The organism is uncultured Cyclobacterium sp., from assembly GCF_963977555.1.
Classification (GTDB): domain Bacteria; phylum Bacteroidota; class Bacteroidia; order Cytophagales; family Cyclobacteriaceae; genus Cyclobacterium.
Window position 1 is genome coordinate 1 of the sequence record NZ_CAXBPD010000007.1, and the last position, 57,671, is coordinate 57,671.

Genomic DNA, 57,671 nt, shown 5'->3' on the forward strand with positions numbered 1-57,671 from the left:
TATAAACAGTTGCGTAACGATTTTTCAGCCGATCGTTACTCTCGGCACACGTATGGAAAGTGGCATCCTTCTTTACCTTGCTTTGCAGAAGGATCTTTTTGAACAAGTCCTGGACACTCCTTTTGCTGTATGCCTTACCTGCCGTACGACCTTCGAAAAGATAGGTTTTGGGACGGTAGTACTTGTAATACTCTCGTAGCTTTTCCAACAGTTCCCTGGAAAGGAGAGTATACCTATCCTTGTTTCCCTTGCCTCCGCGGACTCTCAACTGCATCCTGTCGCTGTCGATATCGCCAAACTTAAGGCCAGCCACCTCGCCAAGCCTCAGACCGGAGCCATAGGTGAGCGCAACCAGGCAATAGTGTTTTCTGTTTATAATACCGTCGAGGATATGGGATATCTCCTCTTTTGAAAAGACGACCGGAAGGGGTTTAGGACGTCTGGGCCGTTTGATCTTTACAGGGTTCCAGTCTCTGCCGAGAACGTCCCTAAAAAGAATTTTGAACGCACTGATAGTCTGATTTACGCTCGAGGCCGAAAGATTTTTTGTCTCGATCTTGTGGAAAAGGTACTCTTTTAGCTCGGATATGCTGATCTGGTCGGGACTTTTTTCAAAATGGCCGGAAACTAGTGATACTTGGGAAATGTAATTTTGGATACTTCTAGGAGAGTAGTTTCTGATCTGCATCTCCTGATACATCTGCTGACGTAGGCTTTTTTTTCCATGATAAGTAAAGTTTAAAAGTTAAACATGGAATAAAAATAATCTATATACCTGAAAATAAGATCATTAATATATAAAAAGTGAAAAACTACCGACGTAGGAGGTTTTGTTCAACTCGTTTATAGGCGCAGTTTTATTGCACAATATATCCTTATTTGGTTGACTTGGTGTAGTTTTATTTCACTTTATATTTTTATGTCCATATCCTCTATTGGACTTCGAATCTCTTTAATTTCTCGGTTACTTACATGGGTATAAATCTCTGTGGTTTTACTGCTTTGATACCCAAGTAGCTCTTGTATATACCGAATATCCGTCCCTCCTTCATGCAGATGTGTGGCATTGGAATGCCGTAACCAATGTGGATAGGTCTTAATCGTAGATTCAGAATAACGCCTGTTTCTTATCCATTCTTTAAAACCCTGGATCTCTGCCTGTAAGACAGCATTTAATACAGGTAAATCAGGATATTTTCCGGCAAATCTACTTTCTGAATCCGGCTGTAATCCAACCAAATATTTTTTTCTTTGAAATACTGTAGTAACTCAGACACCTGAGTCGGTGTATAGGGAACCGCCCAAACCCGCTCTTTGAGGTACCACTTACATTCCGGAAATCCTTTAACAATCTCTTTTAATTCGAAATCATAGGGAAATTCAAGCCGTATAACATGCAGCTTTTGAAAGCTATCGTTTTTCAAAATTATGGTCTTCTGCATTGGGTTGAAAAAAATTATTTACCACAAGATACAAAATTTCAGGATTTCCCTACTACCTAAATCGTTTGAAGGCAATATTTTGAGACCTATTTACTCTCTAGGCACAGCTTGTCGAACCTTTCGATTAATGACAAGTGTATTCTCCATTGCTTAATGGTATTTGATGAAAAAAAATACTCCCATACCTATTGTCTCAATAGGTATTACTATCAGACAAAACGTACAAATGAAAAGAAAGCCCAAAAGTAAATAGTATTATCAGAAAACACCTGAGGGTTTTCTGATAATACAGTATCCCATCGGTAAAACAACCAAGGGCAGTATAAATTCATTAGGTTTTCTCAAAAGCAAACATCCCTATATAAAGCCAAGCAGGCCTTCCAATTTCATACCCCTACTCCCTTTAATCAAAATCTGATAGTCTTCTAGATTGGAGTCCTGGAGCCAGTTTCTTAGGGAAAAAGGATCGGGAAAATAAAGGGCTTTGGGAGCTTTAGATAAAGCATATTGGGTGTCTTTTCCTGCAAAACAGATCTTGTCAAAAGACATCTTATTCACAAGCTCACCTAACTTTTCATGTTCTTCCTTGCTGTATTCGCCCAGCTCATACATGTCTCCAAGAATGACCATTTTATGCTTTCGCTTATTTAACTTATTGAAAGCCTCAAGGGCAACTTCCATACTGGAAGGATTGGCATTGTAGGCATCCAATAAAATCAGGTTGCTCCGTTTTTCGATCATTTGAGAACGCATGTTTTCTGGAACATATCCAGCAATAGCTGCAGCCGCTTCCTTCATTGGCACCTTAAAAAATTTAGCGATGCATAGTGCTGCCGCTATATTGTCAAAATTGTAATTGCCGATAAGCTGGGAGGTATATTGGGACTCATCCGGAGGCAAGCTAAAAGATACATTAGGCGATGCACCCAAGAACTCTACGGAACAAAAATCAGCCTCACCCGGGAACAGCACTGGGCTTTCAAACCTTCTGATCATATTGGTAAAGACCTCTTTCCCTGAATTGATAAATACCTGGCCATTCGTTTCCAGTAGAAACTGGAAAAGTTCTGTTTTTGTTTTCAAGACCCCTTCTATACCTCCCATTCCCTCTAAATGGGCCCTGCCTATATTGGTAATCAGACCATGGCTAGGAAGGGCTATCCGACACAATTCATCGATGTCCCCCTGCTTGTTGGCCCCCATTTCTATAATCGCAATTTCAGTCTCCGCATTAATTCCTAATAGTGTAAGTGGCACGCCGATATGGTTATTGAGGTTCCCCAGGGTCGCAAGGACCTTGTATTTAACCGACAATCCCCTGACCAACACTTCCTTTGTAGTGGTCTTGCCATTGGAGCCCGTCAGGCCAATAACAGGGATGCTCATTTGTTTTCGGTGATGAGTCGCAAGTTGCTGCAAAGCCACTAAAACATCTTCAACCAAAAAAAACTTGTCATTTACCACCACCTCTGGATCATCCACCACCACAACCAGTGCTCCTGTCTCCAGGGCTTTTGCAGCATATTGATTCCCATCAAAAGAGGGACCTTTCAAGGCGAAAAACAAATCTCCTTTTTCGATTGTTCTGGTATCTGTAGAAACACGTTTTGAAGAAAGGAAAATGGCATACAATTGCGCTATTTTGTCCATAGTGGATTTATGATTTACTTTGATCAAACTTAAGACAGGTAATCTAAATACTGAAATTAGAGACAAAAGTAATGCATCTGTTTTCAATTATGGCCGTTTAAGATGAAAAATACCTTTCAAAAGGAATTCCAAAAATATAATATTAACCCAACAGAGGAATTGAAGCCAATTCATTATTTTCACATATGTTGACAAAAAAAATCCACCTTCTTATCCTATTTGCCTTCTTTGCCAATATTGCAAAAGCCCAATACAACTTTGCTTTCGAAACAAATTTGGAGGTATATGATGAAAATGGAGAAGCGCTACCTATGCCTTTTGTAGGTGGGATAAATGCGGCCCAATTCCAGCAATTTGACAGCAACAACAATGGTAAAGAAGAACTGGTCATATGGGACATCAACTCAGGAAACATAAAGGTTTTTGAGAAAAATGGCACTGCTTACAGCTTTCTTCCCGGGGGAAGCTACCTGTTCCCGGAAGATGTCAATGCATTTTTGCTCTTGGTGGATTTTGATGGGGACAGCAAAAAAGACCTTTTTACCGGCTCCCCATTTGGCATTAAGGCCTATAAAAACATTACTCCTGTGGGCAGTGCTATACCGGTTTGGGAAGTCGCTCAAAGCTTTCTGCGCTTGGAAAATGGCTCCAATCTTACGGCCAATATATTAGACATCCCCTTAATTGAAGACATAGACCAGGATGGGGATTTAGACGTACTGGTTTTTAATTTTGCCTCAGGCGATTTTTTGGAATATTACCAAAATACCAGCATGGAACGTAATGGAACGCCAGGCATTGATCAGTTCAAAGCTTCCCAAAACCATTGGGGAAATTTTGAATTTTGTGGTTGTGGAGACATTAGTTTTGGCTTTACTTGTGGTGGCAATGCCTTAAGCAATGCCAGAATGAATACTGACCGGCTAAAAATACTTCATTCGGGTGGTCATTCCCTACTATACAAAGACCTCAATCAGGATGGAATCAAAGACCTGCTTATGGGAAGGGATGAATGCAACAGCCTGTATTTCTTAGCCAATGAAGGGTCAGATATAGCACCCGTTTTCTCCTCTATTAGTACAAACATCCCACAATTTGGTCAATTGCCTCAATTTCCAGTTTTCCATGCGGCTTATCTATTGGAAGAGGAATTAATCGTTTCTTCCCATTCCTCTGCCACTTCTTTCACTTACAAAATAGACTTTGCAAAAGCACTGTATAGACTACCATCGAATTCTGAATCCAGCCCAGACCTCTTTTTAAAAGATGACATGCTGGATTTCGGGGAAAATTCCAGGCCTTTTTTTACCGGAAATAAATCCAATGGTGAACTCTTCATCGCTGCCAATACCAAAGTGGGGGATAAAATAATAGGTAAAATATTCGCTTATGAACTGACAGAAAGCCAAGCCCGCCTCACTTCAAACGATTATCTCAACATAAGCCAACTAGCACTAACCGAACCAAGTTTTCAAAGGTTTCAAACGAAGGACAATCAATCCTACCATATCGTAACGGGTGATGCTTATGAAAGCAATGTTCCTCAGAAAAAAATTTATATTTCTGAAGTGGCCAACCCAGAAGATATCAGTGAATTAATGCTGCCTTCCATTACTTTACGGGGATTGGATCAGGTTCATTTTTTTCACGATCAAATCAATAACTACCTACTCCTTGCCAGACAAACAGGGGAATTGATGCTCTACTCACTTAACAATCGCTTTGAAGCTGCATTGTTGTCCAATGATTTTCTAGACTTTATTGACAACCCAGTAGCCAGGAATTTAGCCGTGACAGTAAAATCAGGGGCAAAACCTTTATTAATGGCCATCAACCAACAGGGAGTTTTGTATGTAGCTGAAGACTTTCTTCAGGAGGAAGAAAAATTTCCAGTCTCTATAAAGTTGGCAGAGACCATATTTCCAGAAACGAGGCTTGGTCGTAACGCCTTCCCCACTTTTGTCCCACATTTATTGGGTGATGGCTTTGATTTGATTCTAGGAAGCAAGGCTGGAGGCCTGGAATATTTGAGCCAGTTGGGTGATGGAGGTACTGAACCAGGAGCCAGTACTGAAATACTGTTGTTCCCCAACCCTACGAATGGAAGGGAATTTAAAATTGCAATAAATAAAAATGCCCTAATGAATATCTACAGTCCTTCTGGGGCACTTATAACACAGGGGATTGAGCTAGTGGAAAATCAGGAAAACCTAATTAACAGCTATGGCTTCCCTTCAGGTTTGTACTTGTTGGAAATCATAAATGATGAAAATGAAAGGCATTATAGAAAGTTGATTGTTAGTCCCTAAATTGTGCCCGTAGAAATCCCCCCCTCCCCCTTGAAGGGGGAGTTGCGGCTAAAGGTGTTTTATTGTTGTTTGGTATCATTGTAACGGGCTGAGTAAATGGGAAATCAGGTTCGTGCACGTTAGTCCTGAAAGTGCAAACTCCCCCTTTTTTTTAAAGGGGGATCAAGGGAGATTTTTTACGAAATCTATTTTTTTTTAGACAAGTCAATCAATAGAAAAACCATCGACATCCTTCCAAGCTGGGAATTTGGCCCGGTAATCCACAAGTTCTTTACCATTCAACTCCACTATAGAAATCTTTGCAGATTCGCCGGCCTGAATAATGTCCTCGCCTTTGAATCCATAAGCTGCAGAATGCCCACAATAGCTCACGCCATTGCCATCTTCACCAACACGATTCACGCCAATACAATAGCTAAGATTTTCTACGGCCCTAGCTCTAAGCAATGCATCCCAAGCAGTGACCCTTGATGCAGGCCATGAGGCAATATAAAAAAGCAAGTCATAATCCATTTTCCCTTCAGGTGTTGCGGTATTTCTAGACCAAAGGGGGAATCTTAAGTCGTAACAAACCTGTGGGCGAATATTCCAACCTTTGCAGGTGAAAATTTTATTCTCTTCACCCATCGAATAATAATTGTCCTCTCCTGCCATTCTGAAAAGGTGTCGTTTGTCGTAGTGCAAAAGCTCCCCTTCTGGAGTAGCCCAAAGCAAACGGTTGTAATAGCTACCGTTCTCTTTTATGATGACACTGCCTGTAATGATAGATTTCAACTGACCGGCCATTTGAAGTAGCCATTTGGTACTGTGGAGATTCATGGGTTCTGCCTGGCTGGCTGAATTCATAGTAAATCCCGTGCTAAACATTTCAGGCAATACAATAATATCTACCTTTTGAGGCATTGCCCATAGCTTTTCTTCAAACATAGCAAGATTAGCAGCGCTATTTTCCCAGTATATATCTGTTTGTACTAAAGCTAAGGTTAGATTTTGCATGGTGACGATCTAAAAAAAATTAAAACTCTTTAATCAGGGATAAAGCATACGGTAATCAGTAGATACCTTTCCTTTGCTAATATCTACCAATTTGCCTTTTACCATTCTCCTTTTTAGGCCTTTAAGGTAATCCACGAATAAGATCCCTTCCAAATGATCATACTCATGTTGGATGACTCTGGCAGTCATGCCTGAAAACTCCTCTTCCTTGAGGTTCCAGTTTTCATCAAAGTATTCAATGGTTAATTTTTCAGGCCGAGTTATTTCTGCCCTGACTTCAGGAATACTCAAACATCCTTCTTCAAAGGTGTATTTGTCTCCATACTCGTCAAGAATGATGGGGTTGATAAAAGCTTTTCTAATGCCTTTCTCCTCGTCCTCTTCGTCCAACATCAGGTTACTGTCAAGGACAAATAGACGTATCCCTTTGTTAATTTGAGGCGCGGCAAGGCCTACACCATTTGCTTTACCCATGGTGTCAAACATATCCGAAATTAACCCACAAACATCATCACCTTCATGAATTTCTTCTGCCTCTTTCTTTAATACTTGGTGACCGTAAGCTACTATAGGGTATATCATTTTCTATCTAAATAGGTTTGTAAAATTATTGCGGCACTAATTTTATCCAGGTTGCCCGCTTTTTCCCTTCTATCTTTTTTCTTGCTACCCATGCTGATCATGGATTGCATGGCCATTTTGGAGGTGAAGCGCTCATCTACGAATTCAACCTTTATTTCAGGGAATATTTTCTTTAATTTTTTCTCCATGGCCATAACAGGCTGTGTCATGTTTGTATCCGTACCATCCAGAGATTTTGGCCATCCTAAAACTATTGTGGAGACCTCTTCCTTATTTGTGTAATCCTTTAAATATTCCAACAATTTGTGTGTTGGTATAGTTTCCAAAGGACTTGCTACAATCACCAAAGGATCAGTAACAGCTAAGCCTGTGCGCTTAGTTCCCAGATCAATGGCCAGCACCCTGCCCATCAATTGTTCTTAATTTGCAAACGAAGCTTTCTTAAAACCTCACGTTCTAGCTCTACTGCTTTTGGGAAAAGCAGGTCATTTTCGATTTTAGCGTGTATCATTAATTCACTTTCGAGCTTTTGAAGTTCAAGGTACAATACCCGCACAGATACACTCGCCTTAGTGGAAATTTGATAATCATTTGTAAGCTTCCTGATACCCTTCATTTCGTCGTCATGTGCATCATGTTCTTCAGCCATTTTCTGAATGGACGGTAAAGTGAAAACTTTAATTCCCTCCGACAATGGAACCGATCCACTTTCTATTTCATGCAAATAAGCAATCCTTTCAAAAAGGGTGTCCTCCTCTTCATGAATGTGGTGAATAAAGTCGTCTACAAACAAGGGAAACATCAACCTCAAATCAGTGATTAGGTTTTTTTGTGATTTATCCATCTCAATTCCCTCCACCATACTGGTAAGAAAGGGCAATGCCTGCCTGATAAAATGTCGGTGTTTTTTCTTTAGATACCCTACCAAAACGCCTATAGGGTGAAGAAAGAGTTCATCTTTAGTAGGCTCCACCCTGCCTGCCCACTCTTCCAATTCAGCAATCACCTGAGAGGGGTTCACTCTGTATTTGGCACAGACTTCTTGCAATGAGTGTTCCTCATGCTGAAAGAAACTAATACCAAAATAGTGCAGTACTTCAGCTAAAACATGGTTTTCAGTAACCAATTCTCCAATGGATTTTATATGTTTGTTTTCGGAAGAGTGCATTAACACAAAATTAAAAGAAATAAATGTAAAAAAAGTAAGTTAGCGCACCGATTTTAAAAATATTACGTTTATCTAAACGAAACGCCAGTAATACATGTTTAATTGTAAAATTGGTGAAAAACCATTAAATTAAACGATGCTTTTCTTTGCATAAAAATATAAACAGGAACAACGTGAGCATAAAGAAGAATACAAAATCACAAATAAGACTACCAATTTTCCTGGCTTTGGGCATTTCGGCGGGTATTTGGATAGGAGCGACTTTTGCAGAACCCTCGTCTGACAGAAATGATCTCAAATCAGCAATATATAAGTTGCAAGAGATCATTACTTACATTAACAGGGATTATGTAGACAGTGTAGATACCAATGAGTTGGTGGAATTTGGCATTGAAAAAATGCTTGGTAAACTTGATCCACATTCCAGTTATATTCCGGCGAAAGATGCTGCCTTGGCAAAGTCTCAACTAGAAGGAGAATTTGACGGAATAGGTATCGAATTCGGGATTTTAAGAGATACCATATACGTGGTTTCCCCATTAACTGGAGGACCTTCTGAGAAGATAGGTTTATTGCCAGGAGATCAGATCGTAAAAGTAGATGGGGAAACTGTTGCAGGAACTGGTGTTACCAATAGAGATGTATTTGATTTACTACGTGGACCGAAAGGTAGCCAAGTAGAAATTGCGATTAAAAGAAAGCGTGAATCAGACTTACTGGACTTTAAAATTACCCGGGATAAAATACCCCAATACAGTGTAAACGCCTCTTACATGATAGACGGCGAAACAGGTTATATAAAAATAACCCGATTTGCGGCCAACACACACGAGGAATTTAGAAGTGCTTTGGAGGAATTGAAAGCCGAGGGAATGAAGCGTTTAATAATGGATCTTCAGGGCAATCCTGGAGGTTATATGGGAGCGGCCATAAATATTGCAGATGAAATGTTAAAAGATAAAGCTGTAATTGTTTCCCAAAAAGGTAAACTGGACAGATACAATCAAGAGGCTTTTGCCGTTCGCCCTGGTGCTTTTGAAGAAGGTGCCGTGATTGTCTTGGTAAATGAAGGCAGTGCTTCGGCTTCTGAAATTGTAGCCGGTGCCATTCAGGACAACGACAGGGGATTGATTGTTGGCCGTAGGTCTTTCGGCAAAGGACTTGTGCAAATGCCCATAGATCTATCTGATGGTGCGGAGCTTAGACTTACCATTGCAAGGTATTATACGCCTTCAGGAAGGTCTATCCAGAAACCCTACGGAGAGAGCGAAGAAGACTATGCCATGGATTATTACAATCGATTAGAACATGGAGAATTCTTTAGTGCTGACAGCATAGACTTTAACGACACTTTGAAATATGAGACCTTGAAAGGAAGAACCGTTTATGGCGGAGGTGGTATAATGCCTGATTACTTTGTTCCTTTGGATACAAGTATGTCAAGCTCTTATGTTAACAGGCTTTTTAGCTCTGAGTCATGGAGAGAATACATCTTGGATTACCTAGATTTAAATAAAAAGAAATTTGATAAAATGCCTTTTGAAGCATTTAACAAAGACTTCGATATTACGGATGCTATGTTAGGTGACTTGGTAAAAACGGGGGAAAAATACAAAGTGAAGTTCAATGAAAAGGACTTTGAGAAATCGAAAACCTATTTGAAGATTCTCCTCAAGGCCCACATGGCTAGAAACATCTATGATGACGACGCCTTTTATAAGGTGATCAACGAAGTCAATGAAATTTACCAACAAGCAATAAAGCTGCTGGACAATGCAGGGGCTTTGGCTTTCTTTAAGGAAGAATAACAATATTATAACCACTTAAGCCGGGGGATACAATTTCTCCGGCTTTTTTGTGCTTTAATAATTTTGACCTGAAATAAACAATTGGCCTTCTGTTATCCGATGAAATCCATCCCCAAGAACGCTATTGTATAATCCGGATTTAACTTGATAAATACATCCAGATTTAAACCCTAACCCGCTACTCCCTATGAGTGAATCTGTTCGAATTAAATTTAATCATTACGCCATTTACGCACGTAACCTTGAAGAAACCAATTCATTTTACAGTGAAGTAATTGGACTTCAGAAAATTGAGGACCCCTTTAAAGATCACCTACATACTTGGTTCGATATCGGACATGGACTATCTGTACATGTAATAGCTAGAGAACAGCCTTGGAAAGAACAACAAGTAGATCGAACCAACCATATATGCTTTTGCGTCAAAGACCTGGAAGGTTTTATGGAGAAATTAGATAAACATGATGTGGCTTTTGGGGATTCAAAAGGCAGTAATGGAAAAGTTAATCTCCGTCCGGATGGTATTAGGCAAATTTTCTTTCAAGACCCAAACGGCTATTGGCTGGAAATCAATGATGATGTATAAAATGAAAATCATCTGCCATTAAGGACAATGCTATATAAAAAAAGGAGGGGCTATTATGCCCCTCCTTTTTAGTTACTTTTTATAAATTTCACTTGGCCATTTGTCGTTGGCAATATTAATATCTGGAAGTACTTTGTCAGGATCAATTTCAACCCCAACAAGTTGCTTATTGGATTTGTGCTGGTAATTCCAACTGTCTCCTCTTTGCCATATCTCTACTGGTAAGGTTATCCTTTCCTCGCTACCATCAGCATAGGTAAGTCCTAACTTTACAGGCATCGGCACCCCTCCTTTATTGCTAAGAATTACCACTTGGTCATTTCCATAAGGAACTACATTTTCTATGGCTAAGTCAATATTGGCAGTGCCATAAAACCATGACTTCCAAAACCAGGAAAGGTTTTCTCCACCTACATTTTCGATGATATTGAAGAAATCATTTGGCTGAGGATGCTTGAAAGCCCATGCTTCAATATAAGCCTTAAAGGCATTGTCAAAACGTTCCTCACCCAAAATATACTCCCTCAAAAGGAATAAACCTATAGCAGGTTTCATATAGGCAATCATTCCTAAGTTTGAAGTATTGGCAACATCCGGATACGTATCGATTCCCTCTCTTCCGTCACTATTTAGCCAGTTTACGTATTTCCTTGTTTGCTGCAAGTCCGAACCATATTCTCCCTCATTAAATGCCACAGAACTGTAATGATTAATAAATGAATTGAATCCTTCGTCCATCCATGCGTAACGTCTTTCATTCGTTCCTACAATCATAGGAAACCAATTATGGCCAAATTCATGGTCTGTCACGCCCCAAAGGGAGCCCTCTTTGCTTTTATAGCTGCAAAAATTCAATCCAGGATATTCCATGCCATTGATGTCAGCGGCAACATTTACAGCCGCAGGGTAAGGATAGGGATACCATTTATTGGAGTAATGTTCGATTGATGCCTTGCTGTATTCGGTAGAGCGACTCCAGGCATCCTGTCCATCACTTTCTTTTGGGTAAACAGATTGTGCAATGGCCTTTTTACCTCCCGGTAAATTTATTTGGGCAGCATCCCATATGAAAGCCTTAGATGAAGAAAAAGCTATGTCTCTCGCATTCTCTATTTTAAAATGCCAGGTAAGGGTACCCTCCTGTTTCGGTCTGGTCAATTCGGGTTTTGAAACTTCTTCGGGTTTTACCAGGTAAACCGTTGTGTCGCTATTGCTTGCCTTCTCTAACCGTTCCAATAAGGTCCCATTCAGCACTTCTTTTGGATTCTGAAGCGCACCAGACCCAACCACAATATGGTCATAAGGAACAGTCACCTTATAATCAAAGTCACCATAGTCCAAGTAAAACTCCCCTGCTCCAAGGTAGGGCTCTATGTTCCAACCCTCCACATCATCAAAAACCGCTACTTTCGGATACCATTGCGCCAAAGCGTAAATGGTGCCATCTGCAACAGTGAGCCTTCCCATTCTGTCCATGCCTTTTACAGGAACCTTAAAGGTGAAATTCATGGAAACAGTGGCCACTCCACCCTTAGCAGGAATAGGCTCATTGAAGAAAACCTGCATCCTCGTATCGGTAATTATATGTTTGGAAGAAACTGTACTTCCTCTTTTACTTAATTGTGCGGCTACGTTATTGATGGTATAACCTCCATCAATATCACCATTGTACCTATTGCCCTGAATAGGAGTAGTAAGTGTACCTCTGGAGTTTGGTGTAAACCTGTTTTGCTCAAGGTGAAGCCAAATAAATGACAAACTTTCTGGGCTATTGTTGGTATAGGTAATGTCTACCTTACCAGTAACGGTATGCTCGTCTTCATCAATGGTAACAGCAATTTTATAATCGGCTCCATTTTGCCAATAGTCTGGGCCTGGCTTGCCTGAAGCAGCCCTATAGGCTGAACCTTGCCGGTAAGTAAATTCATTGAAGTCATTTTGATTATTGCTTTCCACCTGGGCCAAAACCCAATTGCTGGAAAACATAAAGGCTACAACCAGCCATTTGCTTAGATGATTATATTTCATAGTTCTTTTTTTTGCTAAATTAAAGGAATTGAGACATAAAAAGGCATTCACAGTTATTATTCGTTCCTTTTCTTGTACTTCATAAAAAGAAAAAAGTTCTAGAATTGGCTGGAAATTATAAGTTTATTCCGTTGAATATTGGTCTCCTTATTAGAAATATAAGATTGCTGTCTAGAACGACTACGATCTTCGGATTTGTATTTCTAATTTTTTGAAGGGTACTTTGGGCCGCAAATAACTATTAATATGAAATATTGCCTACTATTAAGCATCCTTTTGCTCAGAGGATTGACCACTCTGGCTCAAAATGACAGCATCACGCATACCTTAGAGGAAGTAATCATTAGGGAAAATAGAATGAAAATTCCCTTTTCCCAGAGTTCCCGAAACATAAGTATTATCCATAGAAAGGAAATTGAAACAACCCCAGGGAGGAGCCTACAAGAAATCCTTTCTTTCACGCCCGGCGTAGACGTTAGACAAAGAGGGGTAAGTGGTGTGCAGGCAGACATAGGTATTCGAGGGGGTTCTTTTGAACAAACTTTAATGTTGGTCAATGGAATTAAACTTTCGGATCCGCAGACAGGTCATCACATGGTCAACATTCCAGTACCCTTGTCCAGTGTGCAGAGGATTGATGTGCTCAAAGGTCCAGCCTCCAGAATCTATGGACAAAATGCCTATGCTGGTGCAATAAATATTATCACGGAGCTTTCAGATAGCTTCCACCTGAATGGAGGTATTTACGGTGGTGATTTTGGCATGAGAGGAGGTTCTATTCAAGCCTCTTTACCAATAGGGAAGTTCAAACAAAACATTTCCTTTGCTCATGACGCCAGCGAAGGACATTGGCACAACAGTGATTATACCATCAATACCTTCTTCTATGAAGCAGGAATAGCCTTGACAAATTCTCAGGAATTGAAAACCATCCTGTCTTTTGCGAATCGGGATTTTGGTGCCAATGGTTTTTACACAAGTTCTTTTCCTGACCAATGGGAGAGTATTCAAACCAGCCTGGCAGCCGTCAGTCATACGCTAGAAAAAGGCAATACTTATCTTCAAACACGAGCTTATTGGAGAAGTAATAAAGACGAATTCAGGTTGGTTAGAGATGATCCTTCCTTTTTCCAAAACCAACACACTACCAATGTCTACGCCATTGAAATCAATGGTCGTCAGGACACAGATTTTGGTACTGTGGGCTATGGCGTCGAAGGGAGGCAGGAAGAAATAGACAGCAATAATCTCGGGTTGAGAGAAAGAACCATCATGGGTGCTTTTTTAGAGCATCGAATGAATTTCTTGAAATTTGGAGACATAAGAGCTGGGCTCTATTCCAACTATTATTCAGAATATGGATGGAAACATTTCCCAGGAGCAGAGGTAGGTTATCAACTCAACCCCTGGCTGAGAACCTACGCCAATTTCGGCATGAGCTTCCGAATTCCTACTTACACTGATTTGTACTATGTTGGCCCTACCAATATAGGCAACGAGGAATTGAAACCTGAAAAAGCTATCAATTATGAAGGTGGATTTAAAATTATAAAGCAAGGATTCAGGGCAGAAATAGTGTATTTCAACAGACATACTGACAACCTAATAGAATGGACCAGAGATGATGATGAATCACCATGGAAGCCTCAGAATTTTAACGAAGTCACCTTTCAAGGGATAGAGACAGGCCTGCAGTATCAATTTGCTGATTCACAAAAGGACTTTAAATTTAGGGAAGTAAGCATCAGTTATAACTATATAGATGCCAATCTCATTGAGAAAGAAGGCATAGAAACGAGGTATTCCTTAACGGCACTTCGCCACCAGCTAATTACAGGTTTGCAACTAATGTTCAAAGAAAGCTTTGAACTTACCGCTAAAATGAGGTACATAGAAAGGATGAGCTTAGATCCCTACTTTCTATTTGACGCCCGGTTGGATTACAACCGACTGAAACAATTCAGCTTTTTCACTGAAGTTTCGAATATTGGTAATGTAGATTATGTAGAAGCCGGAACGGTGCAAATGCCGGGAAGATGGGCAAGAGCAGGAATGAATTTCAGGTTGAAGTAAGCAATTATGGGGTACAAAAAATAAACCTATTTCCTTCAATCTCATTCAGCACTTATCATTACAATTCGATCAAATTTATTAATATCGCCATCTGTAGGCGGAGAGTTAACCCTTAACCATCCTTCGGCAGGCTCAGGAACCTGCGTAGGTGAGGCGTGTAAGTGACCAAAGGGAGAATTACGCACCTATTCTCAGTATAAAAGTCTCTCGAAAAAAGGGGGCGCAGTGACTACTCGTCTATTTTAACACGTTAAGTAATAGGATTTCCCCGCCCTGACAATAGTCAGGGGTAATGCCTGTCCTAAGTCTTCTCAGGAAGTGTTGTACTTTGCAAACAGCAACGAAGGGGCTGATTTTGTCCACCGCGGCGGATCAACACGTTATAGATTACCTATTGCCTATTTTGGGTTTAACGATCCTATCTCGCTCTGGGGTTAATGGTGGTGCTTTGAGATCAAGCTTTATTCAAGTAGCGGGTGGGTCAGTCTTCCGAAGAGCGCCAATCGTTGACCTGAAATATTACCAGGTCCACAGTTTTTGAGTGAGAGAAGCATTGCTGGATTTTTGTAATAATTATAGGCCATGTACAATGCATTCATACGGTTGGGTGTAAAACAATGTGAACCTTTGGGATTGTCTATGACAAACAAATAAGCATTTAGAAGGGAACCTGAACCATCTTCCTCCAGGTTATCGTAGAGGGAATTGTCCCCCAATCTTCTCAGGAATTCTGCATGGGCAGTGAGGTGTTCTATATAGGTCATGTTATAATGGGTGCCACTCCCGTCGGAGGGCAGATGGTCTCCATCGATGGGGTCTTCTCCTCTCCGGATTTCTTCAGGAATTGCACCAATGGGCAAAATTCCCCAAAGGTCAACTTTCGCATCCAATTTCCAGTTTTTAGTCGTTTTCTGGCGGCCGATCTGATAGGCATTGTGTGAGGCAAAGGCAGCTTTAGGACTTAACTTTTGAAACTCAGGACTGATTTCTTCAAGTGTCCAATCAGGATGATCCATCAGGTAATAAGCAATCAAGGCTGCAGAGAAGGAACCCGATGTACCCCAATTGTTTTTTCTGTAACGACTTGCCCAGGCAACTTTATTATACATAACATCTCTTAACCAAACTTGATATTTAAATTTATCCGCCACGGTCCATTTTTCCCATCCTTCAAGAAGATCTGCCGCATAAATATAAGGAGTCCCTCCTCTGGCAAGATTTAAAATCCCCTGAGCACCCCAGTGAAATTCGTTTTCCTCTTCATTTTGGTAATTATAAGTAGTGGTAAGATCTAAAATAAGGTCTCTGGCTTTTAAGGCATAGTATTCTTCACCAGTGAGATGCCATGCAATGGCAAGGCCATAAACAAGTTTACCACCAGTTGAACTTAGCTGAATAGGATCAGAAGAACTTCTACCCACAATTTTTACTTCATCCGGCAAGGGCTCCCAATTTTCAGCATCCTTACTCAAGCTGTCTATATAGCCCAAAAAGTCACTTACGTTTGTACGGTATGGTTCTACTCCTTTCTTGGCCTTTTCTTTTATTTCCAACAGCTCTTTAGGAGAAACAAGAATTCCTATAGACTCCTTGTATATAGTACCATTTACCATATCTGGCACAGGCATAAGCCCTAATCTCGTAATAAGCAGAAATGTCAGAAAAAACATGGTAAAGTGCTTCATTTAAACCTCAAGTTGTTGTGATCAATATTATCAAACGCTTCATAAAGATAAGGTTTTTAAAAGTGTTTTATAGGCTACTCTCTCAATGATTGAAAAAGCCCCAACTTATAGATTTCAACCAATCATTGGGGCTTTCTCAGCTAATAAAGAAATTTAGGTAGTCCCTTTATTTAGTTTTTCCTTGCTTCTAAATAAGCATCCAGGTATTTTTTATCATTTTCATCGCTGTCTCCATATTTTTCCCGGAGTTCTTTCAACCTTTCATGCATCATGGTTTTTACCTCTGCATATTCCGGATCGTCATAAACATTATTCATTTCAGAAGGGTCCTCTTTCAGGTCATACATTTCCCATTCATCAATGTCATAATAGAAGTGCATCAATTTATAGCGATCTGTGGCTACTCCATAATGGCGTTTCACCATGTGAACAGATGGATACTCATAATAGGTGTAATAGACAGCATCTCTCCATTCTCCAGATTCCCCACTAACTAGTTTTCGGAAAGATTCACCCTGCATTTCTTTAGGTGTTTCAACACCCGCATAATCCAAGAAGGTAGGCGCAAAATCTAGATTCTGAACCAGTTTATCGATTTTGGTACCCGCTTTGATTTCCTTTGGATAACGCACCAATAGAGGCGTTCTAAAAGATTCTTCGTACATGAAACGCTTGTCGAACCATCCATGCTCACCTAAGTAAAAACCCTGATCTGAGGTATAAACAACGATGGTATTTTCTGCCAAACCGTTGGCTTCTAAATAGTCTAGCACTTCACCTACACCATCATCTACAGACTTAATCGTCCTTAGGTAATCTTTAATGTATCGGTTAAATTTCCAATGGGCAATTTCTCTCTTTTTCTCATTACTAAAAGTAGATTCATCTACTTGACCAAAAGCCTTTTTGAAAGCATCATTTTTTGGGTCATAGGCCGCTTTCCATTTGGCCAATTGATCGGGATTAAATCTTTTTAGCTCGTTTGCAAAGCCAGTACTGTCTCCGTAAGGATCCACTTCCATTTTAAAATCATGACCCCATTGGGCATGTCCATCTATTTCCATTTCCTGGGTTTTGGCAGCCGTGCCTCTACCCGCATAATTGGTTTCCTGGTCAAAGAAACTGGCAGGCGGGGTGAAATCCTTGTCATCATACAATGTCAAATACTCCTCTGCCGGTTTCCAATTTCTATGAGGTGCCTTTTGGTGGTACATCAGGGCAAAGGGCTTTTCTTGATCCCTTCCAGTTTCCAACCATTTTAAAGCTTCATCTGTGGTAATATCAGTCACATAGCCCTCAAACCTTGTTCGCTTACCATCTACCAAAAAATCAGGATTGTAATAATTCCCCTGACCGGGCAAAACCATAGAATAATCGAAACCCTGAGGCAATCCGTCTAGGTGGATTTTTCCGATCAGTGCTGTTTGGTACCCATTGGCTTGCAAAAGTTTTGGGAAATTGTCCTGGTCCCAATCAAAGGGTTGAACATTGTCTACCTTACCATTGACAAAGCTATGCTTACCAGTAAGTAGCACCGCCCGGCTAGGGGCACAAATAGAATTGGTGACAGTAGCTCTGGTAAATATGGCTCCTTCATTGGCTATCCTGTCAATGTTTGGTGTTTCGTTCAAATCATGTCCATAAGCACTGATCGCCTGATAAGCATGATCGTCTGACATGATGAAAAGGATATTGGGTGGTTTTTCATCCGTATTTTCCTCCACTTTGGTATTACATGACATAGCAAAATAGGCAAGGGCTACGATGTAAAAGATAACTTTAAGTTTACAAAAATTCATTTGGTCTATTGTTTAGTTGTTTCAATTCTACCTGGTTCACGCCTGTTTTTACCAGCGATATTCATCAAGTCATCCCCCATATCTTCTCGAACTTCATTTGCCAACGCAGACAGTTCCGCTACAATTTGGGGATTTTCTTGCTGCACATCATAGCGTTCTCCCGGATCCCTTCTAAGATCATAAAGAGCCATAGCAGTTGCTACCTGCCTTGTCTCACCATTTACACCTTTTTTACCTGGAGAAGAAAGCCCATAAGTACGGTGGACATGGGGAAATACAAGCTTCCAATTGCCTTTTCGAACTGCTTCTAAGGAATTTTTTTGGTAATAATAATTAAATGTTTCTCTGGGATTGGCATTCGGTACATTCTCCCATAATTCCAATATACTTACGCCGTCAATTTTTCTATCCGGTAAAGGTACATCCAGAATCTCAGCAAAGGTTGGAAAAAAGTCGATGGTGGATGCCAATTTATTATTTATGACTCCTGCTGGAATTCTTCCTGGCCATTTCACCATACAGGGTACTCGCTGTCCTCCTTCAAAACTGGTCCCTTTTCCTTCCCTTAAACCACCTGCAGAACCTGCATGTATTCCGAAATTAAGCCAAGGGCCGTTGTTATCATTTTCTAATTAACTAGTAGCTAACATAAAGCCTACCAGATCATCCGATTTTAATCTTAAAAATGGACAAATTAATCATCCTTAACAAAAAAAACTTTGAAGAAATAAACTCAAGGCCGATAAAATGCCCAACCTTACGATACAACAGTGAATTCAATTACGCCATATTGGGGATTAGGTTATCAAAATTTATTTTAATATGTAGGTATTTATTGAGTGAATTTTATAGGTTAATTAATAAAACGCTCTGATAGCAATTTTAATTGAAAAAAAACCAGGGTTATTTTTGCAACATTAAAATTTAACCCTACATTTGCAATCCAAATCGGGTGATTTACCTCTGCTTATTGCTTTAAGCGTACTTCATACCACTTGGTTAATTTGTTGAAAAATGAGTAATTAGAAGGTTAAAAGTAACCTAAAACTAATTTAAAATATTGGGAGTTTAGCTCAGTTGGTTCAGAGCATCTGCCTTACAAGCAGAGGGTCGGGGGTTCGAATCCCTCAACTCCCACAATAATTATAAATCACATTTCCGGTAAAAGTACCGGTTTAACAATACAAGTTGTTAAATGCATATTGGGAGTTTAGCTCAGTTGGTTCAGAGCATCTGCCTTACAAGCAGAGGGTCGGGGGTTCGAATCCCTCAACTCCCACATCAAGACTTAGGTCTTCAGCTCATTCCAATTTTCATCGGAAGGGTCGGAATTTCAAATTCTTCAACGCCCCCACAGCAAGCCTTTTAATAAGGCTTTTTTATTTTATGTCCTGTCATTATTACATATTTTTTTCTAAGATTGCAAAACCGTTCTAGGCTAAAGGGAAAATATTCAGCTCGATGAAAGTTTTCTTAAATCTAATTTGGGACATTATGCATTTTCATATTAAAAAACCCATTTATGACGCCTTTGATTTTTTGACTATAGACGGGCAAAAACTTAAGCTGACTTTTTGTATGTAATAAAAAAAGGCCACCCCTAAGGCGACCTTTCAATATTTTCAAGATTATTGTTGCTTATAAGCTTTAAAGACTTAATTCATAGTAAGAACGTTGACCATTTGGATAAACTCCTAAAATAATCACTTCTTCTCCCTCGTAGTTCTTAAGCGCTTTGATCACATCCTCACCTGAAAGAATTTTGGTCCTTCCAATTTTGGTGATAATAAAGCCTTCTTGGACACCTGCCTCTTTCCATGAATCATTGTCGATGGAGGATATTGTCGCTCCACCTTCGAGTTCAAGTCTAGCTTTGTACTCTACTTTCAAGTCTTCAAAGACTACCCCTTCAAATTCCGTGATTTTTGGAATTGTTTTTACCACTACCTTCGTATCACCCGATACATTCTTAAGTGTTGCCGTAGTCGTCATTTCCTTTCCATCACGGAGGAATTTGACATTGATTTTATCTCCAGGACGCTTTCTAGCCACCCTTTCTTGCAAAGAAGAAGTAGTGTATGTATCGGCGCCATCAATGCCTATGATGATGTCTCCTCTTTGTAAACCTGCTTCTTCACCACCACTACCTTCTCTTACTTCTGCAACGAATACACCTCTATCTGCTTTGACTTCCTCGCCGATAGATTCTTCAAGGTCAGCATTTACATCTCTGATAATTACACCAAGCAATCCTCTCTGTACAGTGCCAAATTCTAAAAGATCATCCATTACTTTTTTTGCAATGCTACTTGGTACTGCAAATGAATAGCCGCTAAAGCCACCTGTTCTTGAAGCAATGGCTGTGTTGACTCCAATAATTTCTCCATTAAGGTTCACCAATGGCCCACCTGAGTTACCTGGATTAACAGCTGCATCGGTCTGAATAAAGGACTCTACTTGCATATTGCTCTCATCTCGGAGAATCCCAATATTTCTTGATTTGGCACTAATAATTCCTGCAGTTACTGTAGAATTCAGCTCATAAGGGTTACCTACTGCTAAAACCCATTCTCCAATTTGAGCCTCATCTGAGTTTCCAAAAGGAATAAATGGTAGATTATTGGCATCAATCTTTAGCAATGCAAGATCAGTTGTTGGATCCAAACCTATTACTTTGGCAGTAAACCGCCTGTTGTCCTCTAAGGTGATTTCTACCTTGGAAGCATTTTCTATCACGTGATTATTGGTCACGATGTATCCATCTTCGGATATAATTGCGCCTGACCCAGTGCTTTTGCCTTCTCGTGGAGGAGCTTCTCCTCTTGGAGATCTGAAGCCAAATAACTCTTCCATAGGATCCACACCTTGTTGGCCCCTACTCATGCTTACTGTACTTCTTACGTGTACTACAGCAGGTGTTACTTGAGCTGCTGAAGCCACAAAATTAATTCCTTCAGGAATCACGAACTTGTCGTCACTAAGCCAATTTACCAGGCTGGTGTTTTGCTTTTCAGTAAAATTTGTCGTGGAATCTTGATTGGTTTGCAAAAACCCCACACCAAGAACTGCTACAAATCCCCCTATTAAAGAAGCGAGCACGATTCCAAGGAAAAACTGTTTTCTATTCATTGTATACCTTTCTTTTAAATTAAATCAATTAACACGAAATATTCTTTCTTATTGTTACTTCTAAAACGATGCCAGTTGGACTTAAGGTTTCCTATTTAACAGCATTTAACATAAAAAAACTTATTTCTTTCAGCATATTCTTAAATAATCAATAAAAACAAAATAAAGAATGCCTCTTTCCAAAGAAGGCAATTTTGATATCACTCAGTTACAACAATTCGCAACGAGAAAAAGTTAATGTAAAGCTTAATTTATTTTAAAATCCTTGAAAGCAGGCCTTAAAGCGCTGTTTTTTTCAACTGACACAAATACAATAAATAAGTAGATGCCCATCCCCACTTTCACCCGCAATGTAATCGGAAGACCATCAGTACATTTACAGAAAAACTGAAACGTAATAAAGTAGTATACACAGCATCTATCTCATTTAACCTAAGCTTGACACCACATAGGCCATAAGAAATAAACAATTGCCTTCGATAAAATCAATACCTTTTAAGACCTAAGTGAAAAACCTACTATTGGCCTTTATGGAATAAGTAGGTAAACCAATTTGAAAACAGAAAGGGCCACCCAAACGAAATCATAAAACAGCCCCAACAAACTGCCATTTTGACACTTCCTAAGGTGTACCTGCCAACAAAAAATCTTAAAACGGTTATTTTTTTATCATTGACTTATAGGTAAGGCCATGGGTCTGACTTTTACTTTTGGGGAACATTAAACTAAAAACAAACCCTATAACTACACAACTCAATACACCTACAGCTCCATAGAGGTATCCATTCACATCTGTATACCTGCTGACCATAAAAGTAATCCCAGCTCCGGAAAGCGTCCCTATAATTACTCCTATTGCATTGGCTCTTTGACTAAATATCGCCAGTATAAAAACTCCTGCCAGGCAGCCACCTATCATTCCCACTAATTTTTGGAACAAATCAAAAATAAACCCTACTTCAGTAGCTGCAATCCAAACGGCAGTTAAAGTCCCAAAAACACCCATAATAACTGTAACCGTCTTGGCCAATTTTAAATACTCACGATCCCTGAGTCCTGGTTTTAAGTATTTGTGAATGTCTGTGATATAGGCTGTGGAGATACTGTTCATACTGCTGTCCAAAGAAGACATACTTGCTGCGAAGATTCCAGCAATCACTAATCCTGCAATGCCCATAGGAAGTTCAGCTACTATATAATAAGGCAATAGCTCTTCAGGATTAGCACTTCCGATTTTTTCTGGATTGGTGAGATAATAAACGAAGAGAACGGTTCCCAATCCAAAGAATAAAAATATTCCAGGAATTGTGATAATTCCATTTGTCCATAGGCTTTTCGCTGCTGCTTTTTCATCTCTCACCGTCAGGTAACGCTGGATTACCACCTGATCGGAGGTATAAGGGATTAAATTCAAAAAGAAAAACCCTACAACAGCTACCCAGAAAACCAGCTGGGTATAGTCCCATGACCAGTCTACCAGCTTAAATTTATGGAATTGCATCCCAACATCAATAACGGTAGAAAAACCGCCGTCAATATTGGCTATCGCTATAAATATGGATAGCAATGCTCCCCCTAACAATACCACAACCTGTATTACATCTGTCCAAATCACCGCTTCAATACCACCCAAAACCGTATAGATGGTACTGAAAACACCCATTATGGCAATACAAAGAAAAATATCCATGTTAGTTACCGACGAAATCGCTATGGCTGGCAAATATAGTACTACCCCCATACGAGCCAGTTGAAATACGATAAATGTTAAGCTTCCCAATAGGCGAACCCTTACATCAAACCTCAATTCCAGGTATTCGTAGGCTGTGGTGATGTTCAACCGCTTAAAAAACGGCAGGTAAAACTTAATAATTAAAGGTACAATCGCTAAAATCATGAAGGACCCCACTGCAAGGCGCCAATTGGTGGCATAAACAATGACTGGAATAGCCATAAAGGTAATCGCACTTAACTGGGTACCATATATACTTAGTCCTGCTGCCCACCAAGGTATGCGCTTCCCTGCCAGAAAATATTCTGTGGTGGTATTTTCTCTACTTGAAAAATAAAAACCAATCCCAAGCATACAAGCCAAATAAGCGCCTAAAGTAGTCCAGTTGGCCCAACCAAATGGATTATGTACGGACAAGCCAAACACTTTAGGTGACCTTACGCCTGGCCCTTTTTCTCCATTAGGAACAACCCAAAAACCATCCCAATAGACAGCTGGGGCTGTAACCCTAGAAGTACCCTCAGGCATGTCTCCCATTTCTACCCATTCCTCAGAATTGGTATTGTAAGCCAACATTTTATCCAAAAACCCAGGGTGACTTGCAGGGTCAGTATGCGTCAATGTTTTTTCATCCAGACCACCGGGAATCAAAATATGGTCTCCACCCAAACTGAATGCTGGCGAAGGTGCTGCGGCTACACCTCTGGGCAAATCTTTTAATTTCTCCCAAACACCTTGTGCGGGTTGATCTCCAGGGATAAATCGGTAAGCGTCCTTTAACAAGGTCCTGCCTAAGCTTTCGTCTGTGTTTTTATAAAGCCCAAAACCACTAAAAATATAAAATTCATCTTTGTGTGAAGCAGCCACAGCCTGGATTCTAGCCATACCAGGAAAAGCAGGACCTTCTTCCCATTTCAGCTCTGCTTTGCCTTTCTTTAAATCAAGGTAATAAAATTTAGTTTCTGCAAGACCAGTAGCGGTCTTCTGCCCCCCCAAAACATAAAACACCCCTTCCAGAATCGTTCCTGTCATGCTAGCCAATGGAACTGGCAGTTGCGGGTAATCATTTTCCAGCACAATTTCTCCGTCACGAAAAACCAAGCTTATGACTTGGTTGGAATGGGCTTTGGCATCGTTTCCGCCTATAACCCAAACCTTATTTTTGTAACTTCCGGAAACAGAATAAGCGAGTGGTTGTGGTAACTTTTGTCCTGCAACTGTCCACCCCGCTTCAGTGTTTTCCATGAAGTAAATCTCATCATACCATACTTTCTCCCCACCTTCCCAAGGCCTCTTTTCTGGGAAATTGGCACCGCCACCTACTAATAAAGCCCCATTACTTACGCCTGCAAACATTCCAGCAAAACCCTCTTTATCTGGAATAGCGGGTAACTCCTCCCATCTTACCTCCTTACCAACTGCTTGAAAAACTACAAGAATAAAAAATAAGGCAACAAATAAGTATCTTTCCAGGGTTGAATGCATTTTTATATTGAATTATAGTAATATTTTTTAATTTAATGTAACCTTATAGGCACTCCTGTAGCAGCAGCATCAAAAGCTGCAAATAAAACTTCCATGACTTTCAAAGTATGCTTACCTGAAGCAAATGGTTCTCGGTCTTCCATAATAGCTTTGGAAAACTCCTCCCATTGATTGACCAAAGCTTCATTCATCCAATCTTCGGAATAGGAATTGGGAAGAAGATCGTAATCTTGATCTTTCCCCAGAAAAACACCTTTGGTATTGTCCATTTTAAGGCTGCCTGTGCTTCCATTAAAATCGATGCAGATATCATTTACACCATTTTTAAATCCTGAATAATGAAGGGAAGCCTTCTGACCTTTTTTGAAATCCAGCACAATCACCCCTCCATCATCTACTTCATCTTCATGAAAAGCATTGGTCATACTGGCAGTAACACTGCTAACATCAGAAGGGATCAAAGCACACAAGGCATCCAATTGATGGATGGCTACAGTGAGTAAATATCCTCCACCAGAAGTCTTCTTCAGATGCCAATCCTTCCGGTCACCATGCTTCCAAAAAGAAATTGATGTCGCTTTGACCATATGTATTTCACCAATTTCCCCAGAAGCAATGGCAGTTTTTGCAGCAATAAAGGAAGGTGAAAATTGAGCAACCTGACCAATCATTAACTTTATGTCCGATTTAACACTGGCTTCATGAATGGCTTTACAGTCTGAATAAGTTGAAGCCATAGGCTTCTCCAGCAAAATATGCTTTCCTGCGGCAGCGGCCTCTAGGGCAATTGTTGTATGCAAATGGTGGGGTGTAGCAATAAGTACAGCATCTATCCCCGGATCACTAAGCAATTCACGGTAATCTGTAACCCCTTTAAGTTTGTATTTGTCAGTGAGTAGGGACAATGCAGCTGCATCCCTTCTGCAAATAGCCTTCAATTCAAGTGATGGGATTTTTTGTATGGCTTCAATATGTCTTGAGCTAAAATTTCCTGCGCCTATAATTCCAATCCCTATCATTTCCTCCTTTGTTCTGTCCATTTAATTCAAGGGCATTCCTTCAATACCTATTTTAATCCGGCTTACTTTACCTGGGCCTGGCTCCGCTACGCCACCAGTTATCCATAAATAGCCATCTGCAAAGCAAAGGTTGCTGGTAAGTGGAATACCGGAGTCGTAGGTTGCGAGCAATTCTCCCTCTTCCGATAGCACCTGTATGGCCTGCATTCCGTAATGAGCTACCCATATTCTACCTTCCCTATCCATCGCCAAACCATCCGGAAGATTTCCGGTCTCCTTATTTTTATCATTAAATGGCAAGGTTGCCAACACCGATAAGAAATCAGGGCTAGTTTCAGGTAAATTCAAGTCTATTTTCAAGATCCTGTTTTTATAACTTTCAGCGATATACAAGATATTTTTTTTATGGTGGAACACAATCCCATTTGGGAAATCAATGTCAGTGGCAACAGCATAGGCCTCACCCTCCCAACCTACAAAATATACACCTCCATTGTGCCTTATGGAATCGGTAAAAAAGAAACCTTTTTCTGTATGCACTGCGACATCATTGGGACAGGTAATCGTCACGCCATCGATTTCAGCGGGAGAAACATCTCCCAATAAAGTCCCTTCCAGGTCATATTTTATAACGCTGCCAGACAAACTGTCACAAAGCAGGTGGTCTCCATTTGCCATGATTGCTTGTCCGTTTGGTCTTTTGCCTTTGGCCCACAGTTTGGGTTTTTCATCCTGATACCTGTAAATCCCTTCACCTGCCAGATTCGTGTAATAAAGGAAACCATCATTCCCTAAAACTGGCCCCTCTGTATAGTATTCCAGCTCCAAAATAATTTCAGGCGGAATGGTATTGGGATCAGGGAGCTTCTGGTGAATGTGGTTTCCTTTCTTCATTTAATTTATATTTTATCCAATGGAAACAAAGGTTTCCTTCTGTGCTTGTAGGTCAAACTCGCCATATCTGCCCTAGTAACACCAGGGGTATTGGCCCTTAAAATTGTTTTACAAACAGACTGGTAAGCTGCCAAAGGGGCATTAACTCCTTTTGCCACCAATACATCGTAGGATGAGGGCTCAATATTAAAATGAAGCAACTGCTGTAGACTAAATGGCACAATACGCAAAGAAGTAAGCATAATGGTATTACCGGCTTTGCTGGTCACAATGGCTGTTTCTCCCATATTGAAGTTGACCTGTCCTCCATGCCTTGGCTCTTTCTCAGTGAATTTTCCGTCTACAATTTTCTCCAGTTTCACTTCTAAAGACATGGTTTCACCATGTAAATTGTCTGTCTTGGCGCCTATATTTATCCTGTAATACCCTTCTGGATTGACCGATTTTAATTCAGCCACTGCTTCCGGATCATAGATACATACAAAACTTTTTACTCCAGGACAGGATTCCAAAACTCCAAGAAGAAAGGTACTGTCTGCAGGCGAACCGCCACCAACGTTGTCTCCCATATCCAGTATCAGCAAAGGTTTTTCAGCTTTGTCGATATGGGTCGGCATTTCATCCAAGCCAATTTTCTTCCCTGAGAAATCTTGGTGATTCTTAAGCAAATAATCATTCAGAACAGCTGCTTTATTTTCTGCCAACTTTCTATCGTTATTGGTAACCACAATAAAGCTGGTACCCATTTCAGGGACATCAGCATAGGGAAATCCCAAAACAACATTGGTAGATAAAACACCAGGGTCATCCTGAATTTCGCTGGCAAAGGCAAATAAGGTTTTGCAGGGATCAGATCCGGTATGCTGCATTTCAATGCTTATTGCCACCTTTGTTTGCATAAGAAACATTTCTGGTTTTATCTTGCCTTTAAGGGTGTCTACCATTAAAATAGCTGCTGATTTACCTACATCTCTTTGGTCTACATGGGGGTTGGTTTTGTAAGCAACAAGCGCATCTACTGCTTCCACCATCGTCTCACTTAGATTGCAATGTGGGTCGATTGTACCAATAATAGGAAGATCTGGCCCCAGGATTTCACGAACCATTTTTAACCAATGACCATCAAAATCCAAATAGGGCACACTGACACCAGCACCATGAGGCACTACCATTAAGCCATCTAAAGGGGGTGCCTCCTTTAAGGTTCGCTCTACTTCTTTAATTAAGCGTTTGGCCGTTTCTTCCGCAATAATTCCTCCGGGAGTAGCTTCAGCATAAAACAAGGGGACAAGTTCTATGTCCTCCTCAGCGCTTAAAATCGAGACCATGCCTCCAATTTCATGAAAGGCCTCACGGTATTCGTCTATAACATCCTGTCCATACAGCAGGTGTCCATTTTCGAAATCTCCCCAAGTAGTCTGCTGATCCAAAAAGGTGTTTGATTCATGATAAACACCGATTATACCAATATGTTTTTTTGAATTATTCGACATATGCTACTAAATCCACTTCAAATTTCAGCAAAGTTCCCAAGCAACCTATCAAGGTCGTTCTAGCAGGAAATGGTGCCTGAAAGTATTCTTTATAAATGGCGTTAAATTCCGCCAGGTCCTCTTGGTTTCCTACGTAGTTTCTCACCTGAACCACATCACTAAAATCTAAACCAGCTGCCGCTAGAATTTTTTTAGCGTTATCAAAAGATCTTCTTACTTCATTTTCAAATGTGTCGTTTACAATCTTCCCATTTTCATCAACCGAAGCCTGGCCAGAAACAAAGACCATATTGTTTACCTTGAGTGCTGGAGAAAAAGGCAATGGACTACTAGGAACACCTTCGCCTGAAATAACTTCTTTATTTACCATAATTTTTTAATCGTTTTTCTAATATTTTACCCGAATTATATCGAGTGGATTTTAATTACAATTTACAAATCTGATCTGTCTTCTTTACCTTTAACCAAGACCCCACTAAATAATCCGTGTTAACTTGCCCTCAACTTTCTCAGACCACATTGATCTTTCTTTAGGTGGTTTTTCTATTCAGTAGGATATTATACCTGATAAGCATTTAACCACCTATTTTTGCTGCTTTTACCACTCTATCAATCAATTCTTCAATTTTCTTATCTTCCCAAACTTTATTGGTATTGCCTACCGGGGCTATTGAACCCCCAATATCAACACCATACCTCATTTGAATGGCTTGTCTAAAGAAGGTCCAGATATTTGGTAAAGTTTCAGCAATTACTTCCTGGAAAACCAGCATAAAGTCTGTTGCCAATGCCACATCGCCTTTTACAAATGCCTCTCGAACATGTTTACACTCAGGCTCGAAAACATTATAATAAGAACCAATGGCACCATTAGTACCACACAAAACTGCATGGCACATCAATTCATCCGCTCCGCTAAAAAGCACCAATTCACCCTTTGAACTGTATGAAATGGTACTAATCTCCAAAAGATTATTTGTAGTCAATTTCATACCTGCCATATTAGGCATCTTAAGTAATTTATTTATAAATCCACCCAATCCATCTGAAAAACTGGTAGCGCCCAGTTGGTATGGGAAGAAAGGCAAATCCGTAGCGCTGGCAATAGCTCCATAATGCGCTAATGCCATCCCTGAACTTCCGTCTGTAGGTCCGTAATAAACAGGGGCAACTGAGGAAATACCATCAACTTTGCACTGAGCAGCATGCTTGGCCAAACGTACTGACTCCTGTGTGGTCATGGAACCTACCTGCACAATTATTGGCACTCTTCCCGCATTCACATCTGCAGTAATCTCCGTCACCTTGTTTCTGTCCGCTTCACTAAGCAAAAACCCTTGACCTGTGGATCCAAGTAGATAAAGTCCGTCAACACCTTGGGCTATTAAAACATCTACCCACTTCTCTAATTGCTTAAATTCAGGACGACCATTGCCATCCATTGGAGTAAGCATTGCTGGCCAAACTCCCTTCATATTTTCATACATATTCAATTGTTTTATCTATTATACTGCAAAATAATGATCCATTTCTTTATAACTCTTTAAATAGCTTACCGGGTTGTGAACAATCAACTCTTCAACGGCATGAGGGTCTTTGAAACCACTTCCAGAGACGATACAAACTGCATTGGCATCTTTATCCACTTCCCCATCGGCGACCGCTTTCATCCATCCTGCCAAAGCTACCGCACCCGCAGGTTCTGTGTATACCCCTTCTTTTACTGCTAATAATCGCTGACATTCAAAAGTTTCTTTATCACTAACCAAGAAACCATCCCCTCCAGTTGCCTTGCATTCTCTCAAGGTTTCTGTTCCGTCTATTACATTGGCCACTTGAAGCCCGCTCACTTGAGTAGTGGCATTTGTTACAGCCTGGGCTTCTTCCAAGCCTTTTCTCAGGTTTCCGGCAATGGTATCATTCCCTTCAGGTTGAACGCAATGTACACTGGGCACTTCAAAAACGGCATGCTGGCGTTTCCATGTTTGAAAGCCTCTGGCAATCGCCAAGGCCAAGCCTCCACCACCCGACGGGACAAATACATTGTCCACATGCGCTAGGTCTTCCGCCAGTTCAAAACTTATCGTTTGTACGCCGGTCATGCCCACTGGACTGTACTTGAAAGCACTTACTTGAAGACGAGTATGGTTTTGAGTTGCTACTTCACCTAGCTTCCCAAATATCTTCACACTTACATCGCTATTTTTACCGAAGTCTTTGATGACATATAAAGAGGCACCATACGCCCTCATTTGTTTCAATTTACCTTCTGGGGCACCATCGACGATCGCAATCTTGCAAGGTAACCCTGCTGCGGCGGCATAAGCAGCGAGTGCCGCGCCAGTGTTTCCACTTGAAGTAGCCAAGCAAATTTTGCCCTTGTTTGCCAAAATATCTGCTATGGCAAAAGCGGCAAAGCGGTCCTTGTAGGAACCCGAAGGATTGGAGGATTCCAGTTTGAAATAAAGATTTGGAAAACCCAATTCAGGACCAATTTGCCTTGACTTTATCAAGGGCGTATTACCCTCGCCCAGTGAAAATGGTGCTATTCCCTGGGGTAAATTTAATAACGGTGTGTATTTGCTTATTCCTTTCAAAATTCGTTGGGGAATTGTAGTTTCTTGTTTTTATAACTATTGAAATTATGAGTAAAACCTCCATCGATAACCAATGAAGTCCCATTTACAAATGAGGCATTGTCAGAAGCCAACCAGAAAACACCATTGGCGATTTCCTCAGGAGAGGCACTTCGTTGTAATGGTGTCATGCCTTCCATTTCATCCACCAGGCTTTGACTCACATCAATGCCTTCGGTGTCTTTGAAATTACTGCTCATGGTGGTGGTTACATTCCCTGGGCAAACCGCTACTACTCTGATACCTGATGGCCCATACAATGCTGCCATTTCATAGGTTAAGCTTAACAAAGCACCTTTGGCAGCAATATAAGCTGGGCTTGAACCTCCAGCTCTTTCTGCCATAACACTGCTCAGGTGGACAATTACTCCTCCTTCGCGCCCAGAAGCCATTTTTTTTGCCGCCAATTTTGATAGAAATACTGGAGAGGTGAGACAAATCTTTAAGGTCTTTTCCCAATTTTCTCTGGAAATGGTATTCAAAGTCTCAATGGTTCTCCATGCGGCATTGTTGACTAACACATCTATTTTGCCCCATTTACTATATGTCGCCTCCACGATTTCATCCACAAAATCATCTATTGCCAAGTCTCCATCTAAAACCAAAACATTTTCAGGTTTTGAAAGAGAAGCCGCTGCGGCCTGCAATTCATCATTGTTTTCTGAAACCATGGCAACATAATCCCCATTGGCAATAAAAGCTTCTGTAATCGCTTTGCCAATGCCTCTGGATGCTCCGGTAACTATTATAACTCTTGGCTTAATTTCCACTTCACTTTTCATTGATTCCTTTTTATTCTATGGGTAAAATACCAGCAAGGGCATCCCCTGCTTTGGCCATGGGTACGGCCCGTTTTAGAAATACCAGCCCGGATTTTTGCGCTAGTATAGCTGCTCCTACTTCTCCACTTTCTCTTAATAGGTAGCCCAACTTGTCACCTTCGGTAACAAGGTCTCCCAAATTAACCGTGGCGACAAATAAACCTTCTTCAGGGGCAGGATGCATCACCTGCAAATGCCCACTTCCCGGCTTATGGTCTTCAATAAAATATTTATGTTTATCGGGGGTGACTCTATTTTTCAACATACCAAAGTACTTTAAAACATTCAAGCACCCAGACACCAGACTACCCACACCTTCAGTTCGGTAGTCGCCACCTCTATACTCAGTATAAATGGCCGGCACATTGGCATCTCTAGCCACCGACAAGGTTCTTCCCTCTAGTTCAGAACTTGTTCCCCAAACAATCGACAAATTAAAAGCCGCTGCCATGGCTCTCTGCTTTTCCAAAACTTTGGAATCCTGATGCAGCATATATCCAGAAAGGGGAGAAATATCAAACAAATTGCCTCCCGTATGCATATCAATAAAGAAATCTGCTTTCGTGATCAGCTCACTAATCTCAGCAGCCACTTTTTCTGTAACCGTCCCTTCTGTATTCCCAGGGCAAGTCCTCGCAAGATCCAAATTGTCTTCGCCTACTCGTGCTCCTGAAAAATAAGCATTTCTATTGGTAATGGGCACAAGGGTAACTGTGCCTGAAATTAGGTTCCCCTGCAACTGATTGATTAATTTCATCACCGCCAATACCGGTTGGTATTCATCCCCATGAACTCCAGCAATTATAAGCCCATTTGGACCTTTTGAAGCCGACTTGATCACATGCGTCGAAAATAATTCAGCCATCCTTTTTATTGATCTTTTAACTTTCTAATTCTAACTATTTCTTGGCTTATTTCCTCCGCCATAAGCGCATGCCCCTTATCATTGGGATGCACCCCGTCCAATAATATTTCTTCCGCTCTATTTTCCTTACTATCATAATAGTCGGAAAACAGCTTAAAATTGTCTATCAAACCTATGTGGTATCGTTTAGCCAATTTCTTAACCACTTCTACATACTGTTTCAACCTAACATTCTGGTATTCCGGATATTTTCCTCTCAGTCCATTTGGTGCTATTAAAATCACATCTGCCCCTTGAGCCTTAAGCTCCTTTATCATGAATGTAAGGTTCCGTTTGTACCGTCTTAATGGGATCCTTGATTTTCCATCAGGTCCGGCATCATCTATATGGGCATCATTGGTACCAAAACCTATGATCACCAAATCAGGATTATGTGCTAACACATCCGTTTCGAATCTGTCCATTCCATGTTTAATTTTGAATAAATCATGGTCCTTAATACTTCCAGTATGACTTCCAGGAATCCCAGAATTGATTACTACTGCAGCTATTCCTTCCTCCAAAAGGAGTGAAGGCAATCTCTGAGCAAAAACCTGTTCTATGGTACTTCGCGTTGCTGTTATTGAGTTCCCAAAAGCGACAATTTTTAATTTATCCCCCATCGAGGAAATCGTTTCTATTTCAGTTTCCTTTCCGGAATAGTGATTAATAAGAGTCTCCACTACCGTCAATGGCAATAACTTTAATAAAAACAGTACAACTAATAGGTTCATCTCTGCATTAAATTTATGCTAAGAAAATATATTTCAAGCCCAATAACATACCATTTACTTAGTCTCCGTAAACCCAATCCAAATCTAAAAGCGTTAATCTGGTCACGGAAAGCCCGGTTCCTGCAGGTCTATCACCTGCACAATAGGAGAGTAAGACCTCATCCTCATTGACAAAATGAATGGCCGTATAACAATACCAACCATCAGGATCATCTTCCAAAACTTTTTCGCTTTCCCAGGTTTTGCCTTCATCTTTAGAAATGGCAATATTCAGCGGCGTCCTTTTCCCTTTGTACATTCCTTCCTTTACGCCATTGTTATTCCAGACCATCAACAGATCCCCTGTTGATGGAATCCTTGCTATGGTAGCCGGAGAAACCGGAGATGAAATATTTGTAGGTTTTGCGGGAGTCCACTTCTTTCCTAAGTTTTTAGAATAGGAGGAATATTGCACGCCATCATCAGTACGAATGATCATCATTAGTTTTCCGTTTTTCAGGGCAACCAAACCAGGCTCCTGAAAGATTACCTTGTTTTGATTTTTTACTTCCTTACCTGACTCCCAGGTTGCGCCATTGTCATCTGAAAAGTAGGTGAATAATCGTCCCTTTTCGTTGAAATCTTCTCCTTCCGAAGTTCTGTGTAAGGCTACAGGCATTATTAATCTGCCATTCTCCAATTGTAAGACCCGGTTATTATTGAGAACAAAGTATCCCTCCCTATCCGTTATACAGGATGTAGGTGCTGACCAGGTTTCTCCTTCATCTTTAGAAATTCGCATCAAGGGTTTACAATCGCTTAAACCGTTTTTACGCGCATAGAAAAGTGCGATGTTTCCATCCTGGAGCCTAAGTAATGAAACAGACATAACATTCATTCTCCCATCATTTGGAACGATGGTCCTGTCCTCATCTGTCCATGTTTGACCATCATCCTCAGAATACCTGGCTGCCAAAAAAGCATTACCAAAATCACTGGCGGATTTGCCCATAAAGTGGGTGTAAATAAACATAATTCGCCCATCGTTCAAGCGGATAAAATCTCCTTCACTGTTTCGGGGATTGTTTTCCCCTTGATCCAACTGCAAAACAGTTTTTCTATTTTGGGCTTTTAATCTTTGCATGGTGGAAAAACTAAATAACAGGAACAAAATCATAAACCCCTGAACTAATCTTGAACTTAAATCGGCTTTGCTCATCATTTTTTATTTTGCCTTATCCTTCATGATGCTCTTTTTACAAAGAAGAAAAATGAATTGTTTGAATAAAAGATCACTCCAGTAATCTTAGAATTTTTAAAATCAATTAATCTTTGTAAAACCAATCCCTACCAAGCTTGGTTATCTTGGTAACAGAAAGGCCTGTTCCAGCGGGTCTGTTTCCTGCACAATAGCCCAATAACACATCATCACCCACAAAATCCATGGCAATATAGCAGTACCAACCATCAGGGTCATTTTCCAAAGTCTTATAATTGCCCCATGTTTTACCATCGTCTTTTGAAATGGCAGAACTCAAAGGCGTCCTGAGCTTGGCCACATCTGGGTCTTCAGACAAATTGTTGTTCCAAACGGCCAATAAGTCTCCTGTTTCAGGAATTCTCTCTATTGTTGCAGGAGAAACCGGTGAAACCAAGGTGCTTTCTTCAACTTCTGACCATGTTTTGCCTTGGTCTTTTGAGTAGGAAAAGCACTGCACACCTGCATCAGTTCGAATAACCATTAAAATCGATCCATCTGCTAAAGCAACTAAACCAGGCTCTTGCAAAACAATTTCTTTAGGATTGGGAACCATCTCACTTCTTTTCCAAGTTTGGCCATTGTCGGTTGAAGAATAGGCAAACAAATCAGCTCTTCCTCTCCATTCCATTCCCGGGCCGGCATGTTTGGCTACAGCAAGCATCAATGTTCCATCTTCCAATTGAATGACACGGTCATTGTTTAAAACAAAATAACCTTCATCATCTGTTATACATGGAATAGGTTCTGACCAAGTCTCGGCCTCATCTTTAGAAATTCTCATATAGGGAATACAATCATCGGTATTGTTTTTCCTCAAATAAAACATGGCAATGTCACCATTTTGTAAGCGAAGTAAGGAAACAGACATCACATTCATCCCTCCTTCATTCGGCAATACTTCAACATCTTCCGATGTCCAAGTCCGCCCTTTATCTTCTGAATAGCGTCCAGCCAAATAAGCGGTGGCATGGTCACTAGAAGATTCTCCATAGTAATGAGAATAGACAAAAAGGATTTTGCCGTCTTCTAGCTCAATGAAATCACCTTCGCTATTTCTTGGATTATTGTCTCCGGGGTTTAAAACCAAACTACCGGGAACACTTATTATTTCTTCTGAAGGTTGTTTGGATTCGGCCGTCTGGTTTTCTACAGGCTTACCACCACAACCATAGCTTACCAATGCAATCAAAACCAACATTTTGGCTGCGCTACTCAATCTGTTCATTCTCATAGTCCTATCTTTTAATCGTATAATTTATCCAAACTTAGTTTCCGCACTACCAAAGGTAACTTCCCTGTAGGCCTCACATGTTCTGCAGCCATATACCCTAATAATACTTCGTTGCCCACAAAAGAGATCGCTGTATAGCAGAAAAATCCTTCCGGATCATCCTCAATTACCTTAATGTGTTTCCAACTTTTCCCCTCATCCTTAGAAATGGCTGCTGTCAACGGGGTTCTATAAGAAGCAGTCTCCTCAACCAAACCTTTGTTATCGTTCCAAACTAACAGCAGGTCTCCTGTCTTAGGAATTCTTTTTAATGAGGCAGGTGCTCTGGGAGAGGAAATCTCTGAGGGATATACTTCTTCCCAAGAAAGACCATTGTCATGGGATTTACTTAAATATTGCACACCACGATCTGTACGCAACCACATCATTATTTCTCCATTTTTCAATAAAACTACGCCTGGTTCTTGAACGACCACCTTGTCTTGATTGAGCATTTCCTGACTACTATTCCAGGTTTTACCGTTGTCATCGGAGTAATAGCAATAAATATTTCCGCGCATGCTAAAATCAACTCCTGCAGTTTTGTGCAAAGATACAGGTGCTAGCAGTCGGCCACTTGGAAGTTGAATTACTCTATCATTGTTTAAAACAAAATAACCTTCTTTATCAGTGATTACCTGTATAGGTTCTGACCATGTTTTGGCTTCGTCACTTGAAATCCGCATTAAAGGAATGCAGTCGTCCAAAGAATTTTTTCTGGCATAAAACAAGGCGATAGTGCCATTGTTTAACCTTAATAAAGAAGCAGACATTACATTCATCCCTCCTTCATTGTCTACAATTACCTCATCATTTTGGGTCCATGTCTCGCCTCCATCTTCCGAATATCTTCCGGCGATTAAGCCACTTGCGTGATCACTTGCTCCTCCGATAAATTTTGAATAAGCAAACAATATTCTTCCATCTTTTAAATGAATAAAACTCCCCTCACTATTTCTAGGTGGAACGCCTTCTTTGCCAATATGAAGCACTACTTTTGAAGGATTCAATAGCACCTGTGCTTCAGAAAAATCCAAAAAACCCAGAAGACTCAAACCCGCTAATACCAAAAATCTTATTTCTCTCATCGATGTAGTTTTTTCCAGTTGTGCCAATTAATGTTTTCCTTCATAATAAGGTCCCCCACAAGTAGAAGCTTCGGGATCAAAAATTGAGAGTTCTTTGAACATAAGCCTTGCTATTTCCGAATGCCCTTCACCACCTGGGTGAAGGGGGTCATTTAACCATTCCTTATTAACGTTTAAACCGTCATCCTTTTCAGCCGTCTCAAGCCAATGCCCATAATTATCAACCAGAATAATATTCTCTTCGAATGCGACCTTTTTTATCACCTCAACATAATTAACTAGACTTGCTCTAGACATATCCAATGCTTTGATAATTAGATTAGGAGTATGAAGGATTGGGATGGCGCCAAGCGCTCTGATCTTTTTAACCAAAAGATGCAGGTTTTCTTCATAAGTTTCTATCGAAACCTTCTCATTGGAACAATCATTTGTACCAATCATCAAGGACACTACTTTAGGATTGAACTGTTTAACCCTCCAGTCAAAGTCCTGAAGGATTGTCTCGGTCGTATTTCCGCTGATTCCTGTATTAATAATTACATCTCTTACTCTCCCCAATTCCCACCGAATGCGTTCCCCAAAAACCTCGGGATAGGAGCGGTATCCATGGGTGTGCTTTGCACCATGGGTGATACTGTCTCCTGTAAAAGTCCATATCAATGGTGCTTTATCTTTTAATAAGGCAGCAATCCGTTCCTTGTCACTTTCACCTGAAGGTAAGAAAACAGGAGAGGCCTCCAAACTGCTAAGTTTGTTGGTAAAGGATAAAATGGCTGGTAATGGAAGCAAGAATATTGATTTTTCAACAAACCTTCTTCTAGATAATTTATTCATTTTCTTTATTATGGATTGAAGAGAAATAATTAAGTGTACATTTTAATCTCGAAACAGGTGAATAAACCTTTTTCATCATTTACCCAGACCCTTCGCATGAAATAGTCAAAACTTGATTTTCTCATCAAGTTGGCTTTTGCACCAATGATCCAATTAATGAATAAAATCCTCCTCATTAAATTTAACCCTAAGACCTCCTTGCATCGTTGTCACCCATAATTCTCCAGGATTCCTTTCAAAAACATAGGGGTAGGAAATTCTCTTTAAGGGTGGATCCATCTTTATACTGCTGTCAATTTTTGCAATTACTATTGGAGAACTCCATGTCTTACCATGGTCTTCAGAAAATGCAATGGACAATTCATCCCTGTGATTGCTCGCTGCTACTTCAGACCATTGTTTATCTCCTCCTCTTAAAGGATATTGATCAGTTCCTTCAGGGAATCTTCTGTTCCACACCAAAATCAATCTACCGCTTTCAAGTCTTTTTAGAAGCCCAGGTGCAGAACTTGCCTCAATGTCTGTAGGCCTTATATTCTCCCAGGTCACCCCATCATCCATTGAGAAAGCCTCCCAAAAGGTACCCCAATTGGTTCGCATCAACAACCATAATTTACCAAATTCAAGCTCCTCTAAGGTAGCCTCTGTCACACCGCTATGGTGCCCTATACCTCCTAGGTCAATAATATTTGACCTTTCCCAAGTATTACCTTCATTGCCCGACTTATAAGTCAATACCGTATGATGGCCCGGGTGGTGTCTCATCATCATGGAGGTGAAAACCACATTTCCGTTTTCAGTTTCAATCATGTCTCGCACCGCACCCGTCCATTCATTATGGAGTTTTTGAACATCTTGCCAGGTTTTACCGCCGTCCAAACTTCTCACCGTATAGGTAGGCAACCTGGCCCCTGGTGAATCGGAGATATTCTCTTGCCAGTTCCAATTCTCCCTTTCTTTCATATTCATGAATGCAAGGATAATTACACCATTGCTGGTTTTTAGAATGGCCCGCTCATCTGATATCAAGAAATTTTCAGGGTCTTCAAATACAGGATAGCTTCTCCAGGTTTTACCCTCGTCATTGCTAATGGTGCAATTTGTTCCCTCCACGGTCAGGATGTCCCCATTGTCCAAATTGACAAAAGGCCCCATTTTAAGGCCTTTCATTTCTTCTACATCATGGTGCACCAGAGCTCCTATGGAGATCGCTATACCATTGTCAGCACTTAAAAGAGCATGCTGCGCCTTTCCCGAAAAGGAAAGGGCAGTCATGATCAAGGTAAGGGATAAAAATCGGTGAATTTTAAACATGGTTGTTAGGGCTATTTATAGATTTACCTCTGCATTTTAATTACTGCTCGTAACCAGTATTTTGGGATATTTTAGAATTTAAGCTTATGGTTTCCAAAGTTATAGGCCAAACCATAAGGTAGTCTTGGCCTTCTTTTCCTTGTAGAGAAGGCACTTTCTCAAAGGCTTTGTCAAAACGAATAAGATCCCACCATCTTTTTCCTTCAAAAGCCAATTCAAATAATCTTTCCTGCAATATTGCCTCGTCGTTTTCAGTTTGAGAACCAGTATTAAATTCATGGCTAGAGAAATTCTCTCCATAGGCTCTTGCTCTTACTTCATTTATCTCAGCAGAAGGATCTTGACCAAGGGCATTTTTTGCCTCTGCAATAAGCAATAGCAATTCAGCATACCTATAAATCACAATATCATCAAGAAAAATTCTGGAGCCTGCTTCAGTATAGCCGCTACCTTTTACTACAATTGAAGTTATAAAAGGATTTTCCGCTTCGTAATCGTAGATTTCAAAGAAACTACCCTCTTTCCGGCTATCATCGTCCATAAACTGATCTCTCATTAAAGCAGATGGAGCCCACCAATTAAATCCTCCTGGGGTGCCGATGGCTTCCAAAGTCTCATTAGTATATGTTTCCCTCAAATCAAGCGCATTGAGGTACATATCCGAAAACATATTGTTAGAAACCTCAAAATCATTGAAATGAACTGAGAAAATTATTTCATCGTTCCCTTTGTTATCAAAGTCAAAAACCCTAGAATAGTCATCCAAGAGAGTTAAATCAGCTGTTTTAGCATCATTCAAAGCACTCAAAGCAATCGTGATATCAGCATCACCTCCCTCCATGGTTTTTCCAGTCCACAAATAAACATCTCCTTTGAGGGTGTTGACTGCCGGCTTGGACCACATGGAACGGCCGTTTTCAAATTCATTGTTTGGAAACAAATTTACCGCCATATCCAAATCCGCTTTAATCAGGTCAAAAACAGTAGCCACTGCAGCTCTTTCCTGAAAGGTAGTTTCGGAATCATAGCCTTCTACAGGTTCCGTTATCAAGGGAACATCGCCCCAGGTTTTCGCAAGAACAAAATAAACAAATGCTCTCATGCTGTAAGCCTGTGCTAATAAGTCATTCTTCGTATCAGCATTTGGAAATGTAATATTGGGGACATTTTTTATGACCAGATTGGCATAATTGATCACCTTGTAGGATTGCAACCAATCCAAGTCAGCATTGCCCTCATTCATGTCATTTTCAAAATACTTTTGCCTGTAATCCGCATTTTGAAGACCATGGTTCATCACTTCACTTCTAGCTTCTCCCATAAGGTAAAGGGTTCTGTTTGACAAATCCCTGAACTGGTTGTACATCCCTATAACTCCTCCTATGGCATCCTGCTCTGATTGCCAAAATGAGTTGGCACCTATAGAACTAATAGGGGCTAATTCCAAGGGAGTTATACAGGAGTAATTAAATAGGAATACAATAATTCCAAGAAGGTATATCTTTTTATTAACTAATTTTTTCATGACATTTTCTGTTTAATCAGGACTTAATTAAAGGGAAAGGTTAATACCTAACATAATGTTACGAGGTACAGGAAAACGTCCTCTATTCATCCCTCCGTCTTCCGGAGAAAGTCCACTGAAATTGGTGAAGTACATCAAGTTATTGCCAGTAAGGTTAAGCCTAATATTCTCTATCCCAATCTTCCTGTACCAACCTGCAGCGTAATCATAGCTTACCGTAAGTTCTCTCAGCGCCAGGTAATCTCCTTTTTCATAATTTATGGAACTGCCTCCACCATTATTTACATTTCTAGGATCTCCTCTCCAATAATTACTTTGAGCAACTTGATCTGCCCAGTAAAACTTAGGAACAGCTGTCACATCACCCTGATTTTCCCAAGACTTCGTGATATTCGAACTCATATTGGTATTCCCTACAAACTGTCCATCCAAATTGGCTCTTACATAGTTATAAATGGTATGACCTGTGGTATAATCCATTCTCAGGTAAAGGTTGACTCCTTTATAATTTACATTATTGGAAAATCCTCCAGTCCATTTTGGGAAAATATTCCCCATATAAACCCTGTCCCTCGTGTCGATCACATTATTTCCATCAACATCCAGCCAATCAACGTCTCCACCAAGTCTGGTTCGATCTGGTCCAGCCATGATCACATCCTGAGGTGCTGCAGCTGCTGCTTCATCAGTGGGGAAGATAGACTGGTATTGGTAACCATACATCTCACCAATTTGTCCACCTTCTTGTAAACCGCCTTTCCAAGCATAATCTTCAAGTTCTTGATCATAAAGAAACAACCCGCCAATCCTGTTGTTTTCGTTGTCATTTTCAGGGAGTTCCAATATTTTATTCTTTACAAATGAAGTATTGAATCCAATGTTCCACAACCAGTCTTTGGTCTCAAGAGCATTAAAATTTATCTCAAGCTCTACACCACTGTTTTCCAAGCTACCCAGGTTGGTTAAAATGCTGGTAAAACCAGTCAATTTAGGCATGGCCAAGGTGGTGATAAGATTAGAAGTTACTCTTTGATAATAATCAAACAAAACTGTAACCCTATTATTGAAAAGACCTGCGTCAAATCCCACATCAAAGGTTCTGGATTGCTCCCATTTTAGATTTGGATTGGCAATGGTAGTGTACTCAACTGCAGCATTTCCTTGGTAAATCCCCCCAACACTGTAGGCTCCTTGTGCTTGGAAATCTTCTAAATTACCAAGATTACCATTAAGACCGTAACTTGCTCTTAGCTTAAACTTGTCAATAGCTGCCGGAGCATCCCAAAAAGATTCATTATGCAAGTTCCAACCTGCGGATACCCCTGGGAAGAAACCCCATTTGTATTCTGAACCTAAATTCGAGGCACCATCATACCTAGCACTGATAGACACAAGATACTTGTTGTCAAAATCATAATTGGCCCTACCAAAATAGCCCAAGATTAATTGTTTCCCTTTTTCACTGGTAACTTGCACAGGTTCACCTGATGCATTTAAAGTTGGAATTAGGTCGGTAGCTGCCCCTCTACCTTCTGCAAAAAGATCATAATTGTCTCTCTGGTACATTGAATAACCAAGGGTGGCATTGAAGTTATGTAGCTCCGTGAAGCTTTTCTCATAGTTCAATACTGCATCAAACTGTAATTGTTCCCAGTTCTGCTGTCTTCCAGTAGCATTCCTACTCTCCACCAATTGAGTTGGTGAATTGAGGTAGGACATCAAAAAGGTATTGGTTGTATTTGCTCTGGTAAATAAGGAGGCCGAAGGCTCAAAGCTCAAGCCAGGAGCAAGCTCCCAATTGGCACCACCACTCAAGGTCATCAGGCTTAATGTATTGTCATTGGTACTGCGATTTAAATGATAAGCGGGATTACCCAAAGAACGATTCACCCCAGGTGATAATGTGCCATCTTCAAAAGTATATTTGGCAGTAGGAGGAGTAGCAATAGATCTTTCAAACAAGTTGTTTTCACTGTAAACCAAATTATCGGAAGACCTGGTGAAATTTAGGGCTGCAAACACAAATAACTTATCATTTACTTTTAGCCTTCCATTCATATTGGCAGTAAATCTTTTATAATTGGTGGTAATGGCTGTTCCATCCATATCAGCATAACCTACGCCTATATTAAAGGTTGCTTTTTCAGTACCTCCCGATAAATTCAAATAGTGGTCTTGAGTCACCGCAGTTCTGAACAATACATCCTGCCAATCTACCCCGTCAAAAATGATGGTCTTGCTAGGATCTAGTGGGTCTGGCATACTTTCCCATCCTTCACTAAGCTTGTACTCATTATCGGGAGTCAGATACTGAGTAGTATAAGCCGTATTATTGGTAAGGTCATTGCCAGTCCCAAAACCAAAAGAACCACTTAACATAGCAAGTCTTGTGGGTGATTTCTCACCAGTTGCTGCCACACCTAATCTACCATAGTAGATATAATCTCTAGCAGATAAAAGGTCGTACTTCTCTCTTATTTGTGAGGTACCAATTGTATACCTATAAGTAACCTTGGTATCACCAGCCTTACCTGTTTTGGTCGTTAAAATCACCACACCATTAGAAGCTCTGGAGCCATAAATAGCCGTAGAAGCAGCATCCTTTAAGACCTGCATGGATTCGATATCCATAGGGTTGATCCCCTGAATATCATCTCTTATTACACCATCGACCACATATAGCGGTTCGGCACCATTCGGGTCGTTGATAGAAGTTCCGCCCCTTACGATTATTCTCGGTGCAGCGCCAGGCTGCCCACTCAAAGTTTGTACCCTGACACCGGATACAGTTCCCTGCAAAGCGGAAGCAGCATTACCTAAAGGTACATTTTCAAGCACCTTGGTATCAAGTGTACTTACTGCTGAAGTTAATTTTTCTCGGGATTGCTCCCCATAACCAACAACGATTATCTCATCGAGGGCTCCAAGTGCTGTTTCTAAGGTTACCTCAATATTGGTTTGATTTCCAATGCTAATTTCCTGAGGTTTAAAACCAATAGCTGAAAATTTCAAAACGGTATTGTTACCGGATAGGTTAATGGAAAATTTCCCATCCATATCGGTAACCGTTCCTGTGGCAGTGCCCTGGTTTATAATGTTAACACCAGGAATAGTACTTCTATCTTCTTTGGAATATACAGTCCCTGTCACCTCTTTTGACTGTGCCCATGACTTCTCTGTAGAGAAGGATACTAGTAGCAACACTAAAAAAACGGATTGCCACCATTGTGTGTAGCGTTTCTCAATCATATTTGTCTTATTTATGTTATGCTCCATTAACTTTTAACCATAAACTACTTGTTCATAAGGGTTAAAGTTAAATTAGAATATGTATTATTTATTCAAATATAATCAATTATTCTAGCCTTCAAAATCCAGCCATCTAATAATTAAAAAAAATTTCTACAAAATGCCAGCAAGGAAAATTTTATTCTTTTATTTACCACTAAACAGTTAAATGACAACTTTAAAACATCCATAAACAACTTATAAAAACGAAACCAATACCTTCCACCCCTCACCAATACTATTAAAATAATGACACTTCCGACTTCAACTGACACCATTACTTTGAATTAACAGGTATACTTGATGTATAGACCCTAAGTGAAAATTTTGAACCGAAGCACCTGTAATCTAATAGTATATATTTTATAATCAGTCAAGTAACCATTATTTAACTTATTGATCCCACCTATTCAAACTGCCTTGTTCCTAAAAATTTAAATTTGACGATTAAAACTAACGCTTATTTTTAAATCCGGTTGGTTTATTATGTATTATATATTTTAAAAAAAATTATTATTAACAATGAGTCTGACGTTAAATCATAATTTGGACGCCTATAATGCCAATAAATTACAATTAAAAGGATTAATGTAACAGCGTTGAAGGATAATTAAGGGAGCAGTTTAATAATACTTATTATATTTGTGGGAATAAAAAATCAAAAACATAAGTGAATAAATTAAGTGTCAAGCCAAAACCAGTTTTAGATGCTACCTTGTCATTGGTAGACAAGGTAGAACAAAACTTAAGAGATTACTTCGCAGAAGCCAATCTCCAGCCAGGTGATGCGATCCCAAAAGAGGCCGAACTTGCACTAACCATGGGAGTAAGCAGAACTGCATTAAGAGAAGCGCTCTCAAGACTTAGAACACTGGGCTTAATTGAATCCAAAAGGAATAGGGGCATTATTTTGACACAACCCGATATTTTAGGAAGCTTCGAGCGGGTACTTAACCCAATGCTATTGGACAGTGCCACTCTTCAAGACATTTTTGAGTTGCGCTTGGTTTTGGAAATGGGCATCACCGACTTTTTGTTCATTAGAAAAACCAAAGAAAACCTGGATAGACTTGAGTTACTCGTTAAAAAAGAAGAAGAAACGAAAGACAAGTTCTTGAAAAACAGGTATGATGTAGAATTTCATTCCATGCTTTATGAAATTTCTGGCAATCAAACCCTTTTAAGATTCCAGAAAATGCTTTTGCCTATATTCAATCTTGTACACAGCGGTCAAATCATCAGTAAATCCGAGGTTAAAAATGCTGTTACCCACCGCGACTTATTACTAGACCTTCAACAGGGTACACCAGAATCCTTTCGGGAAAAAATGAGCATCCATTTAAAAGTATACCTGGACACAGTAGAAGAATAAAAAAAGGGTAGAATATAAATCCTGCCCTTTTTTTAGTCATTTTTTGAAGGAATATTTTTTAGCCTTTGTAATCTTCAGCTACCTGCTTAGAGACACCTAATCCATCAATACCCAGCTCAATAACATCGCCAGCTTTCATGTACCTTGGTGGTTTCAGCCCCATACCTACACCTGCAGGGGTACCTGTACTGATCACATCACCAGGCAATAGACTCATGTATTGACTGATATGACTCACCAGTTGAGGAATATTGAAAACCAAATCAGAGGTATTGCTGTCTTGCAACATTTCATCATTTACCTTAAGCCATAATCTCAATTTGTGAGGATCAGGAATCTCGTCCTTAGTCACCAAATTAGGTCCTAGTGGAGCAAAGGTATCAGCACTTTTCCCTTTAACCCACTGCCCACCGTGCCTTAACTGAAAATCTCTCTCACTTACATCATTGTGTACCACATAACCAAACACATGGTCCATGGCATCTTCTTCAGTTACATAACTGGCTTTTTTGCCTATCACTACTGCCAATTCCACTTCCCAGTCCGTTGCTTGGGAATTCTTTGGAATCACGATAGGATCAAAAGGGCCTGAAAGCGCGGAGGTAGCTTTCATAAACAATACCGGTTGTTCAGGAACAGCCATTCCACTTTCTTTTGCGTGTAAAGAGTAATTTAACCCTACACAAATAATTTTGGATGGAAAAGGAACGGGAGATCCTAATCTCTCATCAGCTCCGATTTCTGGACAACTTGTTGCATTTGCCTCTAACCATGTTTCTAAATTTTTCAGATTACTCTCATCGCCTAAAAATTCAGCGGTCCAGTCTAAACCAAAAGCTGAACAATCAATTTTTTTACCATCAGCGGTTATCACCCCGGGCTTCTCCTGCCCTACTTTTCCAAATCTTATTAATTTCATTTTTCAATTATAGTTTAAAGTAATTACATTTTTAATTTAGAAAATCCACCATCTACCAAATAATCAGCACCAGTTAAAAACTTGGCTTCATCAGATGCTAGGAAGAAAGCCATACTGGCCACTTCTGCAGGAGCTGCCATTCTTCCAATTGGTTGAGTGGCCGAAAGCTGTTCAAACATTTCTTTTTCTTTCCCAGGATAGGTTTTGGAGATATAATTATCCACAAATGGGGTATGTACTCTCGCCGGCGAAATGGCATTGCAGCGAATATTGTCTTTGACATAGTCCCTGGCAATGGTTAGTGTCATGTTGAGCACTGCACCTTTACTCATAGAATAGGCAAAACGATCTGGTATCCCAACTGTAGCCGCAATAGAGGCCATGTTAATAATTACCCCTCCACCATTTGCAATCATCCTTCCAATCACTGCTTTGGAACAATGGAACACTCCTTTCACATTCACGGCAAATAAACGGTCTAAATCTGCCCCTTCAGTCGATTCAAGGTTTCCAATATGAGAAACGCCGGCATTGTTGATCAACACGTCTAATTCTCCAGGTATAGCTTCTATGACTTCATTTACATTGGCCTGATTAGAAACGTCGGTTTGTTTGAAAAAGACATCATAGCCTTTTTCTTTTAGTTTGCCAACTACCTCCAGCCCATTTTCCTGATTAAAATCCAATACATAGACTGAGGCACCAGAAACTGCAAATTTCTCCACTATTGCCAAACCTATTCCACTGGCCCCACCCGTGACCAAAACATTTTTCCCCTTCATTTACAATGAATTTTCTTATAATTAATATTCTACATTCAAATCACTTACCCAACATAGGGAACAATCGCTTCAAATCTTCTTCTGAAGGTTGAGAACCATATTCACAAACTTCAAAAGCTTCTGCATACTTGGCTTTTGCAGCCTCAGCAGGGCCATACCATTTCTCCAGACTCTTCCTTACTGCGGGGTTTATTCCGCCTCCCCTTTTTTCTTTTAACCAGGCTATTCTTTCTTGCTTACCTTCCGGCACCTCGTCGGCGTAGCCCGCTATCCAAGGTAGCCACTCATAAAATTGAGATTCATGAGCATCCAAACCATGTATTTTTTTGTCGATTACAGAGGTAATGTCTATCGCCACATGAGGCTCAAACGGGTTTGGCTTTTGGAAATGATCCTGGAAATATAAAAACACAGGGTTCTTGCTTAATGGCGGCGTATCTGGCGCCACATTAGGAACACCTACCATATAGGCAGCATCTTGTACCAGCACGCCGGTATAGCGATGATCGGGATGGTAGTCGTTAGGTCGTGGAGCAATTACCACATCCGCATCCCATTCTCTGATCTTCCGGATGATCTGAAGCCTTATGGCTAGTGTTGGCAATAATTCTCCGTCATGGTTATCCAACACATCGTAGGCAACGCCAAGTCTTTTGGCCACTTCTTGGGTTTCAGCCATGCGTCTTTTGGCAAGCATTCCACCCCCCTCTTCCATATGACCTGCATCACCATTAGTGACAGAGACAAATTTTACATTGTGGCCCATGGCTACAAAAAGAGCTGCAGTACCACCGCTTTTTATATCGCAATCATCAGGATGTGCACCTATCATAATGATATTCAAAGTTCTTTCTTGGGCTTCTACTATAGAAACAGCGAAAAAACAAAACAAAATTGCAATAAAACTTGATTTCATAATCAATTTTTCGGTTGTTAAAATTTAAAGCTTGAAGATAGGCATTTAGCCCTGTTTTGTCAATCCGTTAATCCAAATTATCAGTCATTTGCCCACTTTACTCAGAACTTATTCCTTATCTTTGCCACCTAAAAATTAATTTCGCGAAACAAAGTACAATTAGATATGCTTCAGGTAAATGAAATAAGAGCAAACTTTGCGCAGGCCTGCGAAAGGCTTAGCGCCAGGAATTTTGAAAATCCTGAAGAAGTGCTGGGAAATGTATTAAAGCTAGAAGACCTAAGGAAACAAATTCAGCTAGAGCGAGATACCCTTCAGGCTGAATCCAACACCATTTCGAAGCAAATTGGTAAATTGATGCAGGCTGGCAAAAAGGAAGAAGCAGAAAAGATTAAGCTGAGAACTTCTGAGATAAAAGCACAAGTGAAATCTTTAGAAGAAAGCTATTCCCAGACCGAAACGGAACTGACCCAAATTTTATATACTGTACCTAATATTCCTCATTCATCTGTTCCTCCAGGAAAATCTGCAGAAGACAATGAGATCGTCTTAGAAAACGGAACGGTCCCACAATTGGAAGCAGGCAATAAAAGTCCTCATTGGGATTTAATTAAAAAATATGACATTGTTGATTTTGAGTTAGGGGTAAAAATAGCTGGTGCAGGATTCCCTGTATACAAAGGCAAAGGAGCCAAAATGCAGCGGGCTTTAATCAACTTTTTCTTAGATGAAGCAGAGAAAGCCGGTTATACAGAAGTTCAGCCACCTATATTGATAAATGAAGAAAGTGGCTATGCCACAGGACAACTTCCAGACAAGGAAGGCCAAATGTACTTTGCACAGGAGGATGGGCTATACCTGATACCTACCGCAGAAGTTCCGATTACCAATATGTACCGAGATGTAATTCTCCTGGAAGAAGAGTTGCCTAAAAAGAATACAGGCTATACCCCTTGTTTTAGAAGAGAGGCTGGAAGTTGGGGAGCCCATGTAAGGGGATTAAATAGACTACACCAATTCGACAAGGTGGAAATTGTTCAAGTTACGCATCCAGACAATTCCTACAAAACCCTAGAGGAAATGAGCTTACATGTTCAAGGTTTGTTACAAAAACTTGAATTGCCATACAGGGTCTTAAGACTTTGCGGTGGAGACATGGGCTTCACTTCTGCATTGACATTTGACATGGAAGTCTTCTCTGCTGCTCAGGAAAGATGGTTGGAAGTAAGTTCTGTGAGTAATTTTGAAACCTACCAAACCAATCGTCTGAAGTTACGCTTTAAAAACAAAGACAAGAAGACCGTTTTGGCCCATACGCTCAATGGAAGCGCACTGGCCTTACCTAGAATAATGGCTGCCATTTTGGAAAACAACCAGAGTGAAAAAGGTATTAAAATGCCAAAAGCTTTGGTTCCCTATTTGGGCTTTGACAATATAGCTTAGGAAATACTTGCTATAAAGTTTTTCAAGCAAAACAATTTTGCATCAAAAAAGGGGGCATCTTTTATAAAAGACGCCCCCTTTTTTGATTTAATTGGATATAACTATATCGATAATTTCTTTTTCCAGTCCTGTACCTCAGCATAACAAATGTCCACCACACTTTGTTGATCTGAAGTGAGTGGATTCTTTGCCCTTCGGCTCACAATTTCCAAATCCAGCCCTTCTTTATTGAGATAATACCTAGAGGAAAGCATGTAATTGGCGGTAATCCTTCTTTCCATGTCTCTAACTTTGTCTTGCAACCAATCTACCTGCTCCTTTTTTCCTGCATCATCTGCATTTTTACAAATCCATGCGATTACCTCCGGATAATAATTGCCTGCTATTGGTGACAACCCAGCTCCACCATTACGCAAAGAAGCTACTGCGCTACCCATGTGGGCATTGTAAAATCCCATTTTAGTTCCCTCTGCAGTTTTAAGTTTCTGAAGAATATTGTCGATGTCCTCAGAGGTGTCTTTGTGGTAAACCAGTCTTCCTGAATCCAACAAAAACTTTTGCACCCTTTGAGAAAGTATCCTTTTATAAGGAGTAGGACATTCATAGGTACCTAAAGAGATGTTATCTGTCAATGACAAATAGGCTTCAAGATTTTTGATAACCACATCATCCGATTCATCTTTTTCTGCGAAGTGGGAGGTAATCATAATTACAGCGTCTACACCAGTATCAGCAATTCGTTTAGTAAATTCCGCTTGTTCCTTCGCTGTATTACCAAAGGATCCTGTAGCAACGACAGGGAAGTTCCCATTAACCCTCTTTACTACGGTCTTGGTTACTTTAAGTCTTTCCTCAGGACTTAGGTCATACATCTCACTGCTCAAGCAATTTGCGAAGAAACCACGAGCGCCTGATTCAAGATAATAATCTGTAAGTTTTTTCAACCCATCATAATCTACAGTCATGTCTGCTTTATAAGGGGTTAGCATTACTGGTATAAAAGCTTTTTCGACAGCTTTTGCTGACATTGGCGTATTCGCCAATAGACTATTCCAAGGGGTAAGTCCTGCCAAAGTTCCTAATGCCATTTTTCCTAAAAATTTTCTCCTGTCGTTTTCAATACTCATGGTAATATGATTGACTCAAATCCGATAATTCGGCTTCAATTGGGTGGTGAAATTAATTGTTTAAAGTATTTATCTACACTAATAACCTCTAAAAAGAGCAAATAGACCAGTAGAAAGCAATAAAATTTGGCTTTACGGGAGAATTATTATCATTTGGTACCTATATTTGCCCCCTATATGTGGAAGGAAATAGCTTTGTTGGTTAAAAAAGAAGCCTTGTTGGAATGGCGACAAAAGTATGCCATTAATGGGATACTTCTTTATGTAACCAGTGCGGTTTTTATTGCTTATTTAAGCATGGGAACTGGTCAAGGAAAATTGCAAGTTCCCATATGGAATGCCCTTTATTGGATCATTATCCTTTTTTCAGCAGTAAATGCGGTGGCAAAAAGTTTCGTACAAGAACAGCAAGGTAGGCAACTCTATTATTTTATGATCGCTTCACCTCAAGCCATTATTTTATCCAAAACCATTTACAACACTGGGCTGACGCTGGTATTGGCACTATTGGGCTATTTGGTTTTTAGTGTGGTATTCGGAAATCCTGTCGCGGACGATTCCTTATTTCTTTTAAACCTATTGCTAGGAGCCATAGGTTTTTCAGCAGCACTGACCATGGTATCAGCGATTGCCTCGAAAGCAGGAAACAACGGTACCTTGATGGCTATTTTAAGCTTCCCAGTGATGATTCCAATCCTACTGATGACCATTCAGGTTTCCAAGAGCGCCATCGATGGATTAGACAGAGGCATTAGTGCAGAGAAAATCCTGACTTTAATGGCCATCAATGCAATCGTAATGGCCACCTCCTACCTGCTTTTCCCTTATCTGTGGAGGAGTTGAAAATAGACATTTAACCCGTTTTCAGAAGGTGAAATAGTAAAGTATAGGTAGCTTACTTTTGTCTGGATTTAGTCGACCATTTCTATTGATCTATTATTTCTATGATCTTGTTTCTAACCTCTTGACATTTTCCAGCTGAAACATTTCCTATTTTGTAAAGAATAATGTTTTTATCCGCAGTAAATATTCTGTTTGGCCGAATATTGCTTTCATTTTTCAGACTACCATTTATCATGTCACTTTCCTTTAATAGAATAGCATAGGGGTCTTTTATTTGCTGACTGGTGATTTGACATAAAATTATGTCATCCCCAGCCAGATCAGCCAACACAAGCGCCGGCCGTTTTTTGCTAGCTGATAGATCTGAAAATGGGAATGGTAAAACGACAATCTCACCTTTTATAAATCTCGCCATGCCTTATCTTCTTCAGGACTGTTCCAATCCTTTCCTAAAACAGCTTCACTAGCATAGGCTGTTTCCATAGAAACCGGACCTACCGGGGAAATTGGTTGATTTTTTTTATTTTGAAGATACTTCATGTAGGCATGCAACTCTCCCAACAAATCATCAGGGATAAGCTTCATTTCCTCTTGAAGTTTTTCTCGGGTTGAAATTTTACGCATATAAATTTAAATTTTTCTTTCAATAAAGATAACGATTTTAACATTAAATGGATTTCACTCTTGAGGATTTCTCTAAGGAATAGGCCATCTGATTTACAAATAAATACCCCTCTTGTCGAATTTTAGGCAAAAAAAGCAACTTCAACCAATCACGACGAAAGCTTTCAACTTAAAAAGGTACAAATACCCTTTTTTTATTTAAAATGAAGCATCCATTTTCTCTCGAAATTTTGGCTAAAGCTGGGTGAAATAGCATTGCTCTATTGTAAAGCAAGTTTCCTACTTTATAAAACTGAAAAAAACCAAGAAGTATACAAGATTCGAAAATCCGTATAAAAAGTTATAACAGCTTCGCAATTACCTTTGTACCATTCTTTTAAACAAAACGAAAATAAAGATGGATTCAAATAAATTTGGCAATCAAGGTTGGACACCTGATAGAATAAAAGATCTAACTGGTAAAACCTACGTAATTACAGGTACTACAAGTGGTACCGGGTTTGAGGCAACAAAAATACTGCTATCAAAAGGAGCAAAAGTGGTGATGCTTAACCGTAACAATGAAAAATCCAAAGAAACCCTCTCAGCCTTAAAACTAGAGCTTGGGAAAAGTATAGCCGTAATTAACCTACAGATGAACTTGGCAGAACTGGCTTCTGTGAAAAAAGCGGCAGAAGAAGTACTTAAAGTAGCTCCTCAAATCGATGCGTTGATCTGTAATGCCGCCATTGCCCAGGTCCCAAAACAAACTTCTACAATTGATGGTTTTGAAAGCCAATTGGGAGTAAACCATTATGGCAACTTTTTACTTCAAGCATTGCTTTATCCCCGCATCGAGGCATCCAAAGGCCGTATTGTGACTGTGGGAAGTATGGGCTATAATCTGGGGATAAAAACCATTCAGTTTGATGATATGAATTGGGATAAAAACTACGGGGCTAATGAAGTGTACAGCCAAAGCAAGTTGGCGCAGATCATGTGTGTTTATGAATTACAGAAACGGCTTGAAAAAGCAGGAAAAACAGAGGTAAAGGTGTATGCTTGTCATCCTGGTGCTTCGAGGACTTCCTTGATCAAAACCAGCGGTAGCTTGATGACAAGATTTGTTTGGCAGCTTATGAAATTGTCTCCTATGGTACAGTCTGCTGAGAAAGGCTCCTATCCGGAATTGATGTGTGCCACAGAATCAAACTTGGATCAGAAGGGGTTTTATGGGCCTACTGGTAGAAATTACTGGACTGGTCCAGTGGGCGAATGCAAGTTAGAACCTCATGCAAAAGATAGGGTTGTCACAAAAAGGTTGTGGGAAGTTTCAGAAAAGGCAATAGGTTTAAAGTGGAATATTTAAATTAGAGAACATTTATTAGAAATAGACATGGACATACTAAAAACAGCAATAGATTGGGCGAAATCTGAAGTCTTTTCCACCCCATTTTTCATTTTATTCGGACTGGCATTTATAGCAGCAAGCCTGGGGTTTTGGCAATTGGGTAAGACCGACATGGCCAAAGCTTACATTGTTCCTACCATGGTGGCAGGTGCTTTACTTTTGATTATTGGACTGGGATTGTTTTTTACAAATAAATCGAGAATTGCGCAATTTGAAAAGGCCTATAAAGCAGATGTATCGGCTTTTGTAGCATCCGAGGGTAAGCGGGCAGAAGCTACTTTAAAGGAATACAAAAACATTGTTTTTACAGCTGTACCGTTAATCATTGCTGTCTGCGCAATAACGCTTCTATTTGTCAATACTCCACTTTGGCGGGCGAGTATGATCACGACCATTGCCATGTTGGTGGTGATTTTGTTGATTGATGGTACCGCCCATGCCCGCATTGACGAATACAGTAAACAATTACAACAAGCAGAAAAAGAATTGAAAAAATAAAATGCAACATTTCAAAACACTATCGGCATACTTGCAATACCTGGGACTTCCCCAGCCAGAGCACCCCATGTTAAGCGTTTTTTCTGCCATAGGCGATGGTTTTTTACCCTGCCCTAAAGAGAGTTCTCCACCCATAATTAACGATTGCTACACCATAAGTTTCAAAAAGATTGTGCAAGGTGAACTAAATTATGGACGCACGAAATACGATTTTAACAATGGAGCACTATTTTTTATCGCTCCCAGGCAGGTACTGCAATGGGATAGTAGCGTGGTGTTTGAGCAAAAAGGCTTTTCGATCAACTTTCATGAAGATTTTATCAAAGGGACAGAGCTGGCCCACCAAATTAAGAAGTACGGTTTCTTTTCCTATTCAGCCAATGAAGCCCTTCATCTTTCTCCAAAGGAGGAAAAGCAAATAGAAGCGATTGTAGAAAATATTGACTTGGAATACCAAAACAATCAGGATGAATTCAGTAAAGAAATCATCATTTCTCAGCTGAGTACACTTTTAAAATATGCCAACCGCTTTTACGAGCGACAATTTATCAACAGGAAAGCACTATTGAATGATTTGCTGGAACAGTTTAATCAACAGCTGGTAAACTATTTTGATTCGGGACAAATGCAGGATAAAGGAATTCCCAGCATTGAGCAAATTGCAGAAAGGCTATCGGTCTCACAGCGCTACCTGAGTGATACCCTCAAAAAAGAAACCGGGAAGACATCAACCGAACATTTGCAATTTTTCCTTATTGATGAGGCCAAGAATATATTGTTAGACCCCAACAAAACCATTTCCGAGGTAGCCTATGCTTTAGGTTTTGAATATCCGCACTATTTTTCGCGCCTATTTAAAAAAAAGGAGGGAATTAGCCCATCCGTATACAGAGATAAATATAAATTGAATTAAAGCACTGGAAGATTAAAATTTTCCGTCGACTGGACTAAGGCTAATTATTTTTTAGGGGGTATATTTATCAATTTGTTTATGAGAATTGCTAGGCCAGTAAATGAAAGGGGAAACTTTCAGCAGTTTAGGTCTAAGTTTCGCTTTGCTAAACGTAGACCAGTTATGAAATAAACTCAAACCAAACCTAGGCACCGCTATGAAGGTATGAAAATAGCAATAAGATAACTAATTTTAAAGTAGTTTCACCCTGTACCCCTTTGCATATATAGGCTTTAACCTATTTTATATTTCCAGCCACTCATCCGAAAAAACACGATAGCCAATTCCTAAACCTACCTGAGAATACGCTATGTATTGCATGATAACAACCATAAGCCATGTCGATATAATTTTCGTGTGAATTAAGATAAAATTTTTCATTATTATTAAAGCCGTAATCCATTAAAATCACCATTAATGCCCACATTTCGGACAATTGACTACAGGGATAGAGAAAAATTGTAATTTTGGGTATATTGAATCAATTGATTTTATCCATTTCCTCAAAATTGAAAAATCGAAATAAGATCAAAAAACAATTTGATAAATTCGTTCTGCGAAAAAAAACAGATAATAATACCCCCTCCCTTTCAAGGTTTTTCTGTTTCTTTGGCAAAAGGGCTAAAAGTAAAACTAACAATTGACCACCCTTGATTAAAATGAAAAACCTAAAAACCAACACAATAAAAACCTATAAAAAAGGAGTAATTCTTTTAGAACAAGGAGAAATTGCTAAATATGGTTACTTGGTAAAAAAAGGTTGTCTTAAAAGCTACACGGTAGATATTGCTGGTAAAGAACATATCTTACAGTTCGCCCCCGAAAATTGGATGATTTCAGATTTAGAAAGCTTTACCAACCAAGTACCCTCTTCTGTCTCTATTGAGACGATTGAGGATTGCGAGATAGCTCTTATTGCTAAGGTGGATTTTAAAGAGATCGAAGGCTTGGAAAAAGAGGTAGTAATAGACATGGCGAATAAATTTAGAAACAATCTTATAGCATCCAACAAAAGGATTTTAGGCCTTCTAAGTGCTTCATCAGAACAACGATACTTAGATTTTACAGAAACCTATCCCACTTTGGTTCAACGACTTCCTCTTAAACTTATAGCAGCCTATATTGGTGTTACACCTGAATATTTAAGTGACATAAGAAGAAGAATGGCTCGAAAGTAAGGGCATTTGCATTTCTTAAGGTATCTTATTTTTTACCGAGTCGCTTTGCTGCAACTTTGTGCCATTAATCATTTAAAACATTAAAAAAATGGCAGATCAAAAAAACAACAAAGCAATTCATATCTCACTTTGGATTGCACAAGCCTTATTGGCAGTCATGTTCATAATGGCAGGGTTTATGAAAACTACACAACCTATAGAAGTCTTGGCGGAGTCTCTCCCGTGGGTAACTTCTACTTCAGAGGGATTGGTTCGCTTTATCGGCATTAGTGAATTGCTAGGAGGGATAGGACTAATTCTTCCTGCATTGCTGCGAATTAAACCATTTTTAACGGTATGGGCAGCATTAGGTCTTGCAGTAGTTATGGTATTGGCGTCAATTTTTCACGCTTCAAGAGGTGAATTTTCAGGCATAGGATTGAATTTAATATTAATGGCGATTGCTTTATTTATAGCTTGGGGAAGAACTAAAAAAGCCCCCATTCTTGCAAAATAAATTGCAAGGGGGTTGTCATGAAATAATTATCCAACGTATTTATTCCCGATCATCAATAGCCCCCAGCTTCAGCTGGGGGATTGGATTGCAATAGGTCGTCAAGTGGCCTTAAACCAAACCATAACATATAACCGATGGCTGAACCTGTCGAACCTATAGGTTTCCATAAGTGATTTATTATAACCCATTTGCTCTGGAATTTTGGCTAAAGCCGAATGAAATTACATGGCTCTTTAATAAATGGTCTGAAGCCCATTCCTATTGAGCGGGTTCCGATAATTAAATAATTCTGAGGTATTCAGAAAAACGGAATAAGGTATTTTATTTCCAATCGAATCGATCCCCGTATCTCAATAGCCCTCTGCTTCACTTTTTAAATGGGCTGAAACCCAATCCTATTGAATTGGTTTATAAATCAATTTCTCGTAAGGATTGCTAGTTTATTAAATGAAAGTTGGAAACATTCAGCATTATAGGTCTAAGTTACACTTTGCTAAACTTAGACCAGATCATAAATTCTGGTGGTGTGCGAGAAAGGAAAAAAGCAGTGAATCTTCTTGAATTTTAAAGTGATTCAATCTAATTTCAATGAGTCCCATTGCCAGTTGAAAGTTTAGGCGGGATAATTTATGCGAAAAATGCCTTAATTTCTCTTGTAGAAGAAAATCACCAAAACCAAATAAAATACCAATTTCACGCCTTCTACTAAAAAAACCAACCATCTGAATGCTTCTGAAAAGCAGTTTATATGCTTTCCAAATGCAGCACTAAAAGCCGCATTTTGATTTACATTTACCGATAAGCAAATAAACGGGAGAAAAGTAAATAAATCACTTAATATGCCCTATTTTTGCGTGTTGATTCAAAGAGGTCAATAATCTGTTTTCCCACCTGTACTCACTGTTGTTAAAGATTCAGGCATTTATGGATACTAATCTATAGATGAAAGCCATGGGAAGAACTTGACCCACTAAACACTATCGAATATGAAGGCTTATTGGTGGAAAATATTGGCCATATTATTACTGGCTTATACCATAATTGCAGGTTTATTGATTGATGTTCCCAGACTTCCAATTCTAAATGAAACCATCAGGGGATTGTTCTTTCATGTGACCATGTGGTTTGCCATGTTAATTATGCTGGTTGTTGCAGTTATTTATGGGGTACGACACCTTAGAACTGGAAGCCTTGCTGATGATGACATGGCTGTAGAATTTACAAATGGCGCCATATTATTCGGTGTCATAGGCATAACAACAGGCATGGTCTGGGCCAAATTCACTTGGGGAGATTTCTGGACCAACGACCCTAAACTTAACGCATCGGCAATAGGCTTGTTAATGTACTTTGCCTATTTGGTTTTGCGCAACTCCCTTACAGACGTTTACCAAAGAGCAAAGATCAGCGCAGTGTATAGCATCTTCGCTTTTGCAGTTTTTATTCCTTTGATATTCATCCTCCCTAGACTTACAGATAGCCTTCATCCCGGAAATGGCGGAAACCCAGGGTTCAACGCCTATGACATGGACAGTAGCTTAAGGACGGTGTTTTATCCAGCCATTATAGGCTGGACCCTACTTGGCACCTGGATAAGTA

50 protein-coding genes and 2 tRNA genes (1 of these 52 running past the window's edge) are annotated in these 57,671 nt (G+C 40.0%); 15 read left to right on the forward strand and 37 right to left on the reverse strand.

What is annotated here, in order from left to right; translation table 11 throughout:
* The 4 genes from AAC073_RS10095 to murF all read right to left on the reverse strand — a co-directional run.
* Positions 1-700 (reverse strand): site-specific integrase (locus AAC073_RS10095; RefSeq protein ID WP_339923711.1); only part of this gene is annotated, 700 nt, incomplete at its 3' end.
* Between the two features lie 209 nt (positions 701-909).
* Positions 910-1,239, reverse strand: coding sequence for a tyrosine-type recombinase/integrase (locus AAC073_RS10100; RefSeq protein WP_339923712.1), 330 nt, complete (start codon positions 1,237-1,239; stop codon positions 910-912).
* On the reverse strand, positions 1,173-1,442 hold the full coding sequence (locus AAC073_RS10105) for a hypothetical protein (protein ID WP_339923713.1): 270 nt from the start codon (positions 1,440-1,442) through the stop codon (positions 1,173-1,175). The genes AAC073_RS10100 and AAC073_RS10105 overlap by 67 nt, the downstream gene beginning before the upstream one ends.
* A gap of 357 nt (positions 1,443-1,799) precedes the next feature.
* Entirely contained in the window at positions 1,800-3,092 is a 1,293-nt protein-coding gene (gene murF, locus AAC073_RS10110) for a UDP-N-acetylmuramoyl-tripeptide--D-alanyl-D-alanine ligase (protein ID WP_339923714.1), read from the reverse strand.
* Positions 3,093-3,277: 185 nt separating this feature from the next.
* Here murF and AAC073_RS10115 point away from each other — a divergent pair, with 185 nt between their 5' ends.
* Entirely contained in the window at positions 3,278-5,401 is a 2,124-nt protein-coding gene (locus AAC073_RS10115) for a T9SS type A sorting domain-containing protein (RefSeq protein WP_339923715.1), read from the forward strand.
* A gap of 204 nt (positions 5,402-5,605) precedes the next feature.
* Here AAC073_RS10115 and AAC073_RS10120 read toward each other — a convergent pair whose 3' ends face one another.
* From AAC073_RS10120 to AAC073_RS10135, 4 genes are read right to left on the reverse strand one after another with little or no spacing between them, the layout of a single operon-like run.
* Entirely contained in the window at positions 5,606-6,397 is a 792-nt protein-coding gene (locus AAC073_RS10120; protein WP_339923716.1) for an amidohydrolase, read from the reverse strand.
* A gap of 33 nt (positions 6,398-6,430) precedes the next feature.
* A complete protein-coding gene (def, locus tag AAC073_RS10125) occupies positions 6,431-6,979 on the reverse strand; it encodes a peptide deformylase (protein ID WP_339923717.1) in 549 nt (182 codons plus the stop codon).
* The gene (ruvX, locus tag AAC073_RS10130) at positions 6,976-7,389 is read right to left on the reverse strand and encodes a Holliday junction resolvase RuvX (RefSeq protein ID WP_339923718.1); all 414 of its coding nucleotides are present in this window, start codon (positions 7,387-7,389) and stop codon (positions 6,976-6,978) included. Before ruvX ends, def begins: the two co-directional genes overlap by 4 nt.
* Entirely contained in the window at positions 7,389-8,147 is a 759-nt protein-coding gene (locus tag AAC073_RS10135) for a hemerythrin domain-containing protein (RefSeq protein WP_339923719.1), read from the reverse strand. The genes ruvX and AAC073_RS10135 overlap by 1 nt, the downstream gene beginning before the upstream one ends.
* 173 nt (positions 8,148-8,320) lie before the next feature.
* On the opposite strand from AAC073_RS10135, the gene AAC073_RS10140 reads away from it, so the two are divergent.
* Together AAC073_RS10140 and AAC073_RS10145 are read left to right on the forward strand one after the other, a co-directional pair.
* Entirely contained in the window at positions 8,321-9,955 is a 1,635-nt protein-coding gene (locus tag AAC073_RS10140) for a S41 family peptidase (RefSeq protein ID WP_339923720.1), read from the forward strand.
* Between the two features lie 187 nt (positions 9,956-10,142).
* Positions 10,143-10,541, forward strand: coding sequence for a VOC family protein (locus tag AAC073_RS10145; RefSeq protein WP_339923721.1), 399 nt, complete (start codon positions 10,143-10,145; stop codon positions 10,539-10,541).
* A 72-nt stretch (positions 10,542-10,613) separates the two neighbouring features.
* Here AAC073_RS10145 and AAC073_RS10150 read toward each other — a convergent pair whose 3' ends face one another.
* Positions 10,614-12,569: a M1 family metallopeptidase gene (locus AAC073_RS10150; protein ID WP_339923722.1), complete on the reverse strand. Its 1,956-nt coding sequence runs from the start codon at positions 12,567-12,569 to the stop codon at positions 10,614-10,616.
* 246 nt (positions 12,570-12,815) lie between these two features.
* Here AAC073_RS10150 and AAC073_RS10155 point away from each other — a divergent pair, with 246 nt between their 5' ends.
* Entirely contained in the window at positions 12,816-14,642 is a 1,827-nt protein-coding gene (locus AAC073_RS10155; RefSeq protein WP_339923723.1) for a TonB-dependent receptor, read from the forward strand.
* 41 nt (positions 14,643-14,683) lie between these two features.
* Here AAC073_RS10155 and AAC073_RS10160 read toward each other — a convergent pair whose 3' ends face one another.
* From AAC073_RS10160 to AAC073_RS10175, 4 genes are all read right to left on the reverse strand, one after another.
* Positions 14,684-14,827 carry a hypothetical protein gene (locus AAC073_RS10160; RefSeq protein WP_339923724.1) on the reverse strand — a complete coding sequence of 48 codons (144 nt, stop codon included), beginning with the start codon at positions 14,825-14,827 and terminating at the stop codon, positions 14,684-14,686.
* 276 nt (positions 14,828-15,103) lie between these two features.
* The gene (locus AAC073_RS10165; protein ID WP_339923725.1) at positions 15,104-16,327 is read right to left on the reverse strand and encodes an alginate lyase family protein; all 1,224 of its coding nucleotides are present in this window, start codon (positions 16,325-16,327) and stop codon (positions 15,104-15,106) included.
* A 170-nt stretch (positions 16,328-16,497) separates the two neighbouring features.
* Positions 16,498-18,126: a sulfatase gene (locus AAC073_RS10170; protein WP_339923726.1), complete on the reverse strand. Its 1,629-nt coding sequence runs from the start codon at positions 18,124-18,126 to the stop codon at positions 16,498-16,500.
* A 5-nt stretch (positions 18,127-18,131) separates the two neighbouring features.
* The gene (locus AAC073_RS10175) at positions 18,132-18,719 is read right to left on the reverse strand and encodes a sulfatase/phosphatase domain-containing protein (RefSeq protein ID WP_339923942.1); all 588 of its coding nucleotides are present in this window, start codon (positions 18,717-18,719) and stop codon (positions 18,132-18,134) included.
* Positions 18,720-19,188: 469 nt separating this feature from the next.
* On the opposite strand from AAC073_RS10175, the gene AAC073_RS10180 reads away from it, so the two are divergent.
* Positions 19,189-19,263: transfer RNA gene (locus tag AAC073_RS10180), tRNA-Val, on the forward strand.
* A gap of 67 nt (positions 19,264-19,330) precedes the next feature.
* A tRNA-Val gene (locus AAC073_RS10185) sits at positions 19,331-19,405 on the forward strand.
* A gap of 368 nt (positions 19,406-19,773) precedes the next feature.
* On the opposite strand, the gene AAC073_RS10190 is transcribed toward AAC073_RS10185, so the two are convergent.
* The 18 genes from AAC073_RS10190 to AAC073_RS10275 form a co-directional block, all read right to left on the reverse strand.
* The gene (locus AAC073_RS10190) at positions 19,774-21,255 is read right to left on the reverse strand and encodes a Do family serine endopeptidase (protein WP_339923727.1); all 1,482 of its coding nucleotides are present in this window, start codon (positions 21,253-21,255) and stop codon (positions 19,774-19,776) included.
* Between the two features lie 658 nt (positions 21,256-21,913).
* Positions 21,914-24,472, reverse strand: coding sequence for a sodium/solute symporter (locus tag AAC073_RS10195; RefSeq protein WP_339923728.1), 2,559 nt, complete (start codon positions 24,470-24,472; stop codon positions 21,914-21,916).
* A 32-nt stretch (positions 24,473-24,504) separates the two neighbouring features.
* Entirely contained in the window at positions 24,505-25,512 is a 1,008-nt protein-coding gene (locus AAC073_RS10200) for a Gfo/Idh/MocA family oxidoreductase (RefSeq protein ID WP_339923729.1), read from the reverse strand.
* Positions 25,513-26,385 carry an SMP-30/gluconolactonase/LRE family protein gene (locus AAC073_RS10205; protein ID WP_339923730.1) on the reverse strand — a complete coding sequence of 291 codons (873 nt, stop codon included), beginning with the start codon at positions 26,383-26,385 and terminating at the stop codon, positions 25,513-25,515. It abuts the gene before it with no gap.
* A 5-nt stretch (positions 26,386-26,390) separates the two neighbouring features.
* The gene (locus AAC073_RS10210; protein WP_339923731.1) at positions 26,391-27,878 is read right to left on the reverse strand and encodes a M81 family metallopeptidase; all 1,488 of its coding nucleotides are present in this window, start codon (positions 27,876-27,878) and stop codon (positions 26,391-26,393) included.
* Complete coding sequence (locus AAC073_RS10215; protein WP_339923732.1) at positions 27,868-28,248, reverse strand: RidA family protein; 381 nt, start codon at positions 28,246-28,248, stop codon at positions 27,868-27,870. The genes AAC073_RS10210 and AAC073_RS10215 overlap by 11 nt, the downstream gene beginning before the upstream one ends.
* Before the next feature lie 205 nt (positions 28,249-28,453).
* On the reverse strand, positions 28,454-29,365 hold the full coding sequence (locus AAC073_RS10220; RefSeq protein ID WP_339923733.1) for a dihydrodipicolinate synthase family protein: 912 nt from the start codon (positions 29,363-29,365) through the stop codon (positions 28,454-28,456).
* An 18-nt stretch (positions 29,366-29,383) separates the two neighbouring features.
* Entirely contained in the window at positions 29,384-30,475 is a 1,092-nt protein-coding gene (locus tag AAC073_RS10225) for a pyridoxal-phosphate dependent enzyme (protein ID WP_339923734.1), read from the reverse strand.
* Positions 30,472-31,296, reverse strand: coding sequence for an SDR family oxidoreductase (locus AAC073_RS10230; RefSeq protein ID WP_339923735.1), 825 nt, complete (start codon positions 31,294-31,296; stop codon positions 30,472-30,474). The genes AAC073_RS10225 and AAC073_RS10230 overlap by 4 nt, the downstream gene beginning before the upstream one ends.
* 10 nt (positions 31,297-31,306) lie before the next feature.
* The gene (locus tag AAC073_RS10235) at positions 31,307-32,200 is read right to left on the reverse strand and encodes a succinylglutamate desuccinylase/aspartoacylase family protein (RefSeq protein ID WP_339923736.1); all 894 of its coding nucleotides are present in this window, start codon (positions 32,198-32,200) and stop codon (positions 31,307-31,309) included.
* A gap of 5 nt (positions 32,201-32,205) precedes the next feature.
* On the reverse strand, positions 32,206-32,973 hold the full coding sequence (locus AAC073_RS10240) for an SGNH/GDSL hydrolase family protein (RefSeq protein WP_339923737.1): 768 nt from the start codon (positions 32,971-32,973) through the stop codon (positions 32,206-32,208).
* 58 nt (positions 32,974-33,031) lie between these two features.
* Positions 33,032-34,096: a sialidase family protein gene (locus AAC073_RS10245; RefSeq protein WP_339923738.1), complete on the reverse strand. Its 1,065-nt coding sequence runs from the start codon at positions 34,094-34,096 to the stop codon at positions 33,032-33,034.
* 181 nt (positions 34,097-34,277) lie between these two features.
* Positions 34,278-35,444, reverse strand: a complete 1,167-nt coding sequence (locus AAC073_RS10250) for a sialidase family protein (RefSeq protein WP_339923739.1) — start codon at positions 35,442-35,444, stop codon at positions 34,278-34,280.
* A gap of 11 nt (positions 35,445-35,455) precedes the next feature.
* Positions 35,456-36,571 carry a sialidase family protein gene (locus AAC073_RS10255; RefSeq protein ID WP_339923740.1) on the reverse strand — a complete coding sequence of 372 codons (1,116 nt, stop codon included), beginning with the start codon at positions 36,569-36,571 and terminating at the stop codon, positions 35,456-35,458.
* 27 nt (positions 36,572-36,598) lie between these two features.
* On the reverse strand, positions 36,599-37,405 hold the full coding sequence (locus AAC073_RS10260) for an SGNH/GDSL hydrolase family protein (protein WP_339923741.1): 807 nt from the start codon (positions 37,403-37,405) through the stop codon (positions 36,599-36,601).
* Between the two features lie 153 nt (positions 37,406-37,558).
* Positions 37,559-38,719, reverse strand: coding sequence for a sialidase family protein (locus tag AAC073_RS10265; protein ID WP_339923742.1), 1,161 nt, complete (start codon positions 38,717-38,719; stop codon positions 37,559-37,561).
* A 40-nt stretch (positions 38,720-38,759) separates the two neighbouring features.
* Positions 38,760-40,244, reverse strand: coding sequence for a RagB/SusD family nutrient uptake outer membrane protein (locus AAC073_RS10270; RefSeq protein ID WP_339923743.1), 1,485 nt, complete (start codon positions 40,242-40,244; stop codon positions 38,760-38,762).
* Between the two features lie 27 nt (positions 40,245-40,271).
* Complete coding sequence (locus AAC073_RS10275; RefSeq protein WP_339923744.1) at positions 40,272-43,493, reverse strand: TonB-dependent receptor; 3,222 nt, start codon at positions 43,491-43,493, stop codon at positions 40,272-40,274.
* A gap of 709 nt (positions 43,494-44,202) precedes the next feature.
* Between AAC073_RS10275 and AAC073_RS10280 the strand changes: the two genes are divergently transcribed.
* Positions 44,203-44,904 carry a GntR family transcriptional regulator gene (locus tag AAC073_RS10280; RefSeq protein WP_339923745.1) on the forward strand — a complete coding sequence of 234 codons (702 nt, stop codon included), beginning with the start codon at positions 44,203-44,205 and terminating at the stop codon, positions 44,902-44,904.
* 58 nt (positions 44,905-44,962) lie between these two features.
* Here AAC073_RS10280 and AAC073_RS10285 read toward each other — a convergent pair whose 3' ends face one another.
* Genes AAC073_RS10285 through AAC073_RS10295 form a run of 3 tightly spaced genes read right to left on the reverse strand, consistent with a single transcriptional unit; the run spans position 44,963 to position 47,521 of the window.
* The gene (locus tag AAC073_RS10285; protein WP_339923746.1) at positions 44,963-45,823 is read right to left on the reverse strand and encodes a fumarylacetoacetate hydrolase family protein; all 861 of its coding nucleotides are present in this window, start codon (positions 45,821-45,823) and stop codon (positions 44,963-44,965) included.
* Positions 45,824-45,846: 23 nt separating this feature from the next.
* Complete coding sequence (locus AAC073_RS10290) at positions 45,847-46,605, reverse strand: SDR family oxidoreductase (protein WP_339923747.1); 759 nt, start codon at positions 46,603-46,605, stop codon at positions 45,847-45,849.
* 40 nt (positions 46,606-46,645) lie between these two features.
* A complete protein-coding gene (locus AAC073_RS10295; protein ID WP_339923748.1) occupies positions 46,646-47,521 on the reverse strand; it encodes a PIG-L family deacetylase in 876 nt (291 codons plus the stop codon).
* Positions 47,522-47,686: 165 nt separating this feature from the next.
* Between AAC073_RS10295 and serS the strand changes: the two genes are divergently transcribed.
* Positions 47,687-48,964 carry a serine--tRNA ligase gene (gene serS, locus AAC073_RS10300; protein WP_339923749.1) on the forward strand — a complete coding sequence of 426 codons (1,278 nt, stop codon included), beginning with the start codon at positions 47,687-47,689 and terminating at the stop codon, positions 48,962-48,964.
* Positions 48,965-49,065: 101 nt separating this feature from the next.
* Here the strand turns inward: serS and AAC073_RS10305 are convergent, their stop codons facing one another.
* Positions 49,066-50,091: a dihydrodipicolinate synthase family protein gene (locus AAC073_RS10305; protein ID WP_339923750.1), complete on the reverse strand. Its 1,026-nt coding sequence runs from the start codon at positions 50,089-50,091 to the stop codon at positions 49,066-49,068.
* Positions 50,092-50,268: 177 nt separating this feature from the next.
* Here AAC073_RS10305 and AAC073_RS10310 point away from each other — a divergent pair, with 177 nt between their 5' ends.
* Complete coding sequence (locus tag AAC073_RS10310; RefSeq protein WP_339923751.1) at positions 50,269-50,934, forward strand: heme exporter protein CcmB; 666 nt, start codon at positions 50,269-50,271, stop codon at positions 50,932-50,934.
* Between the two features lie 82 nt (positions 50,935-51,016).
* Here the strand turns inward: AAC073_RS10310 and AAC073_RS10315 are convergent, their stop codons facing one another.
* Both AAC073_RS10315 and AAC073_RS10320 read right to left on the reverse strand, forming a co-directional pair.
* On the reverse strand, positions 51,017-51,349 hold the full coding sequence (locus AAC073_RS10315; RefSeq protein WP_339923752.1) for a type II toxin-antitoxin system PemK/MazF family toxin: 333 nt from the start codon (positions 51,347-51,349) through the stop codon (positions 51,017-51,019).
* Positions 51,334-51,558 (reverse strand): hypothetical protein, encoded by a 225-nt coding sequence (locus AAC073_RS10320; protein WP_339923753.1) that lies wholly within the window; start codon positions 51,556-51,558, stop codon positions 51,334-51,336. The genes AAC073_RS10315 and AAC073_RS10320 overlap by 16 nt, the downstream gene beginning before the upstream one ends.
* Before the next feature lie 397 nt (positions 51,559-51,955).
* On the opposite strand from AAC073_RS10320, the gene AAC073_RS10325 reads away from it, so the two are divergent.
* From AAC073_RS10325 to ccsA, 6 genes are all read left to right on the forward strand, one after another.
* Positions 51,956-52,906, forward strand: coding sequence for an SDR family oxidoreductase (locus tag AAC073_RS10325; RefSeq protein ID WP_339923754.1), 951 nt, complete (start codon positions 51,956-51,958; stop codon positions 52,904-52,906).
* A 27-nt stretch (positions 52,907-52,933) separates the two neighbouring features.
* The gene (locus AAC073_RS10330; RefSeq protein WP_339923755.1) at positions 52,934-53,446 is read left to right on the forward strand and encodes a hypothetical protein; all 513 of its coding nucleotides are present in this window, start codon (positions 52,934-52,936) and stop codon (positions 53,444-53,446) included.
* 1 nt (position 53,447) lies between these two features.
* Entirely contained in the window at positions 53,448-54,359 is a 912-nt protein-coding gene (locus AAC073_RS10335) for a helix-turn-helix transcriptional regulator (protein WP_339923756.1), read from the forward strand.
* 698 nt (positions 54,360-55,057) lie between these two features.
* A complete protein-coding gene (locus AAC073_RS10340) occupies positions 55,058-55,576 on the forward strand; it encodes a Crp/Fnr family transcriptional regulator (protein ID WP_339923757.1) in 519 nt (172 codons plus the stop codon).
* Between the two features lie 88 nt (positions 55,577-55,664).
* Positions 55,665-56,072, forward strand: coding sequence for a DoxX family protein (locus AAC073_RS10345; RefSeq protein WP_339923758.1), 408 nt, complete (start codon positions 55,665-55,667; stop codon positions 56,070-56,072).
* A 986-nt stretch (positions 56,073-57,058) separates the two neighbouring features.
* A protein-coding gene (ccsA, locus tag AAC073_RS10350) for a cytochrome c biogenesis protein CcsA (RefSeq protein WP_020891893.1) crosses the window boundary here: on the forward strand, positions 57,059-57,671 show its 5' portion. It continues 62 nt past the right edge of the window; the window shows 613 of its 675 coding nt (coding positions 1-613); the start codon lies at positions 57,059-57,061; the stop codon falls past the right edge of the window.

Excerpts from the sequence above, each read along its gene's own strand:
- AAC073_RS10105 (WP_339923713.1), bottom strand. The coding sequence starts at position 1,442 with ATGCAGAAGACCATAATTTTGAAAAACGATAGCTTTCAAAAGCTGCAT.
- murF (WP_339923714.1), bottom strand. The coding sequence starts at position 3,092 with ATGGACAAAATAGCGCAATTGTATGCCATTTTCCTTTCTTCAAAACGT.
- AAC073_RS10115 (WP_339923715.1), top strand. The coding sequence starts at position 3,278 with ATGTTGACAAAAAAAATCCACCTTCTTATCCTATTTGCCTTCTTTGCC.
- AAC073_RS10120 (WP_339923716.1), bottom strand. The coding sequence starts at position 6,397 with ATGCAAAATCTAACCTTAGCTTTAGTACAAACAGATATATACTGGGAA.
- def (WP_339923717.1), bottom strand. The coding sequence starts at position 6,979 with ATGATATACCCTATAGTAGCTTACGGTCACCAAGTATTAAAGAAAGAG.
- ruvX (WP_339923718.1), bottom strand. The coding sequence starts at position 7,389 with ATGGGCAGGGTGCTGGCCATTGATCTGGGAACTAAGCGCACAGGCTTA.
- AAC073_RS10135 (WP_339923719.1), bottom strand. The coding sequence starts at position 8,147 with ATGCACTCTTCCGAAAACAAACATATAAAATCCATTGGAGAATTGGTT.
- AAC073_RS10145 (WP_339923721.1), top strand. The coding sequence starts at position 10,143 with ATGAGTGAATCTGTTCGAATTAAATTTAATCATTACGCCATTTACGCA.
- AAC073_RS10150 (WP_339923722.1), bottom strand. The coding sequence starts at position 12,569 with ATGAAATATAATCATCTAAGCAAATGGCTGGTTGTAGCCTTTATGTTT.
- AAC073_RS10155 (WP_339923723.1), top strand. The coding sequence starts at position 12,816 with ATGAAATATTGCCTACTATTAAGCATCCTTTTGCTCAGAGGATTGACC.
- AAC073_RS10165 (WP_339923725.1), bottom strand. The coding sequence starts at position 16,327 with ATGAAGCACTTTACCATGTTTTTTCTGACATTTCTGCTTATTACGAGA.
- AAC073_RS10170 (WP_339923726.1), bottom strand. The coding sequence starts at position 18,126 with ATGAATTTTTGTAAACTTAAAGTTATCTTTTACATCGTAGCCCTTGCC.
- AAC073_RS10190 (WP_339923727.1), bottom strand. The coding sequence starts at position 21,255 with ATGAATAGAAAACAGTTTTTCCTTGGAATCGTGCTCGCTTCTTTAATA.
- AAC073_RS10195 (WP_339923728.1), bottom strand. The coding sequence starts at position 24,472 with ATGCATTCAACCCTGGAAAGATACTTATTTGTTGCCTTATTTTTTATT.
- AAC073_RS10200 (WP_339923729.1), bottom strand. The coding sequence starts at position 25,512 with ATGGACAGAACAAAGGAGGAAATGATAGGGATTGGAATTATAGGCGCA.
- AAC073_RS10205 (WP_339923730.1), bottom strand. The coding sequence starts at position 26,385 with ATGAAGAAAGGAAACCACATTCACCAGAAGCTCCCTGATCCCAATACC.
- AAC073_RS10210 (WP_339923731.1), bottom strand. The coding sequence starts at position 27,878 with ATGTCGAATAATTCAAAAAAACATATTGGTATAATCGGTGTTTATCAT.
- AAC073_RS10215 (WP_339923732.1), bottom strand. The coding sequence starts at position 28,248 with ATGGTAAATAAAGAAGTTATTTCAGGCGAAGGTGTTCCTAGTAGTCCA.
- AAC073_RS10220 (WP_339923733.1), bottom strand. The coding sequence starts at position 29,365 with ATGTATGAAAATATGAAGGGAGTTTGGCCAGCAATGCTTACTCCAATG.
- AAC073_RS10230 (WP_339923735.1), bottom strand. The coding sequence starts at position 31,296 with ATGAAAAGTGAAGTGGAAATTAAGCCAAGAGTTATAATAGTTACCGGA.
- AAC073_RS10235 (WP_339923736.1), bottom strand. The coding sequence starts at position 32,200 with ATGGCTGAATTATTTTCGACGCATGTGATCAAGTCGGCTTCAAAAGGT.
- AAC073_RS10240 (WP_339923737.1), bottom strand. The coding sequence starts at position 32,973 with ATGAACCTATTAGTTGTACTGTTTTTATTAAAGTTATTGCCATTGACG.
- AAC073_RS10245 (WP_339923738.1), bottom strand. The coding sequence starts at position 34,096 with ATGCAAAGATTAAAAGCCCAAAATAGAAAAACTGTTTTGCAGTTGGAT.
- AAC073_RS10250 (WP_339923739.1), bottom strand. The coding sequence starts at position 35,444 with ATGAGAATGAACAGATTGAGTAGCGCAGCCAAAATGTTGGTTTTGATT.
- AAC073_RS10255 (WP_339923740.1), bottom strand. The coding sequence starts at position 36,571 with ATGAGAGAAATAAGATTTTTGGTATTAGCGGGTTTGAGTCTTCTGGGT.
- AAC073_RS10260 (WP_339923741.1), bottom strand. The coding sequence starts at position 37,405 with ATGAATAAATTATCTAGAAGAAGGTTTGTTGAAAAATCAATATTCTTG.
- AAC073_RS10265 (WP_339923742.1), bottom strand. The coding sequence starts at position 38,719 with ATGTTTAAAATTCACCGATTTTTATCCCTTACCTTGATCATGACTGCC.
- AAC073_RS10270 (WP_339923743.1), bottom strand. The coding sequence starts at position 40,244 with ATGAAAAAATTAGTTAATAAAAAGATATACCTTCTTGGAATTATTGTA.
- AAC073_RS10275 (WP_339923744.1), bottom strand. The coding sequence starts at position 43,493 with ATGATTGAGAAACGCTACACACAATGGTGGCAATCCGTTTTTTTAGTG.
- AAC073_RS10285 (WP_339923746.1), bottom strand. The coding sequence starts at position 45,823 with ATGAAATTAATAAGATTTGGAAAAGTAGGGCAGGAGAAGCCCGGGGTG.
- AAC073_RS10290 (WP_339923747.1), bottom strand. The coding sequence starts at position 46,605 with ATGAAGGGGAAAAATGTTTTGGTCACGGGTGGGGCCAGTGGAATAGGT.
- AAC073_RS10295 (WP_339923748.1), bottom strand. The coding sequence starts at position 47,521 with ATGAAATCAAGTTTTATTGCAATTTTGTTTTGTTTTTTCGCTGTTTCT.
- serS (WP_339923749.1), top strand. The coding sequence starts at position 47,687 with ATGCTTCAGGTAAATGAAATAAGAGCAAACTTTGCGCAGGCCTGCGAA.
- AAC073_RS10305 (WP_339923750.1), bottom strand. The coding sequence starts at position 50,091 with ATGAGTATTGAAAACGACAGGAGAAAATTTTTAGGAAAAATGGCATTA.
- AAC073_RS10310 (WP_339923751.1), top strand. The coding sequence starts at position 50,269 with ATGTGGAAGGAAATAGCTTTGTTGGTTAAAAAAGAAGCCTTGTTGGAA.
- AAC073_RS10315 (WP_339923752.1), bottom strand. The coding sequence starts at position 51,349 with ATGGCGAGATTTATAAAAGGTGAGATTGTCGTTTTACCATTCCCATTT.
- AAC073_RS10320 (WP_339923753.1), bottom strand. The coding sequence starts at position 51,558 with ATGCGTAAAATTTCAACCCGAGAAAAACTTCAAGAGGAAATGAAGCTT.
- AAC073_RS10325 (WP_339923754.1), top strand. The coding sequence starts at position 51,956 with ATGGATTCAAATAAATTTGGCAATCAAGGTTGGACACCTGATAGAATA.
- AAC073_RS10330 (WP_339923755.1), top strand. The coding sequence starts at position 52,934 with ATGGACATACTAAAAACAGCAATAGATTGGGCGAAATCTGAAGTCTTT.
- AAC073_RS10335 (WP_339923756.1), top strand. The coding sequence starts at position 53,448 with ATGCAACATTTCAAAACACTATCGGCATACTTGCAATACCTGGGACTT.
- AAC073_RS10340 (WP_339923757.1), top strand. The coding sequence starts at position 55,058 with ATGAAAAACCTAAAAACCAACACAATAAAAACCTATAAAAAAGGAGTA.
- AAC073_RS10345 (WP_339923758.1), top strand. The coding sequence starts at position 55,665 with ATGGCAGATCAAAAAAACAACAAAGCAATTCATATCTCACTTTGGATT.